This is a genomic window from Microcoleus sp. B6-A1, from assembly GCF_036705085.1.
Taxonomy (GTDB): domain Bacteria; phylum Cyanobacteriota; class Cyanobacteriia; order Cyanobacteriales; family Microcoleaceae; genus Microcoleus.
In genome coordinates this window covers 1-46,316 of the sequence record NZ_JAUBTU010000058.1, presented here as the reverse complement: position 1 = coordinate 46,316, position 46,316 = coordinate 1, and the positions used below count along the sequence as shown (strand labels likewise).

35 protein-coding genes are annotated in these 46,316 nt (G+C 44.8%); 17 read left to right on the top strand and 18 right to left on the bottom strand.

Translation table 11 applies throughout. From position 1 onward, the window contains the following. The 6 genes from QUB11_RS20600 to ftsH2 form a co-directional block, all read right to left on the bottom strand. Positions 1-1,087: transposase (locus tag QUB11_RS20600; RefSeq protein WP_333205824.1), on the bottom strand; the 1,087-nt coding region annotated here is incomplete at its 3' end. A 76-nt stretch (positions 1,088-1,163) separates the two neighbouring features. Continuing rightward, entirely contained in the window at positions 1,164-2,075 is a 912-nt protein-coding gene (locus QUB11_RS20595; protein WP_333205823.1) for a response regulator, read from the bottom strand. A gap of 5 nt (positions 2,076-2,080) precedes the next feature. Further along, the gene (locus tag QUB11_RS20590; protein WP_333205822.1) at positions 2,081-5,008 is read right to left on the bottom strand and encodes a PAS domain S-box protein; all 2,928 of its coding nucleotides are present in this window, start codon (positions 5,006-5,008) and stop codon (positions 2,081-2,083) included. 239 nt (positions 5,009-5,247) lie between these two features. Beyond that, a complete protein-coding gene (locus tag QUB11_RS20585) occupies positions 5,248-6,537 on the bottom strand; it encodes an aminopeptidase P N-terminal domain-containing protein (RefSeq protein WP_333205821.1) in 1,290 nt (429 codons plus the stop codon). A 234-nt stretch (positions 6,538-6,771) separates the two neighbouring features. Next, a complete protein-coding gene (locus tag QUB11_RS20580) occupies positions 6,772-7,182 on the bottom strand; it encodes a hypothetical protein (protein WP_333205820.1) in 411 nt (136 codons plus the stop codon). Between the two features lie 133 nt (positions 7,183-7,315). Continuing rightward, positions 7,316-9,202, bottom strand: a complete 1,887-nt coding sequence (gene ftsH2, locus QUB11_RS20575) for an ATP-dependent zinc metalloprotease FtsH2 (protein ID WP_333205819.1) — start codon at positions 9,200-9,202, stop codon at positions 7,316-7,318. 322 nt (positions 9,203-9,524) lie between these two features. Here ftsH2 and QUB11_RS20570 point away from each other — a divergent pair, with 322 nt between their 5' ends. Both QUB11_RS20570 and QUB11_RS20565 read left to right on the top strand, forming a co-directional pair. After that, positions 9,525-10,607 (top strand): ParM/StbA family protein, encoded by a 1,083-nt coding sequence (locus QUB11_RS20570; protein ID WP_333041971.1) that lies wholly within the window; start codon positions 9,525-9,527, stop codon positions 10,605-10,607. A 20-nt stretch (positions 10,608-10,627) separates the two neighbouring features. Next, on the top strand, positions 10,628-11,146 hold the full coding sequence (locus tag QUB11_RS20565) for a hypothetical protein (RefSeq protein WP_333205817.1): 519 nt from the start codon (positions 10,628-10,630) through the stop codon (positions 11,144-11,146). A gap of 204 nt (positions 11,147-11,350) precedes the next feature. On the opposite strand, the gene QUB11_RS20560 is transcribed toward QUB11_RS20565, so the two are convergent. The 4 genes from QUB11_RS20560 to QUB11_RS20545 all read right to left on the bottom strand — a co-directional run bounded on the left by QUB11_RS20560 (position 11,351) and on the right by QUB11_RS20545 (position 15,812). Next, entirely contained in the window at positions 11,351-12,274 is a 924-nt protein-coding gene (locus QUB11_RS20560) for a hypothetical protein (RefSeq protein WP_333391579.1), read from the bottom strand. A gap of 239 nt (positions 12,275-12,513) precedes the next feature. Further along, positions 12,514-13,911, bottom strand: a complete 1,398-nt coding sequence (mgtE, locus tag QUB11_RS20555) for a magnesium transporter (protein ID WP_333311579.1) — start codon at positions 13,909-13,911, stop codon at positions 12,514-12,516. A gap of 180 nt (positions 13,912-14,091) precedes the next feature. Beyond that, positions 14,092-15,360, bottom strand: a complete 1,269-nt coding sequence (locus tag QUB11_RS20550; RefSeq protein WP_333391577.1) for a transposase — start codon at positions 15,358-15,360, stop codon at positions 14,092-14,094. 89 nt (positions 15,361-15,449) lie between these two features. After that, the gene (locus tag QUB11_RS20545) at positions 15,450-15,812 is read right to left on the bottom strand and encodes a hypothetical protein (protein ID WP_333205814.1); all 363 of its coding nucleotides are present in this window, start codon (positions 15,810-15,812) and stop codon (positions 15,450-15,452) included. Between the two features lie 569 nt (positions 15,813-16,381). On the opposite strand from QUB11_RS20545, the gene QUB11_RS20540 reads away from it, so the two are divergent. From QUB11_RS20540 to vapC, 8 genes are all read left to right on the top strand, one after another. Next, positions 16,382-21,871: a PAS domain S-box protein gene (locus QUB11_RS20540; RefSeq protein ID WP_445300860.1), complete on the top strand. Its 5,490-nt coding sequence runs from the start codon at positions 16,382-16,384 to the stop codon at positions 21,869-21,871. Positions 21,872-21,997: 126 nt separating this feature from the next. Then, positions 21,998-25,093 (top strand): response regulator, encoded by a 3,096-nt coding sequence (locus QUB11_RS20535; RefSeq protein WP_333391572.1) that lies wholly within the window; start codon positions 21,998-22,000, stop codon positions 25,091-25,093. 10 nt (positions 25,094-25,103) lie between these two features. Beyond that, positions 25,104-26,078: a diguanylate cyclase gene (locus QUB11_RS20530; protein WP_333391570.1), complete on the top strand. Its 975-nt coding sequence runs from the start codon at positions 25,104-25,106 to the stop codon at positions 26,076-26,078. Positions 26,079-26,667: 589 nt separating this feature from the next. After that, on the top strand, positions 26,668-27,297 hold the full coding sequence (locus tag QUB11_RS20525; RefSeq protein ID WP_333205810.1) for a macro domain-containing protein: 630 nt from the start codon (positions 26,668-26,670) through the stop codon (positions 27,295-27,297). Positions 27,298-27,780: 483 nt separating this feature from the next. Continuing rightward, positions 27,781-28,368: a hypothetical protein gene (locus QUB11_RS20520; RefSeq protein ID WP_333205809.1), complete on the top strand. Its 588-nt coding sequence runs from the start codon at positions 27,781-27,783 to the stop codon at positions 28,366-28,368. 302 nt (positions 28,369-28,670) lie between these two features. Further along, positions 28,671-30,464, top strand: a complete 1,794-nt coding sequence (gene aspS / locus QUB11_RS20515) for an aspartate--tRNA ligase (protein ID WP_333205808.1) — start codon at positions 28,671-28,673, stop codon at positions 30,462-30,464. Positions 30,465-30,693: 229 nt separating this feature from the next. Then, positions 30,694-30,906: a type II toxin-antitoxin system VapB family antitoxin gene (locus QUB11_RS20510; RefSeq protein WP_333144170.1), complete on the top strand. Its 213-nt coding sequence runs from the start codon at positions 30,694-30,696 to the stop codon at positions 30,904-30,906. Then, on the top strand, positions 30,893-31,297 hold the full coding sequence (vapC, locus tag QUB11_RS20505) for a type II toxin-antitoxin system VapC family toxin (protein WP_333205807.1): 405 nt from the start codon (positions 30,893-30,895) through the stop codon (positions 31,295-31,297). Before QUB11_RS20510 ends, vapC begins: the two co-directional genes overlap by 14 nt. 31 nt (positions 31,298-31,328) lie before the next feature. Here vapC and vap15 read toward each other — a convergent pair whose 3' ends face one another. Beyond that, positions 31,329-31,565, bottom strand: coding sequence for a type II toxin-antitoxin system VapB15 family antitoxin (vap15, locus tag QUB11_RS20500; RefSeq protein ID WP_333205806.1), 237 nt, complete (start codon positions 31,563-31,565; stop codon positions 31,329-31,331). A gap of 316 nt (positions 31,566-31,881) precedes the next feature. Further along, positions 31,882-32,115: a hypothetical protein gene (locus QUB11_RS20495; RefSeq protein WP_006633397.1), complete on the bottom strand. Its 234-nt coding sequence runs from the start codon at positions 32,113-32,115 to the stop codon at positions 31,882-31,884. A gap of 74 nt (positions 32,116-32,189) precedes the next feature. Between QUB11_RS20495 and QUB11_RS20490 the strand changes: the two genes are divergently transcribed. Next, positions 32,190-32,510 (top strand): ribbon-helix-helix domain-containing protein, encoded by a 321-nt coding sequence (locus tag QUB11_RS20490; protein ID WP_333257365.1) that lies wholly within the window; start codon positions 32,190-32,192, stop codon positions 32,508-32,510. Positions 32,511-32,638: 128 nt separating this feature from the next. On the opposite strand, the gene QUB11_RS20485 is transcribed toward QUB11_RS20490, so the two are convergent. Further along, complete coding sequence (locus QUB11_RS20485) at positions 32,639-34,105, bottom strand: glycosyltransferase family 87 protein (protein ID WP_333205805.1); 1,467 nt, start codon at positions 34,103-34,105, stop codon at positions 32,639-32,641. Positions 34,106-34,535: 430 nt separating this feature from the next. Between QUB11_RS20485 and QUB11_RS20480 the strand changes: the two genes are divergently transcribed. From QUB11_RS20480 to QUB11_RS20470, 3 genes are all read left to right on the top strand, one after another. Continuing rightward, positions 34,536-35,714, top strand: coding sequence for a M20 family metallopeptidase (locus QUB11_RS20480; protein WP_333205804.1), 1,179 nt, complete (start codon positions 34,536-34,538; stop codon positions 35,712-35,714). A gap of 383 nt (positions 35,715-36,097) precedes the next feature. Beyond that, positions 36,098-36,367 carry a hypothetical protein gene (locus tag QUB11_RS20475; RefSeq protein ID WP_333205803.1) on the top strand — a complete coding sequence of 90 codons (270 nt, stop codon included), beginning with the start codon at positions 36,098-36,100 and terminating at the stop codon, positions 36,365-36,367. A gap of 601 nt (positions 36,368-36,968) precedes the next feature. Then, positions 36,969-37,307 carry a DUF6972 family protein gene (locus QUB11_RS20470; protein ID WP_333257368.1) on the top strand — a complete coding sequence of 113 codons (339 nt, stop codon included), beginning with the start codon at positions 36,969-36,971 and terminating at the stop codon, positions 37,305-37,307. A 285-nt stretch (positions 37,308-37,592) separates the two neighbouring features. On the opposite strand, the gene QUB11_RS20465 is transcribed toward QUB11_RS20470, so the two are convergent. The 3 genes from QUB11_RS20465 to QUB11_RS20455 form a co-directional block, all read right to left on the bottom strand. After that, positions 37,593-38,705 (bottom strand): outer membrane beta-barrel protein, encoded by a 1,113-nt coding sequence (locus QUB11_RS20465; protein WP_333205798.1) that lies wholly within the window; start codon positions 38,703-38,705, stop codon positions 37,593-37,595. Further along, entirely contained in the window at positions 38,705-39,352 is a 648-nt protein-coding gene (locus tag QUB11_RS20460) for a cysteine peptidase family C39 domain-containing protein (protein ID WP_333205797.1), read from the bottom strand. Before QUB11_RS20460 ends, QUB11_RS20465 begins: the two co-directional genes overlap by 1 nt. Positions 39,353-39,471: 119 nt before the next feature. Next, entirely contained in the window at positions 39,472-39,873 is a 402-nt protein-coding gene (locus QUB11_RS20455) for a hypothetical protein (RefSeq protein ID WP_333205796.1), read from the bottom strand. A 250-nt stretch (positions 39,874-40,123) separates the two neighbouring features. On the opposite strand from QUB11_RS20455, the gene QUB11_RS20450 reads away from it, so the two are divergent. Both QUB11_RS20450 and QUB11_RS20445 read left to right on the top strand, forming a co-directional pair. Beyond that, a complete protein-coding gene (locus tag QUB11_RS20450) occupies positions 40,124-41,551 on the top strand; it encodes an ATPase (protein WP_333205795.1) in 1,428 nt (475 codons plus the stop codon). 284 nt (positions 41,552-41,835) lie between these two features. Continuing rightward, complete coding sequence (locus QUB11_RS20445) at positions 41,836-43,491, top strand: SpoIID/LytB domain-containing protein (protein ID WP_333205794.1); 1,656 nt, start codon at positions 41,836-41,838, stop codon at positions 43,489-43,491. Positions 43,492-43,836: 345 nt separating this feature from the next. Here the strand turns inward: QUB11_RS20445 and QUB11_RS20440 are convergent, their stop codons facing one another. After that, the gene (locus QUB11_RS20440; protein WP_333205793.1) at positions 43,837-44,136 is read right to left on the bottom strand and encodes a ferredoxin; all 300 of its coding nucleotides are present in this window, start codon (positions 44,134-44,136) and stop codon (positions 43,837-43,839) included. Between the two features lie 524 nt (positions 44,137-44,660). Between QUB11_RS20440 and QUB11_RS20435 the strand changes: the two genes are divergently transcribed. Continuing rightward, positions 44,661-45,698 carry a Gfo/Idh/MocA family oxidoreductase gene (locus tag QUB11_RS20435; protein WP_333205792.1) on the top strand — a complete coding sequence of 346 codons (1,038 nt, stop codon included), beginning with the start codon at positions 44,661-44,663 and terminating at the stop codon, positions 45,696-45,698. A gap of 65 nt (positions 45,699-45,763) precedes the next feature. Here QUB11_RS20435 and QUB11_RS20430 read toward each other — a convergent pair whose 3' ends face one another. Beyond that, positions 45,764-46,234, bottom strand: a complete 471-nt coding sequence (locus tag QUB11_RS20430; RefSeq protein WP_333205791.1) for a glutathione S-transferase family protein — start codon at positions 46,232-46,234, stop codon at positions 45,764-45,766. Between the last annotated feature and the right edge of the window lie 82 nt (positions 46,235-46,316).

Here is a 46,316-nt window from a genome sequence, read left to right as displayed (position 1 = left end):
AATGACTAGATAAATAAGCCCGGTCAATATGTAACTCGGCTAGGTGAATATTTTGAAATTTTAAGTCACGTTCTAGGTCAACTGTAGCAGCGGATTCTGGAGTATTGGCGCGTGTCAACGCCACGGCACAAACTACACCACTCTCTAAATCTTTGAGGACGTGACGTTTATATCCATCTATTTTTTTAGAGCGGCTTTTACGCCCATGCCGCATATCGGGGTCTTCAATAGAAATGCGACGATCTTTGGCCACCCCTTTAGCAAGATTAGGAAATCCTTGAGAGTCTAAAGTCACATTTTGGGATTCAATGACTCGGGCAACATCCAGAGTCTCTTGAGCCACTTCAAACTCATCACGAGCGGGCTGGCTTTGCATCCATTCTTCTACGGAATTTAAGCTATTTAGGATGACTAAGAGTGCATTTTGACGCTCTACTGGATTATCCCAGTTTAAATCTAAGGCCGTTTTTAAGCTGGAACTATTCAGGATGGGTGCACCTGCTTCCAGGGCAATTTCTGCTGGCTCCCGCCCCTGCACAACAGCTATCACACTCACCGCCTTACGCTCATCATGACCCAATAGATTATATGTATCTTCGACTTTCCCAGCTCCCCATAAAGGTGAAGAATCTAAAGCCGCTTTCAGTTGAGATGAGCCAAACCCACCTTTTTGCTTGGCAATTTCTACGGTGCGGTCAATTAAACGTTGGTCTAGTTCTTTTTTAATTAAGCGATTTCTGAATCGAACCAAAGTGGCTTTGCTAAAAGGGGAAGTTTCACAATTGAGACAATCGAGAACTAACTGCCAACGTCGATCCATGAGCATTTCTTCAATGACTTCATCATCAGAAATGCCTAAGTAGGCTTGCAGAATAATTGCCAAGGCAATTTGTGCAGGAGGAACTGGACCCTGACCCACTGTGCTGTCTTTAAAAATTGTAGCAAGTTCTTCTTGAAACTCATCATTAAATATGAATGAACGATTCAATCGAAGAAACGTGAATAACTTGGCTCGTTTAATGCGTTTGACGATCGACGCTTCAGCGTCTGAGAGTTCAACTGGAGGATGCCATAAGGGAGGACGCATAAGGTTTCTTTCTTTTTCCCGATCGAGGAGAATTTAACAGGCTTCTCAATTCACATATCATTTTCAGTCTTTTTTGTCAAGTCATAATACTGAACCGACGCCCTAGACGGTATTCCAATTCCAAGGTGACTTGCCCGCCGTTGGGGGAATATTTGATGGCGTTGACGATTAAGTTAGAAATAATGCCGTGCAGCAATTGTTGATCTAATATTGCACTGGTAACATCTGAGGGGATTAATGTTAGTTTGTGCTTGGCTTCATTTCCTAACTGCAATTGAGCGAGCAAGTCTTGACAAAATTCGACTAAATTTATCGGTAATGGATTGCATTTGAGTTGACCTGCTTCGGCTCTGCCCATGAATAGCATATCATCGATTAGCTGGTTCATCTTTTGGGTAGCTGAGTGCACCAATCGCAGGGTTCTAACTTGGGATTCGTCACTGCTGCGAGTTCGATCGAGCTCTAGGAGTTCCGCAGAGATTAAAATCGCGTTGAGGGGATTCCGCAATTCGTGAGCTGCCATTGAAATATACTGGTTTTGGCGGTGCGATTTTTCTTCCACCGACTCTCTGACTGCTTCGGCGGCTTTGAGAGATTCTCGCATCTTGGTTTCGATTTTGTGTCTGTGCATGGCAATCTCGATCGCCACCCGCAAATCATTTTGTTGAAATGGTTTGATAATATAACCGAATGGGTCTGTAATTTTCGCTCTTTGCAGCGTTTTATCGTCCGCATAAGCTGTTAAAAATACTGTCGGCACATTCCTCTTAGTTCGGATTTTTTCGGCCGCTGTTACCCCGTCCATGTCACCTTTAAGCACGATATCCATCAACACTAAATCGGGGGGGCTTTCTATCGCTTTTTGAATTGCTTCTTCTCCTGAAGAAACTGTAGCTGTTACTGAATATCCCAGTTTTTTTAATCGACCTGCTATGTCTTGGGCTACAATAACTTCGTCTTCTACAACCAAAATTTGTATAGGGTTCATTTTTTTTAAAGGCGTCGCCGATAATTTAACTCTTTAAAAATTAGAGTGTAGCAGGTTCCACACTGACTGTCAATGGCAATACTCGCCTCTAATTGGTAAGCCAACATTTTCACTAAGCGCAATCCTAATGTTTCAGTATTTTCCACGTCAAAATCCGCCGGAAATCCGCGACCGTTATCTTGAATAGTTAAATGAAATTGGTGGTCATCTATTTCATGAAAACTAATAGATATTTCACCATCTAACTTCGAGATAAAGGCATATTTTAAAGAGTTAGAAACCAGCTCGTTAATAATTAAACCGCAAGGAATGGCTGTTTCTATATTTAAATAAATTGGGTCAAGGTTGAGATTGAATTGGATGGCAGTGTTGCCGCAACCAAAAGATTGATACAAATTAGCAACTAAGTTTTCGACGTAGGGGGGAAGGGCGATGCGATCGAGATGTTCGGATTGATACAGTTGCTCGTGAATCAGAGCCATTGAATGGATACGGGTCTGGCTTTCTTCAAATAAAGCTAGCGTCGGTTCGTCTTCAATATATTGAGCTTGAAGTTGCAGCAAGCTGGAAATTACCTGCATATTATTTTTGACTCGGTGGTGAATCTCTTTGATCAATACTTCTTTTTCGCGGAGTGCTGCTTGGATGCGGGCATCGGTAAATTTGCGATCGCTGATATCTTCGCAAATACCGGCGATGCGGTAAATTTTGCCCGATTCGTCGTAAATGGGAAAAGCTCGATCGCACACCCAGCGAACTGTGCCGTCTGGCAGAAAAATCCGATATTCGGTATTGGTGGACTCGCCCTGCAACACTTGCCCCATTGCCTCTTCCAACAGGTGTTTATCTTCTGGATGCACCCACTTCATCATTTTTAAGGGATCAGCATACAATTCTTCGCGACTGCGCCCCCAGATTTGTTCGTAAGCGGGACTCAGATACAATAAATCTGTGAATTCCGCAGACATTAGCCAGACGGAATCTTGGATATTTTCTGCTAGCTGGCGGAAGCGTTCTTCACTTTCGCGGATGGTTTTTTCTGCCTGTTTTCGTGCGGTAATATCTACTGCAATGCCCACGATGCGGTAAACTTTACCAGATTGATTTCTAATCGGAAAAGCCCGATCGCGAATCCAGCGAATTTTGCCGTCCGGTCTGACAATTCGATATTCTATCTCGTCTTCATACTCACTTTGTCTAGTTAAATTAGCCATAACGCGCTCGCGATCTTCTGGATAGAGGGAATCTGCAAAAAAGCGCCTGTTAGCATACAAATTAGCGCAGCTTCTGCCCCAAATCTTTTCGTAAGCCGGACTGATATAAATAATTTTCTGGGGTTCAACGTTTACCATCCAAAACACGCTTTCAATGTTTTCTGCTAGCTGTCGGAACCTTTCTTCGCTTTCTTTCAGCGCTGCTTCGGTTGCTTTGCGATCGCTAATATCTTCTGTCACTACTACATTGTAAACTGCCCCGCTCAGCGGTTCTTTGATTAGCGATACTGTAATATTTACCCAAACTACATTGCCGTCTTTGTGCAGCAAGCGTTTTTCCATTTTAAAACTGTCAATTTCCCCGGCAAATAATTGCTTGTTTTGTTCTAAATCTACATCTATATCTTCTGGGTAAGTAACGTCCATCCAAGTTCGCGACAGCAGTTCGCTCGCAGTATATCCCACTATCTCGCAGAATTTTTGATTGACTCGCAAATAGCGGCCTGTTGCTTCAGGGTGGGTAATTCCGACTGCCGCTTGTTCGACGGTTGCCCGAAAGCGTTCTTCGCTATCTCTGAGGGTTGCTTCTGCTTTTTTGCGATCGCTAATATCGCGCTGTACGCCAAAATAGCCCACAATTCTGCCGTGGGAATCGTAAATGCAAATATAGTCGCCTTCTATCCAAACTGGAACTCCGTCAAACGTGCGATTCTCATTTTCGATGTGGATTCTGCCAGCATCAAAAAATTGCTTGATTATCTCTCTGCAGCCAGCAAAGTTGTCGGAGAATAAACAGTCAAGCGTGCGGCCAATAAACTGTTCCCTAATACCCCCGTATTGAGCTATCAAAGCATCATTTGCCTTCGTTACCCGCCCGTGAGTAAATACGTAATCCAAAACTTTTTCTTTGTCAACTGTATCGTCCCAGTGCACTGGTTCGTCCAGCATCATAAAGAAAAAGCCATCTAAAGATTGAGAAAAAAACAATTCTAGCTGTTCCTGGCTTTCCCGCAGAGCTTTTTCGGCGCGCCAGCGAGAGAGGATTTCTTCCTGCAATTGATCGTTGGCTGTTTTCAACTCTTCAGTGCGCTTTTTATATTTAATTTCGAGCTGATTTGTGATTTCTTCCAGCGCTATTTCTGCCTGTTTCTTTTCGGTAATATCTTGAGTAACTACTATTCCTGCAAAAATTTCTTCCCGGTCGTTTTTGACTGGAAAAATTGTTGTTGAATAAACGCGATCGCGGTATTTATATTCAAAAGTATTCTCTTCTCCTGCCAAAGCCGCGCGATATTTAGCCTCAAAAAGTGACCAATCTTCAGGTGGCGATACTTCCCACAATGTTTTGCCTTCCAACTGTTCTTTGGACAAACCAACTGCTGCCAAACCTTGGCCGTCAACCAGAGTATAGCGCAAATCGCGATCGAACAAAAACACCGAGCCATTCGGATAATGTTTGATGAGAGTTCGGTACATTTCCTGGCTTTTTTCCAGAGATGCGATTAACCGAATGCGATCGTCCTCACTGATATCAAATTCAGTTACGGAAGCCGAAGAGTCGGCATTCTCGACTGCTTTGAGTTGTGCTTCTAATTTCTGGCACAATTCTCTCTGCTGCTGCAAATCCTCTTCTAGTTGCCGAATTTTTGCTTTTTGCTCTGCTACTAATGCTTCGCAGGTTTCCATAGGTCGATCGATCTTGGTAGGATCAATACACATAAGCGCTCTTTGTTTGGCAGTTGCGGACTTGAGCTTTTTCAAGCCAATACTAACAAAGCTCAAGCCTTCAGTGCCAACTTATATCATGGACGGTTGCATCGGAATAATATATCTGGATGATATAGCCCGCTCAGAATTCCGATGCTACTGGATTTGATATTATATGCTTTCCGGTTGCATCGGTATTGTTCAAACAGTCAACAGTCAACAGTCAACAGTCAACAGTCAACAGTCAACAATTATTTAGGAACTCCCGCCGTCAAGACTTCATGACTTTCCAACGTCACCAAAACATCATCTTCAATTCTCACGCCAATACCGCGCCATTTTTCAGGAACCTCCGGCTGTCCTTCAACGGGTTTAATATAAGGAGAAATATAAATCCCCGGTTCCACCGTCAGCACTTGTCCTGCCTGCAAAACTTGCGAATTTTCCCCGTACTGATAAACGCCGACATCGTGCACATCCAATCCCAGCCAATGACCAGTGCGGTGCATATAAAATGGCTTGTATTTCTCTTCTTTAATTATCTCTTCAATGTCCCCCACCAAAAGTTTTAAATCTATTAAACCTTCCACCAAAACGCGCACCGCTGTTTCGTGAATTTTGCTGTAAGGATTTCCGGGATATACTTGACTAATTGCCTGCAATTGTGCTTGCAAAACTAAGTCATAAATTATTTGTTGTTCGGCTGTAAATTTGCCACTAACAGGAAAGGTGCGAGTAATATCGGCGTTGTAGTACCCGCAAGCACAACCAGCATCTATTAGCAACAAATCGTTTTCCTGCATTTGGCGGTTGTTTTCGATGTAGTGGAGGACGCAGGAATTGTAACCGGATGCAACAATTGAAGGGTAAGCCGGAGTGCAGCCATTTAAGCCAAAAGTATGTTCTATTTCAGCTTGAATTTCATATTCGTATCTGCCCGGTTTGGCGAATTCTTGGGCGCGGTTGTGCGCTGCAACTGAGATATTAGCGGCTTTTCGCATTAATGCTAATTCTGTTTCGCTTTTCACCAGCCGCATCGGGTGTAAAATGATGTTGGAATCTTCGATTGCTGTCGGGCCTGTGCCGCGTTTTGGGTAGGTTGCCATCAAGCGCTGCCAGTGATTGAGGACTGTTTGGTCGAAAGTACGATCGCGCCCGAAGTGATAGTATATGCGATCGGCTTTTTCTAAATATTTCGGCAATTTTTCCGCAAGTTCATTAATCGGGAAAGCTTCATCCGCGCCGTACAATTCTTTAGCCCCTTCAACTCCGGCGCGATAACCGTGCCAAGTTTCTTTTTCCAAGTCTTTGGGCTGCACAAACAGAACAAATTTGTGTTCTTCATGGTGTGGCGCGAGCACTGCTACCGCCGCAGCTTCGTTGAAACCGGTTAAGTAGAAAAAATCGCTATCTTGTCGGTAGGCATATTCTACATCGTTGTGCATGACGGCAGTGGGCGCGCTGCGAAATATCGCCGTCCCGCTGCCAATTTTTGCCATTAACTGTTCGCGTCTTTGCCGATATTCGGTGGGGTTTGTCATCCGATTTTAGATTTTAGATTTTAGATTTTAGATTGTAGATTGAGTGTAATATTAACACTCGGCGGTTTCAAGCGCTGTCAAACTTGCACCCGCAAGCCCAGCGTTGAAGATATAGGTGATCTGTTTTTTTTCTGGGTCTACAGCAGTTCTCAATCTTGGTGAGGTATGCCCTATGCCCTATGCCCTATGCCCGCTTATCAAGCGTACACCTCATATTATTGAGAAAGGCTATACTTATTTATTCTCTTGTTCTGCGATCGCCAATTGACAAGTATAGTCAACCAGCCGAGACAAAGATGAGTGGCCATCGACTAAAGTCCATTTCGGAGAGAAATTCGACCAATTTTCGCCATCTTGGCTAACTCTGACAGTTCTCAACTGTCGTTGCTGGCAGTCAACTTCCATTTGCGCCAACAATTTATCGTTACTAAACTGTTGAGTTACTAAAATAGTTCTGACTGGATAAGAGGGAGCACCGGGAATATCGGATTTGCTTAATTCAACGCTGCTGGAGTCGATGCAAATATCTACAAAACATCTTGATTTTTCGGCGCGGGCGCTCAAAGTATTGACACCAACAAAAATAAAAGCTGCTATTAAAAAAAATGGCGAATTCTTAGTATGTAGGGCAAATGTAGTATTCATCTGCGTTAATTGGCGTTTAGGGGCGGTTTAATATTATTGACAGTTTAATAAAAAAGTAGGGACGTGGCAATAGTTTTGCGTCCCTACTTTTTAAAGACACGGCAATGCCGTGTCCCTAATGTTTAAACAAGTCTTAAAGCTGAGGAACGTATTGTTCTTTTTCAGGAACAAAAGTGTATTCAGAGACAATTAGGCGCAACTCTTCGCCGTCGATGGTTTCTTTTTCAATCAACAAATCGACTAAGCGATCGATCACGGTGCGATTTTCGCGAATAATTCGGCGGGCGTCGTCGTAGCAGTGATCGACAATTGCTCGAACTTGTCCGTCAATCCGAGAGGCAATTTCTTCGGAATATTCCGATCGCGCGGTGTAGTCGCGGCCGAGGAAAATTTCGCTTTGCTGAGCTTCCAGGGCGATCGGGCCCAAGGTAGACATCCCGTAGCGAGTCACCATTTGGCGTGCCATACCACTTACTTGCTGTAAGTCGTTGCCGGCACCGGTGGTTACTTCGGCATCGCCGAAAACTACTTCTTCGGCTGCGCGGCCACCCAAGGCACCGCTAATCCGGGCTAAAATTTGCGATCGAGAAATCAAACCTTGGTCTTCGCTGGGCATGAACCAAGTCAAGCCCCGGGCCTGTCCGCGAGGAACTAAGGTAACTTTTTGAACTGGATCGTGGGCTTGAATGATTGTACCGACGATCGCGTGGCCGATTTCGTGGTAAGCAATCAAGCGCTTGCTCTTGCTGTCCACCAAAGGAGTGCCTTCCATACCTGCTACCACGCGATCGACTGCATCGTCAACTTCGAGCATCGTAATCGCTTCTTTGCGGCGGCGGGCGGTTAAAATAGCAGCTTCGTTGAGCAAGTTAGCCAAATCAGCGCCGGTAAAACCAGGAGTGCGGCGGGCGATGGCGTCCAGAGAAATCTCTGGAGACAGCTTCTTGTTGCGCGCGTGAACTTCCAAAATTTCCAACCGGCCTTTGATATCCGGCGTATCTACGCTCACTTGGCGGTCAAAACGTCCCGGACGCAGCAGCGCTGAGTCGAGTACGTCGGGGCGGTTCGTAGCAGCAATGATGATAATGCCAGTATTGCCCTCAAAACCGTCCATTTCGGTCAGCAACTGGTTCAGGGTTTGTTCCCGTTCGTCGTTACCGCCGCCGATACCGGCGCCGCGCTGGCGGCCCACTGCATCGATTTCATCGATAAAGATGATGCAAGGAGCATTTTCTTTAGCTTTCTTGAACAAGTCCCGAACGCGGGAAGCGCCGACACCGACGAACATTTCCACAAATTCCGAACCGGAGATGCTGAAGAAAGGCACGCCGGCTTCGCCTGCGATCGCTTTTGCCAGCAAGGTTTTACCGGTTCCGGGAGGGCCCACTAGCAGCACGCCCTTGGGAATCTTCGCCCCGACTGCGGTGAAGCGTTCGGGTTTTTTGAGGAATGTCACTACTTCTTGTAGTTCTTCTTTTGCTTCCTCAACGCCTGCTACGTCGTCGAACAGTACGCCTGTTTTAGCTTCCATTTGAAAGCGAGCTTTGGATTTGCCAAAGTTCATGGCTTGGCCAGGGCCCCCTGGCACGTTGCCACCGCGGCGGAAGAGGAAAAACAGCCCTCCTACTAACAACAGGGGAAATACTAGATTGCCTAAAAGTCCCCAGACAGCACCGTCGTTGCGTAGTGGGTGAGTGTCGAAGCTGATTTTGGAGTCTCTGAGCCTAGAAACCAGTTCCGGGGCATTTGAGGGCAAGTCTACCCGCCACCGCTGCTCGTGATTGTCCAGTTCGGGATCGACTGCTAGGACAATAGCCGTCCGGCCTCCGTCGTAAAGGTCAACGCTGGTCACTCGACCGGCGTTTAAGTAATCTAAGAATCGACCGTAGCTCAGGCGGGTGCTGGCGGTGTTCTTGCTCATTTCTGCCGGGGATGGCGCAAAGGCCCCCTGCCACAAGAAAAAGCCGATGACTAAGGCGGGTAAAGTCCAAAGTAGTATAGTTCGCCAAGAAATTTTCATAAATGCGGATGCCTTGAATTGGGGACAGATCGGGTAAGATCGCGGTGTCGGAGAAGTGCGACAAAAGTTTACACTCAGAATCTTAACTAAATTTAACTTAACAATGCACTCTCAGGCAACAGAGCTTCGAGGACGATCGCTCCAGAAAAAGTTAGGTTAGTTACGGTAAGGGCGATCGTCCCGAATATAATGTTTGGTGCTGATTTCGATACCGATCTAGGTAGAGTTAGAAGAATCGCCGCAAAACCCACTGTCTTTAAGCGTGGCAGTGTCAAGGGATAAGGCATGATAATGGTGAGGCTCAGTGAGGTAACACATTTCAATGACAACTAGACAGCTTGTTCCTAATTCGGCTATGCTGACCCAGCAGACTAAAGTCGCTTCTAACAAATCGATTATTAGTGCTGATTTGGGTCGGACGGCAACTAAAGCTTGCGTGAGTCGCAACCCGAGTAGCGTTGTTTTCATCCCTGCCAACGTGGCTACTATGCCCGTAGAAAAGGTGCGGGGCGGCAGCTTTGAGTCCAAAGCAACAGACCCTCTGTTGGATATGTGGCTGGAGTACCAGGGCAAGGGCTACGCTATAGGTCAATTGGCAGCAGATTTTGGCGCTAATCTCGGTGGCGCCGACCAATCGAAAGTAGTAGATGCTTTGGTTAAGGTCTTTTCCTGTGCTGGATATTTCCAGATGAAAGGCGAAATAGCAGTTGTGCTGGGTTTGCCGTTTTATTCGCAGGATCAGTTTGAGAAGGAAAAGGAAGAGATTATCAGCCAACTGCGCTCTCCCCACGTTGTGGTGTACCGGGGCGAGCGGGTGGATATTAACATCAGTCACGTTTGGGTGATGCCGGAAGGGTTCGGCAGCCTGATTTGGTGCGAGGCTCAAGATAACAAGGAGTTTACGCCGGAGTTGCCGGAACTGTCGGTGGCTGTTGTAGATATCGGACACCAAACTACGGATTTGTTAATGGTCGATCGTTTCCGGTTTGCCCGGGCGGCTTCAAAGAGCGATTCCTTCGCAATGAACAAGTTCTACGAACAAGTTGCCTCAAAGATTCCGGGGGCAGACCCTCAATCTCTGTCTTTACTGGAAGCGGTGAATAAACCCGAAGGCCAGCGTTTTTACCGTCCCAGAGGAGCGACTAAGCCGACTAATTTAGATCCGATTATTAAGGATTTGCGGGAGGCTTTCGCTAACGAACTGTCCGAACGTTTGGTGCAGTGGTTGCCCGAACGTGTGACGGATGTGGTTCTGACTGGCGGTGGCGGCGAGTTTTTCTGGGAGGTGTTGCAACCTTTGCTTAAAGACGCCAATCTTAAGGCTCACTTGGCTCAGCCTTCCCGGAAAGCTAATGCTTTGGGACAGTTTATTTATGCTGAGGCTCAGCTAGCCACGATAAAGTAACGCATTAAGGCTTGAACCCTATGGCACTGTGGGCAAAAAATAAGGCGAATTTCTCGGTGGCGTTTACGGAAGATGCTGCGGATCAAACTTTGCTGGCCGCTATTGAAAAAGAGTTGGCTTTCACGAAGTATCAGACTTTCAGCAATCTCTGCAAGCAAGCTTTGTGGCAGTTTTTGTCTGTATCTGAGTCTGCTAGCTCTACACAGAGCTTTCAACGGTTGGAACAGCGTATTGCTGAACTTGTGGTAAAATTTGCTGAGTTTGAGCACAATGTTTCGGCAGAGGAATTAAGCCGTTTGGAGGGACTGGAACATCAACTGAGTCAACTCAGCGCGCAGTTGGATCAGTTGCAGGGGAGTGTTAACAGTAAGTTTGCTCAAGTTTCTTTTGCCCAAGTTTCAAAAGTAGTAGAGCCTGGCCCGATTGAGTCTGAGTCTGTGGCGGATGATAATGTAGTGCCTGATGCTGAAGTTGCTCCTCCTCGGAATTCCGATCCTTTGTTGGAGCGTTTAAGTTCTTTGTTACCCCAAGATTTCTAAAATGAGGTAGACCAAGGCTATAAAGCCTTGAGATGTAATGTTAGTGGCCCGCTGTTAGCAGCCGGTACTGAATACAGAAACAAAGCGATCGCTCTTTTGAAAAAAAAGGGCGATCGTTTTGTTATTTGTCAGTTGTCAGTTGACTGTTGACTGTTGTCTGTTTTCTGTTTTCTGTGGTTACCAATTACCAATTACCAATTCCCATTATTTGATTAAGCCTAATTTTTGTAAGCGCGAACGAATGGCACTAGGCTGTCGCTGAAATCTCTGAGCTAATTCGTCAATTTGTTGACCGCTAGCATATTCTTTCTTCAAATTTTCGTCTTCATCCTGACTCCACTTAACATAAGCTCTGGGATATTTCTGGCGAATTTTCTCATTCTGGGTTTTAGGTCGATAACCATTCTTTTGCTCGGCATTCAAACCAGAACCAAGCTGTGGGTTAATTTCCCCACCGCGACTAGCTAGCGCCTCTTGCACGCGGTTGGGAATCGCAGCAATTTCTTCTGAGATCTCAGCCAAAGCATTGTCTACTTTTTGCTGAAGTTCAGTTAGCTGGCGCTGCTGCAAATTGCCCCACTGTGGCAGTTCGTTGATAAACTGCTGCAAGTCCAGAATTATTGTTGTCAAAGTTTCGATTTGTTGCAACTCCGGTCGCTGTTTGAATTGGCGGCTGGTGAGTTCGATCTCGCTTTGAATCATTTTAATAGTTTTTTCTAAAATTATTAGTCGCTGGCGCAGGTTCTCAATTGCTGAAATTAGAGAGTGTACGTTTTCTCCAGGCCCAACATTGAGATTTTCGCGAGATGTTTGAGAAAGAGCTTCGTCTAAAGCATTTACAGCAAGTTGCAATTGCTCGATCGCGCGATCGGTAGTAGCTGCTTGTTGATTTACGCGATCGAACGTTGCCGCCGTACTTGCTTTAACTTGCCCGTGCAACTTCTGCCGGTTCACAAAATTCAACACCAATGAAATCACTACAGGCACTTGAGCATAAACGCTCTGTTCCCAAACCAAACTAGCAGCCAATCCCACAGCAGAGGCAGCAAGAAAAACCACTTCAGCAGTTTCTAACCAATTGCTCGACTTGGGATTTTGGATTTTGGTGGGTGAATTGGATGATGACATAGGCTAATACCATTTTAGATTTTAGATTTTAGATTTTAGATTTGGAATGACTGATGAAGCTCGGAGTTGGGAGCAAGGGCCGATACTGGCATTCTTTTTTTCAACTGGTGCCAGTATGCGGATAAAAATAAAGTAAGCGCGAGTGCAGATATCCGGTATGGAATCGGACGGCGACCCCGAATTTAGCAGTGGTGAAAAACAAATTAAGTTTTTTATTCACAGCCATGTAATTAAATATATTAAAGCTGCAAAATTAGTCGAGCTAAAGTGAAATAAATCAAGACCCCAAGGACATCAACTGCGGTGGTAATAAAGGGAGCAGACATTAAAGCGGGGTCTAAACCCAAAGAACGAAATAGAAACGGCAGAGCTGAACCGGCAATAGAAGCTAAAATTGCGATCGCAAACAAACTCACTCCCACCGCGAGTGCCACTGCTAAACTCCCTTGCAAAGTATAAGCCCAGCCCGTCGCTACAGTCCCCAATATAGCTCCTAGCAGCGCTCCCGCCATCCCCTCGCGAACAATTACTTGAAACGGCCCCATTGCTGTAATTTCATCAGTGTTCAAACCGCGAATTACAACTGTTGAGGACTGAGCTCCGACATTGCCTCCAGTGCCAGTCAGCAGGGGAATAAAAGCTGCTAAGGCGACTACTTGGTTCAAAATATCTTCTTGAGCTCTAATAATTGCACCGGTGACAGTATTAGTTAAAAGCAGAACAAACAGCCACACGACCCTTTTCCGGGCAACAGTGATTAAATCGGTCTGAAAATAATTGTCGCCGCCGGACTGGACGCCGCCCAAGGTATAAATATCTTTGGCTGCTTCTTGTTCTAAAATGTCGATCGCATCGTCAACTGTAATGATGCCGACCAAACGCTGTTCGCGGTCTACAACGGGCACAGCTAAAAAATCGTAACGCTGGATCAGCCTAGCTACTTCTTCTTGATCCGTTCCTGTTTGAACAGAAACTACGTCGCGGGTCATAATTTCGCCGACGGTTTTGTCGAGGGGCGAAGTGACTAAATCCCGCAGGGATAAAATACCTGTCAAGCTGCGTCCGGCGTCAGTGACGTAAAGAGAATAAATTGTTTCGGTAGTTTTAGCCAAAGAGCGAATTCGGTCTAAAGCTTGGGCGACGGTAAAGCTTTCTTTGAGAGAAATGTATTCCGGGGTCATAATCCGACCGGCGGTACTGGCTTCGTAACCCAAAAGTTGAGCCGTAGCTTCCCGTTCCGTTGGGCTCAATTCACCCAACAGGCGACGGACTAATATTGCCGGCAGTTCGTCAAACAGTTTAGCTCGATCGTCCGGTGACATTTTGTCTACAATGTCAATGACTTCTTGGCGTTTGAATTTTTCGCAGAGGGACTGCTGAACGCTGGAGTCGAGATATTCGTAGACTGCGATTGCTTCGTCTTTGGAAAGCAAGCGGAAAGCTATTACTTGCATGGTTTCTGGCAGGCCTTCGATAGCTTCAGCTATGTCTGCTTCCTGCACCGGGTGCAAAATCGCTTTTGCTCCTTTAAAGTCTCCTTCTTCCAACAGGGCCCTTAACTGCGATCGAACTAATTCCCGCAGTTCTTTTCGCGCGTAGGTGGGTAGAGAAGACGATTGATAACTTTTTTCTGTCACTGATGACCCTCCTAAACCTGTGCTGCGCGCCTTCCTGAATCCAGTTTAGAGCGTATTGACGCCACTGGTTGCAGCGATCGGACTTGCCCTGACAAGATCCGCACCTTACCGCTATTCTTCTGGTGCGCGGCGAAAACCTTGCCCGATTTGGGTTCAAATAGCTGGTAAAAGTATAGTCATTTATTGCAATGACATGGGAGGCATCAGCCCCTCCCCCTTCGCTTTTACTTTGAGCGGATTGACCCGCCTCGGCTGAACTACGCAGCTCTCTATCCCATCGCTGAACGCATTTGGGATTGCTTTTCTGAGAATGTTGTAAGCACCGTTTACGTCAGAATTAATCAACTGATTACTCGATGTTTTGTACAAACCTCGCTTAATTCGTTTTCCGGTAAATACAGGTTCTGTTTCTATTTTTCCGTAAACAGGAATTGGGTCTAAGCCTAAGAAATTAGCTTTGGACGTGTAGGATTCCTCCTGCACGATCACCTTGATTCCAACCAAGAAAGCTTTGTATTCCAACATTTCAATTAATCGAGCGTGAGGAATACTGACAAAGTTTTGGTTAGTCTGCTTTCCAAGATTGATATCGGTTTTCCACTGGGCATTCTTGCCAATTACTAGCGTCCCTATTTGTTGCGCTGTCAAGATATCGACAATAGTGCGACTCGCATGATGCAAGTAATTGTCTACTTTCTGATTGCGACAGCGAGTTAGTCGCTGAATGCGTGATGAGGTTTTGCGACACCCTTTCAATTGGGATTGCAGTTTCGCTTTGCGCTTATTATAGAACTGGTTAATCGATTTTAACGGTCGCCCGTTAATCAACAGCGGAATAAATCCCGGTTGATTTGAAGTTAGCGCCACTAAATTATTCAGTCCTAAATCAATACCGGCTACGAATTTGTCGTCGCTGGCGCTGGACTCCGGCTCATCATAAATTACCTCAATCACATAGGAATCACATTTCGGAACCAACCTAACTTGACAAATCTGGTCAGGATCAACTTTAGTTCTAATTGAAAGTTCAGTACCGGAAAGTTTGATGATTCCGCTTTTCAACTGTTTGCTGCTAATCGCCTGAATCGTGTAGACGAGAAGGTTTCGCCCCTTAAGCTTATCTTTGTACTTTGGCAACTTTGGGTGACCCGTGAATCTAGAAGAGTCGGCTTTGTAAGCTTTGACGGCTTCAAAAAACGACTTCCAATTCCTATCTAGAACCATCAAGATTTGCTGACTAACTTTAGCAGGCAAAGCCTTATATGCTTCGTGAGACTTCATCAATCGGTTCATCTCGTTGTAATTGATATAGCCCCATCCGTAGATAAAGTTCTGACGAATGACGTAGTTAGCAGCATTGTACAGATTTTTGGATTTGAAAGCTAGTTGGTCAATAAGAGCGAAACGGTGTTCCGTTGATTTAATAATATGCCTCTCCGTTAGTTGCATCTGAGACTTCCGTGCTTTGAGTTGTACTTATTCATTAGTTGGCACTCATGGCTATATGATACCATTATTGTCTACAATTGCCTACAAACTCAATGAAGTTTTACAATACATTTATCTTGATCGGCGACACTCATCGGTAGGAAAGGAGAATTGCGCCCCAGCACTTTTTCCAACAAATTCGTCGAACTTTGATTGCGAATATAATTATTGACTGTTTCTTTCCATTCAGTGTCGCTTGCTGGCAGGATCATGCAGTAAGAAATGCAGGTTAAAGGCGGCTCCGGTATAACAGAATATTGGCTTTGAGTTAAACCCTGTGTCAGCGCTTCTCCTACTAACAGCATTCCGTCGCTAGCGAAGGCATCGATTGTTCCTGATACCGCATCTTTTACACCCGACTCTCTGCCCGTGATACCTTCATAAATTGCCTCTGAATAGTGTACAATTCTCAATAAACAGATTTGACATTACAAGGTGTGTAACAATGTGCGTATTGTGGGATAAAAATTCTCTGCGCTCCTAATATTATTACAAATTGTTTAAACTTGTATCTTTTTTTTAAGCATTTTGTCTTCTTTACCAAATCTTTATTTTTTTTGTATAGGGTCTTGTTATCGTTGCTTCAAGCGAGCTTACAGCACTTTGCAACAAGAGTGAAATACCCCTTAGTTAAAAAATAGGTATTTATGACACACTGCCCCTGCTGCTCGAATCAAATGCTCCGTCACGTTCGCGAGCATCAAATCTACTGGTTTTGCCGCCACTGTTGGCAAACAATACCTATTTACAATCTGAACAGATCTAGCTTATCGCCCTCTCTAAATTTAGTTAGACAGCTAGGGCTTAAAGAACAACATTCTTTATAGGTATAATTTAACACTTCTATTTAGGGCTGATCAAGTTTAGAGATTGTCCTAGCGTTAACGGGTTTTCACGCTCAAAACTTTGCTGTGTTGTATAATTAAATTGAAATTATCGCCCATTAAATTGAAGGCAGCTCTATTCAGAGAGCGCTTAATTTATGGCTATCACTCGACTCAACCTGATGATAACCTTATGCCAAAGACCACTTAAAAGATTGCTACCTCTTCTGCTTGGTGTGGTGGCTTCTCTTGCTGTTTTATTTACGTGGCAACAGCTAACCCTCAACGGACAAATTCACATTGAGCAGTTAATTCAGCAGGAAGCCAATGCGATTCATGCACAACTGACCGAAGAATTATCAATTCGGATGCTGACACTTCGGCAGATGGCGAATCGCTGGGAAGCCAATGGCGGTACACCAAAGGCTCTTTGGGAAGCCGATGCTGATGCTTATGTAAAGGATTTCTACGGTTATCAGGCGATCGCATTAGTCGATCCATCATTTAAAGTGCGATCGATTGTGCCACTGGCTGGGAATGAGGCAGCGCAAAACCTAGATCTTAATCAGGAACTGCGTCGCAAAATCACTTTGCAAGTGGCTCGTGATTTGCGTCAACCTATGTTAACTCGCAATGTTTCCCTCGCTCAAGGGGGTCAAGGATTTCTAGCAAGTTTTCCTTTATTTGTAGGGGAGCGGTTTGATGGGTTTATTGTCGGAGTTTTTAAGTTTAAAACTCTATTTGACAGTATTTTAAAAGTGCCTCCTGCGTACAAGGTGGCTATATATGATGGCACAAATTTGATCTACGGTCAAGAGTTTTTATCTCCTCATTCACGGCCTAAAACAGTTGTAATAAGAGCCTATAGTGCAGAGTGGCGAGTAGATATTTATCCCAACTTATATTTAGTAGGAAAAGAAGATTTTTATTTGCCAACAGTTGTGTTAATTGGTGGCTTAATTTTAGTGTGGCTGCTGATTTTGGTCGTGTATCTCGCACAAGTTAGTTATGGCAAAGTCGATAAATTCAAAAAAGCCAATCATCAGTTGCAATGGGAAATTCACCAGCGACAACAGGCAGAAATTGCGATCGCTCGACTAGCTGCGATCGTTGAATCTTCGGAAGATGCCATTATCAGCCAAGATTTAGAGGGTGTAGTTACAAGTTGGAATGTAGGAGCAGAAAAAATTTTTGGCTATACAGCGGCCGAAATAGTAGGGCAATCAGGGAGAAAACTGATTCCCGCAGACTATCGAGATGAGGAAAACGAAATTATCACCAAAATCCAGCGAGGAGAACGCATCGAACACTACGATACAAAAAGGCTGAGGAAAGATGGAACATTAATCGATGTCTCGATTAGTGTCTCCCCCATTAAAGACGAAACAGGGAATATAATTGGAGCCTCAAAGATTGCCCGGAATATTGCTGACCGCAAACAAGCAGAAGCAGCACTACGTCAAAGTGAAGAACGCTGGGAACTTTCTGTACGCGGGAATAATGACGGCATTTGGGATTGGAATGTTCAAACCAATGAGGTCTTCTTTTCTAGTCGCTGGAAGGAAATGCTGGGCTATGAAGACCATGAAATCAAAAACATTGTAGACGAATGGGTTAATCTGATACATCCCGATGATTTGGGATGGGTGATGCAAGCCGTTCAAGACCATTTTGCCAAGAAAACTCCTTTTTATATTACAGAACATCGCGTTCGCTGCAAAGATGGTTCCTACAAATGGATTTTGGATCGTGGTCAGGCACTTTGGGATGATGCCGGTAACGTAATTCGGATGGCTGGCTCTCACACCGACATTACGGAGCGCAAGCAAGCTGAAGTTGCTTTACTGGTAAGCGAAGCCAGATATAGGCAATTGATCGATAACTTAAATGCGGGTTTTGTGATTCATGGGACAGATACCTGCCTCCAATTATGTAATGAAACAGCCGCTGAATTACTAGGGTTTTCAATGGATCAAATGCTGGGAAAACCCGTGAGCGATCCGGCATTGCATTTGGTGCGGGAAGATGGCAGCGTGATGCCCCTAGAGGAATATCCCGTGAATCAGGTTTTATCCACGGGAACTTCCCTCAAAAATCATGTTTTAGGAATTAAAAAAGGAATTAATAGTTTTGTTTGGGTATTAGTTAATGCCTACCCGGAGTTAGATCAAAACGGTCAAATTAAACAAGTTATAGTTACGTTTATTGATATTAGCAAGCGCCAAAAAGTAGAGCTGGAAATCCAAAAAACTCGCAATTTCTTACAAGCACTGTTGGATAATTTACCGATTGCGGTTTTTGTCAAGGATGTACATCCTAAAAATTTTGGTTTCATTCAGTTTTGGAATAAAACTAGCGAAAATTTATTTGGGATTTCAGCCGAACAAATCATTGGCAAAAGTGGCTATGATTTTTTCCCCATAGAACAGGCAAAATTTTTCGAGCAAAAGGATAGAGAAGTCTTTCTCAAGGGCATTGCTGAGGATATTCCTGAAGAAATCATCGATAGTCATAGTCTGGGTAAACGTTGGCTCCATACGGTGAAGATTCCCATTTACGACGATCGCCATCAGCCCCAGTACCTACTTTGTTTGTCTGAAGATATCACCGATCGCAAACAAGCAGAAGCAGAGCTTAGAGAAATGAGTGAGGTGATGCAAAATGCAGTGTCCGGCATTTCCAAACTGGATGTACAAGGGCGTTACCTATATGCCAATAAAGCCTATTCTGACGTGACAGGCTATCAGCCAGAAGAAATGATCGGGATGTCCTGGGAAAAAACCGTACATCCCGATGAGTTGGAAAAACTGGTGGCAGCCTATTGGCTGATGGTGCAAGAGGGCAGAGTTGAAGTTGAAACCAGAGGCGTTCGTAAAGATGGTTCGGTTTTTTATAAGCAATTGGTGATGATTTCAACTTACGACGAACAGCACCAATTTATGGGGCATTACTGCTTCATGAAAGATATTAGCGATCGCAAAAAAGCCGAAGTTGCACTAGAAAAGGAACTCTTGCGGAGTAAAACCTTCTTCAACACTTCACTGGACGGTGTTGTTGTCATGGATTGCGTCGGAAAAGTTGTCGAAGCTAGTCCCAGTTTTGCTCAAATGCTGGGCTACACCCTAGAAGAAACCCTGAATCTGAGTCTGTTTAATTGGGATGCTGAATGGACGAGGGAAGAACTACAACTTATGCTCCAGAGAGAGGAGGTTATTCCGCTGTTTGAAACGCGACATCGCCGCAAGGATGGTTCTGTATATGACGTGGAAATTAGCTGGAACCGGGTGGAATTAGAAGGTGAGATGATGAACTTCTGTATCTGCCGGGATATTAGCGATCGCAAACGCAACGAAGCGGAACGCCAACAAGCAGAACAGGCACTCCGAGAGAGTGAAACTCGCTTCCAAGCCTTCATGAATCACAGCCCTGCCCCTGCCTGGATTACCGATAAAAATGGTGTAATGCTCTATGCCAGCCAGACTTATCTCAATACCTTCGAGTTACCCACTGACGATGTGATTGGAAAATCCATTTTTGAACTTTACCCCGCCGCCATCGCCCAACAATTTCTAGACAATATCCAAACGGTTGCTCAAACCTACGAGGTAATGGAAACGATTGAGATTGCCTCCCGTCAAGATGGAACCCTGGGTGAGTTTCTGGTTTACAAATTTCTCATCCCCGACTTATCTGGGCAAATGCTAGTAGGTGGTGTGGCGATCGATGTGACGCGACAGCATCAAGCTGAAACCGCTTTACAACTGAGTGAGGAACGCTTAATGCTGGCACTAGAAGCCTCTGGAGATGGACTATGGGATTGGGACATTAAAATTGGAGAAGTTTACATTAATTCCTACTACCAGGAGATGCTGGGTTACAAGCCTGGTGAGTTAATGATGAATGTGAACGTCTGGGAGCAAATGATTCACCCTGATGATAAATTATGGGTTTTTGAGTCTCTGAATAGTCACTTGCAAAATAGCTCAGTTAAGTATGCCTTTGACTATCGTGTGCGTTGCAAGTCAGGTGAGTGGAAGTGGATCGCTAACTACGGGAAAGTCGTTGCCTACGATGAAGATGGTAAGCCTTTACGGATGATTGGAACGCACAAAGACATCAGCGATCGCAAACAAAAAGAATTGGCACTGCAGCACGCAATGGAAGCCGCAGAAGCAGCGAACTTGGCAAAAAGTACCTTCCTAGCCAATATGAGCCACGAATTACGCACTCCCCTCAACGTGATTCTAGGATTTGCTCAGGTGATGGCCCATGACTCCTGCCTAACTCCGAACCAAAAAGAAGACCTGCAAACAATTCGTCGCAGTGGCGATCACCTCTTGAGTTTGATTAACGATGTGTTGGATCTCTCGAAAATTGAATCGGGACACTGCACAGTTGAACAAAGCGGATTAGACTTAATTGCGATGCTGCATTCCCTCCGAAATATGTTGGCGGAACGAGCAAGTTCTAAAGGACTTCACCTTTGTTTCGAGATTGCGCCAGAAGTTCCCCAATTTATGCTTGTCGATGCTCAAAAACTGCGCCAGGTTTTGCTCAATCTGCTGAGTAATGCCATCAAATTTACCGATCGGGGAAGCATTACTTTGCAAGTCAGCATTGAGGCGAACGGTACAGGGGCATTAACCACAACTCGGCCGATTCTCCAGTTTGTAATCGCTGACACAGGTGTAGGGATGGCATCGGTCGAACTCGATACCATCTTCGATGCGTTTGTGCAAGCCCAAGCTGGGAAGCGATCGACCGGCGGTACTGGGTTAGGTCTAACCATTAGCCGCAAATTGTTGGAACTCATGGGCGGAAAAATTGCTGTCAGCAGCACTCTGGGAGAGGGGAGTACCTTCACTTTTACCCTTCCCGTCAGCCCCATCAGTGGAGTAAATGTTACACCCGAAGAGAATAATCGCCTCGTGATTGGGCTGGCTCCCAGTCAACCGGAGCGTCGCATTTTGGTGGTTGACGATCAAGCAGAAAATCGCTTGCTAATGGTCAGATTACTGACACAATTAGGATTAGAGGTAAAAGAAGCTACCAACGGACAGCAAGCGGTGCAGATTTGGCAACAATGGCAACCCGACCTAACCTGGATGGACATTCGGATGCCCGTGTTAGATGGATACGAGGCTACCAAGCTAATTCGGGCAATGGAAGACGGACAGAACAGTATCATTATTGCACTTACGGCCCAGGCTTCCCAGAGCGATCGCGCCCTCGCCTTAGCTGCTGGCTGCAACGACTACATCAGCAAGCCCTTCCGGGAACAGACCCTATTTCTTAAGATGGCGGAATACCTAGGTTTAGAGTATGTATATGAGGAAGAGGAAACAGAAAAGGGGAAACGGGGAACAGATTGTTTTCCTTCTTACCTCTTTTCTGTTGCCTCTGGGGTTCCAGATTCCCTCGATCCAACGCTTCTGGCGACATTACCAAAAGAATGGGTGGTTGAGTTGGAAGATGCTGCTTTATGTGGGGATGATGTTGGGATCATTGAACTAGTAGCTGAACTTTCCTCAGAACTCGCTCAATTGGGTACTTATCTGACGGAACTCGCCAACCAGTATCAATTTGAAAAAATTCTTAATCTAATTCAAGACCATTTCCCAAGTGGAATTCCTCCATTGGATTTATAAGCTGTTGTACAGTTAAACGTTTGATTAGGACTAGGGAATTAGGAACAGCCAACAAGAATTAAATTTAATTGTTGGTAATTGTGGAAAAATACTTCGGGAATTTTTATTGATAATTACTGCTCTAAGATGCCTCATAAAACACCAAAATTTTCCCAAGTTACTCCTTTAAATTTAAAAAGTTTAGAGGAATGCAGTGAAGAATCCGTGTATGCGCCCGGTCATATTCAGCCAAACGGAATCGTTTTATTGATGCAAGAAAAAAGCCTCAATATTTTACAAGTCAGTGAAAATGTAGAACAGTTTTTTGGGATTTCGGCAGAAGAATTGCTAGGTCAGCCATTGCCAGGGTTATTGGGTCACGATCGAGTACAAGAAATTGTTAGGTGTCTAGCTCAAGAACAACTAAACATTGATAAGGGTTTCGATCTAAAAATCCCTCTCAAAGACGGCACGATTCAAAGATATAGAAGCACACTGCATCAGCTACCAGATGAGTTGATTCTGGAACTCGAACCCCAATTGACGATTGAAAATAATCATTCAATCGATTTTTATCATCGTCTGCAAACAGTTATCCTCAACTTTCGCACTGCGCTCGGTCTTTCTGATTTAGCTCAAACCATTGCTAGAGAAGTGAAAGCCCTGACCGGGTTCGATCGCGTGATGATTTATCGCTTTGAAGCCGATGATCATGGGGTGGTGATTGCTGAAGAGAAAGAAAGTTATCTAGAAAGCTACTTGGGATTGCATTACCCGGCGATCGATATTCCCGTACCCGCCCGCAAATTGTTTTACAGAAATTGGGTTCGCCAAATTCCCAATATCAATTACACCCCGGCTCGCCTAATTCCCACCAACCATCCCGTAACCAATACGCCCCAGGATCTAAGTGCTTGTGTGTTAAGGGGAGTATCTCCCTACCACATTGAATATTTGCAGAATATGGGAGTGGCTGGGACACTGACGATTTCGTTAATTGACGATCGGCGCCTGTGGGGATTAATTGCCTGTCACCATTACAGCCCGCGATTGGTAGATTACGAAACTCGCAAAACCTGTGAATTTTTAGGACAATTTGCCTCGATCGAACTGGTGCATCAGCAAGAGGGAGAATTGAAGGTTTACCGATCGCAGGCGAAAACTATTCAGGATCAACTTCAGCAGGCATTCCGGCGAGATTCTAATTTTATCGAACAGGTATTGACGGAAAATGCTTCTCAATTGCTAGATTTAGTTCATGCTCATGGAGCTGCAATTCTGCTCGATGGTCGTCTGACATTGGTGGGTCAAACACCATCTGAAGCTGAGGTTGACGAACTCGTGCAGTGGTTGCTGCAACAGAACAAAGAACGAGTGTTTGCAACAGCTTCTTTCTCTCAGTTGTATCCCCAAGCGAAGCAATTCAAAGATCGAGCTAGCGGTGTTTTAGCAATCTCAATCTTGCTATGCTACGCCAAACAAAAGTCATACCATATCCTTTGGTTCCGACCTGAACAAATTCAAACCGTAAACTGGGCAGGTAATCCACAGGATGCTGTCTCGATCGACGAAATTGGAAAAATGTACCTGTGTCCCCGCAGATCCTTTGAACTGTGGCAAGAGACAGTGCGGGAGATGTCTTATCCGTGGCAGATTGCAGAGTTAGAAGCGGCCGCCGAAATGAGACATATCCTCATGCTGGCGGTGTTAGAATTTTCGCAAGCTGCCCTAGAACACGCTGCAGAAAGGGCCGCCATAGCCAACCGGGCCAAAAGCCAGTTCCTTGCCAACATGAGCCACGAGCTCAGAACGCCACTCAACGCCATTCTGGGATTTACCCAGCTTATGAACCGCAGCCCCTATATCCCAGAAGAATTTCAAGAGCATTTAGGCATCATTACCCGTAGTGGAGAACACCTGCTGACATTGATCGACGATGTTTTGCAAATGTCTAGGATTGAAGCAGGGCAATTGGTACTGAGTACAAGCTGTTTTAATCTGCATCGACTACTGGGTTCTATTAACGAGATGTTCACCCTCAAAGCGTCTGAGAAAGGGTTATATTTGAGCAGCGAGTGGGATGCTACTGTCCCGCGTTATGTCTGTGGCGATCAAGCAAAACTTCGCCAAATCTTGATTAATCTGCTTGGGAACGCGATCAAATTTACAACAACAGGAAGCATAGCCCTGCGCGGACGAGCTTTTTCATCAGATGATATGCCATCCGGTACAAATCGCGATCGCGCCACTAATCCATCCGATATTAAACCCACTATTACCCTGTCTCTCGAAGTTGAGGATACCGGATCTGGCATTTCCCCCTCAGATTTAGAATCAATTTTTGACGCTTTCATGCAAACCAATCGCGATCGTCACGATCGAGGAACAGGTTTAGGACTGTCTATCAGTCGTGAGTTTGCGCGTCTGATGGGAGGCGATATCACCGTGCGAAGCACCCTGGATCGAGGCTCGACTTTTACCTGCCAAGTCGTTTTGGAGCTACCAGAGTCCGTTGATGTAGAGGAACCTGAAATTAGCGATCGGATTATCGCGATCGAACCTGGGCAACCTATCTACCGAATTCTAGTAGTAGAAGACGTTGCAGAAAATAGGCAACTGCTGGTAACACTGCTGGAATCAGTTGGGTTTGATGTGTGTGCGGTGGAAAATGGGGTAGAGGCGATCGATCGTTGGCAAACATGGCACCCTGACCTGATTTTGATGGACATTCAAATGCCTGTCATGGATGGTTATGAAGCGACGAGACAGATTCGAGCACAACAGTCATTAGTCATTAGTCATGAGTCATCAGCAGATAACTCAGGGCAAATGTCACAGGACAAAAGACAAATTACACGCATCATTGCCCTCACTGCCTATGCTTTTGAAGACGATCGTATCGCCAGCCTGCAAGTCGGTTGCGATGACTACATTGCCAAGCCCTTTACTGAAGACACACTTTTCGACAAAATAGCTCATCACTTGGGCGTCCGCTACTGCTACGCCGAAAAAGTTCAGCCAGACTCATCAGCTTCGCCACCAAAGATATTTATTCCCGACTTGAAAACCATGCCAACCAAGTGGATTGCAGAAGTTCATGAAGCAGCACTCGATCTTAGTGATAATAAGCTTTATGAACTTATCGCTCAAATTCCCAAGGAGAAACAAGATTTCATTGCCGCGATGAAATCTCTGGTCGATAACTTTCAGCTTGAAGCGATCGCAACTCTCACCCAGATTTAGGAAGAAGACCATGACAACTCTATTCAAACTTGCCGCCCAAACGAATATTCTCATCGTGGATGATACCCCAGACAATCTGCGCTTGTTAGCCAAAATTCTAGAGTCACAGGGCTATATTGTGCGTAAAGCCCTCAACGGCAGAATGGCACTCCAAGGTGTTCATCGCGACCCACCGAGTCTGATTTTACTTGACATCAATATGCCGGAGATGAATGGGTACGAAGTCTGCCAAAAGTTAAAAGCATCGGAAGCGAGTGCTGAGATCCCGGTTATTTTTATCAGTGCGCTCGAACGACTGGAAAACAAGGTACAAGCCTTTGAACTGGGTGGCGTAGACTATATTACCAAACCCTTTCAAGAGCAGGAAGTGCTGATGCGAGTAAAAAATCAATTACTCATCCAACAGCAACGCCAACAACTGCTCGAACAAAATCAACGTTTAGAACACGAAATCCAGGAACGTCTGAGGGCAGAAGCAGAAGTAAGGCAGCTATCCGTGACCGATGAATTAACTGGATTATATAACCGACGGGGTTTCTTTTTATTAGCAGATCAACAATTAAAAATTGCTCGGCGCACGCAAACATCTTATTTTATTTTGTTCGCTGACTTAGATGGTTTGAAAAAGATTAACGACACTTTAGGACACGAAATGGGAGACCGAGTAATCGTTGACGCAGCTCAAATATTGAAGCAAACCTTTCGTGAGGCGGATATTGTTGCTCGACTGGGAGGAGATGAATTTGCTTTATTTATTCCTAACTTTTCTGGTGATTCATCTACTAATTTTCATGCTCGGCTGCAAGACAATATAGATCGCTTTAATCAACAGTCCGAGCGAGCTTATATATCAATAAGTCTTGGTGTGCAGTTTGGGGATTTAAATAATGAAGTTTTATTAGAACAATTGCTGGCAAAGGCTGATAAACTGATGTACGAGCATAAACTCACCAAACGCTGTTTAAATCCTCAACCGTTCTTTTGAGAACAGCGATATAGCCTTTCTCAGTAACATGAGGTGCTCTCGCGGGCATAGGCCTCCGTGGCCTCCGTGGGCATCAGTTGCGAGCGGTGTGTACCTCATTTTATTGAGAACTGCGATATCGGAGGGGAGCATCTCAATGAAAGCAGCCAAGCCCAAAATTGGAGTTAGGAGCCCGGAGCCCGAAGCCCGGAGGAAAGAGTCAGAATTCAGGAGCCAGAAGAAGTGTTTTTACAAATATGAGATGCTCCCGATTGGAGCGCCATAAGCATTATTTATTAAACGTGAGTTCAACCGAGAAAGAGTAAACTGAAAACCAGATAGGGAAACAGCTTGCAGACTTTAGCGCCTCAGCGGGAAAACACGATGCAGTACAGCTCATCACACCTAAACCTGAGAGGGTGGCAACCCCGTTAAAAGGGCTCCCTGTATTAGGTTAAGGGTGTGTGCGTTCAAAAAATGTCGTAGCTATTGAACCTTTGCTCGTTGAAATTGAGATGAATTTTAAATTCAGCGGAATTATGTAAAGTATTGTAGGATTAAATTGGCGATCGCTCTAGCTGTTCGCAATTAAAATTAAGAGAGAGTATTTATGCAAATTGTGCTGGCTACCTTAGACGATGGTTTAGTTAGAGCGTGGGAAAGCACTTGCGGCAGTATGGAAAATGTAAAGATACATCACGGTTCAATATTTGATGTGAAATGCGATGCTATTGTTAGTCCGGGGAATAGTTTTGGTTTCATGGACGACGGCTTAGATTTAGAAATTTCGGAATATTTTGGAGGGCAGGTTCTTGAACGCTTGCAAAAACTAATTCAGGCTCGACATCACGGCGAACTTTTAGTAGGAATGGCAGAAATTGTAGACACCGACCATGCTGAAATTCCCTATTTAATCGCGGCACCAATTATGCGCGTCCCCACAGTTGTAAGAGAAACAGTAAATGTTTATCTAGCAACCCGCGCTATTTTGACTCTCGTAAAATTTGGCTCAGTCCCAGATGGAACGCCAGTCAAACATATCATTGAAACTATCGCTATTCCCGGCATGGGTACGGGAATGGGCAAAGTGCCTCCACATATCTGCGCCAATCAAATGAAAGTTGCACTCGAAGAGATCCTCTTATCTAAGTACGAATTCCCTCAATCTTTACTGCACGCTCAAAGATGTCACCACTTGTTATATACCGACGAAAGCGAAGATTTGCAGTGTGCAAATTGAAAGTATTAAATTTGCCCGTTTTATTGTGTTGAAAAACCAAGTTTATTAGTGTGTGTTTTGTTAGGTAGAGAGACTTATAGCAATCCTTGCAGGAGTCGTACACTTTTTACCCCACCCCAACCCTCCCCGAACCCAAGGTGAGGGAGTAAGAAATTTACAAATGATTTAGGATTGCTATATCACTAATTTAAGTGCGCTAAACCGTACCTACAAATTGGCGGTATCCTACACACGAGAGCAACTTTGGTAGATATAATGTAATAGAACTGAGGTCATTCCAACTAGGTAAGCGCGGATACAAAAGTTGATAAAGCTGGAATAAGAATTGCCTAGTTCTTATTAAATGCCAGAATTCGTTCTGGCGCTACACGTACAAAGTCTGTATAAAAGACCACAATTCTTTCTGGCGCTACACCTACAAAGTCTGCATCCAGGGACTGTGAGATTTTTTGAAAATGTTTACTACCACAGGAGAAGATTGAGATGACAGATCCAAAAGTAACCGAGGAACCAGTTTTAGAGGCAACTCTCGAAACGACGGAGCTCGTCAAAAAAGAGATGCCCGACGCGACTGATGAGGCGATCGCAGAAACTGCGGCGCTGTTTGAAGCAATTAAAAAACGCGCCACCGCCGAAGTGCAAGCAGCGGGCGAACTCACCCGCGAAGCTTATTTAAAAGCTGTCAATAAGGCCTCCGGGGCGATCGAAGAAAATAAGGATCTCGCCCACGAGAGATTCACAGAAGCAGTCAAGCTGATTAAAAAAGAAACTGAGAAAAATTGGCTGGTGGTAGATGCGATTAAAACGCGGGCGCAAGCGCAGGTGCAAGATGCCGGCGAAGTCAGTCGCGAAGCTTATTTGAAAGCAGTGCGACAAGCGCGAGAAGCGGTGGAACAAAATAAATTGATCGAACGCGATCGCATCGAACAAGCTGTTGACCACATTCACACGGAAGCTGAAAAGAATTGGCACCTTATTGTGAAGCAAATTGAGTCGATCGGCACTCGCTTGACGGATGCGGCTAAGTCTGCATGGACGGCGCTGACGGCGTTTTTTGACAAGAAGGATTAAACTCAGATATGACACCATTTTAAAGCACAGGCAAGATGCCTGTTCCACAAAGATTGAATTTTCTTGTGGCACAGGCATCTTGGCTGTTGATATTTAAAGCACAGGCAAGATGCCTGTTCCACAAAGATTGAATTTTCTTGTGGCACAGGCATCTTGGCTGTTGATATTTAAAGCACAGGCAAGATGCCTGTTCCACAAAGATTGAATTTTCTTGTGGCACAGGCATCTTGCCTGTTCATAAAAGGTTTTGACACTAAGCGCTATAATCAAAAAGCATTATTTTTAGTCCATAACCCCCAACCATGAGAAGTTACTACTGCGGCGAACTGCGAAGCGAACACATCGGAGAGACTGTCACCCTTTACGGCTGGGTGGATCGCCGCCGCGATCATGGCGGGGTGATTTTTCTGGATGTGCGCGATCGATCGGGTATTGTGCAAATTGTCAGCGATCCTGAACGCACCCCCGATTCCTATCACGGGGCTGAGGCTTTACGCAGCGAATACGTGGTTAAAATTACGGGTAGAGTCACCGGCCGCCCCGAAGAGTCCCTCAACCCGAAATTGCCTACGGGTGAGGTGGAAATTTATGCTGACGAAATTGAGTTGTTAAATGCGGTTCGCAAACAGTTACCGTTTCAGGTGGCGACGGCGGATACCGAAAGCGTGCGGGAAGATTTGCGGCTGAAATATCGCTATTTGGACTTGCGGCGCGATCGTATGAGTCGCAACTTGCAGCTTCGCCACCAAGTTGTCAAAGCTATACGCCGCCACCTAGAAGATGTCGAAGGTTTCATGGAAATTGAAACGCCGATTTTAACTCGGGCGACTCCCGAAGGTGCGAGAGATTATTTAGTTCCCAGCCGCGTCAATCCCGGTGCATGGTATGCTTTGCCGCAGTCGCCGCAGTTGTTCAAACAATTGTTGATGGTGTCTGGTTTTGACAGATATTATCAAATTGCCCGCTGTTTCCGCGATGAAGATTTGCGCGCCGACAGACAGCCAGAATTTACGCAATTGGACATGGAAATGAGTTTCATGTCTGTGGAAGAAGTAATTGCCTTAAATGAAGGTTTAGTCTGCCATATTTTCCAAAGTGTCAAAGGCGTAGAATTGCCTCGTCCTTTTCCGCGCTTGACTTACGCTGAAGCAATGGATCGCTATGGTAGCGACAAACCGGATACTCGCTTCGGTATGGAATTAGTCGATGTTTCCGATTTGATGAAAGATTCGGGATTTAAGGTATTTTCCGGGGCGGTTGCTGCGGGCGGAATTGTGAAAGTTTTGCCGATTCCTGGCGGGAATGATGCGATTTCTAACGTGCGGATTAAACCGGGCCCGAAAGGCGATTTGTTTAAGGAAGCCAGCGACGCCGGTGCGAAGGGATTGGCTTACATTCGGGTGCGGGATAATGGCGAAATTGATACGATCGGCGCAATTAAGGATAATTTGACGGAAGCACAAAAACAGGAATTGCTCGATCGCACGGGCGCGCAACCAGGTCATTTGTTGCTATTCGCAGCGGCTGATGCGACAACTGTCAATAAGACTTTGGATAGATTGCGTTTGTTCGTTGGTAACGAATTGGGATTGATTGACAAAGACAAGATAAATCTGCTGTGGGTGACAGATTTCCCGATGTTTGAATGGAACGCGGACGAGAAGCGTTTGGAAGCAGTGCACCACCCGTTTACTGCGCCGCATCCTGACGATATTAACGATTTGAAAAATGCGAGAGCTCAAGCTTACGACTTGGTGTTAAACGGTACAGAAATCGGCGGTGGTTCTCTGCGGATTTACCAGCGGGAAGTTCAGGAAAAGGTGTTTGAGGCGATCGGCTTATCGACTGAGGAAGCTTACAATAAGTTTGGCTTTTTGTTGGATGCGTTTGAGTATGGAACTCCGCCCCACGGAGGCATTGCTTACGGTGTGGATCGGTTGGTAATGCTGTTAGCTGGTGAGGAATCTATTCGGGATGTAATGGCTTTTCCGAAGACGCAGCAGGCGGGTTGTTTGCTGACGAATGCGCCGTCTGGTGTGGATGAGAAGCAGTTGAAGGAGTTGCAAGTGCGATCGACTTATACGCCCAAGTCATAAGTATGTAGAATACCTTGACAATTTAACTATTTGTAAATTCCTGACTTTTTTAAGAAGTCGGGAATCTGGGTAGTTTGAGTTTGGTGTCGTTGATGCAGAGGAGTTAAAGAGTTTGGTTGAGGTTGGTTTCGGTGAGTTGGGGAAACCAGGATTTGGGGAAGTTGGGCTAGGTTAAGGGTTGGGTGTGGCTATGCCATAATGAATGAGAGAATGAAATCCACCATTAACCATGACAACCACCGTTGAACTTAACGAAGAATTGGTTAAAGAAGCCTTTCGCTTAACCAATTTCAAAACAGAAAAAGAATTGATTGACTTTGCTTTGCAAGAATTAATTCGCACCCGTAAAAAGCGGAACCTACTTGATTTAAGCGGACAAATTCAATTTACGACTGAGTACGACTACAAAGCTTTGCGGGAAAACCGAAATGTTTCTGATTGATACATCAGTCTGGATCAGCGTTTTCCGCGACAGGACAGGTTTAGTACGCCAATCCCTGGAAGCAATAATCAATGATGAAAGTATTTTTCTGAACCGATTTACTCAGATGGAACTTTTGCAAGGTTGTCGAGATGAACGGGAGTGGACACTATTAGAAACTTATCTCCAAGAACAAGACTACATCGAGTCTACGCCTAATACTTGGGTAGCGGCTGCTCGGATTTACTACGATTTGCAACGACAGGGGTTGACGGTTAGAAGTAGTATCGACTGTTGCATTGCCCAACTTGCGATCGAACACCAACTTATTCTAGTTCATAATGATCGCGATTTTGAAACAATTCAGAGAGTGCGATCGCTCAATTGCTTGCGCTTCCGGCCTGAAAATTAATGAAGATTGTTTGGAATGATAGTTAATTACTTTAAGGGTTGGTTTTTCTGGCATGAATTTCGCTTCGGACTGCTTCTACTTCTTGGGTGATAGTTTCTAAAGAAAGTTCATCGGTTCTAAATGACTCCAAAAGAACTGTTAATTTACTATTTAATACTTCTTTTTCCAGCTCTTGACTTAACTGCAATTTTTCGGGATAGGGCAGTTGTTTGACTAGGGCTAAAATTTGCTCAAAGTTTAGGGAAAGTTGATAGTTGGCTAGAGTCATTGTTCGTTATGTTTAGGGCTTGTCGATATTTTATCTCAAATTTTTGGACTGAGGATGGCTTTAATAGTCCTGGACGCACGGCTGGCGAGAAACCTGGTTTTTTCCGAGAATACTGCGTTACAGCGACAGAACCAGCCAAAAACCCGGTTTCTTTGGTTTGCGCGTGGTCCGAAACCGGTTTTTTTTTCGAGAATACTGCATCTCGACCTTTAACTAAAGTTAAAAACCCGGTTTCTTTGGTATTTATGGGTAAGCTCTAAATGAGACAGAAAAGACGATCGCACTTCACAAAAAAAAGTGCGATCGCCCTCAACAATTACTCTTTCCAGTAACGGGTTAAAATCCGAATTACCTCACCCGCTATCGGCGATGGTAGAGGCGGGCTCCATTCCCCAACTTCTGCAAAACCTAAAACGTGCAGCAGATTAACGATACTTTCTACCGCTTTGGGAACGCCACACAACAGCAAACGAATCGGTTGCTTACCTTGAGGTACATCAGGAATTTCTTCCCGGAGCAGTTCAGGAACTGATTTTGGCTGTGATATCATACAGTTTCTCCTAAATATGGGAGTTTAAGCCCCCACCGAACGATTGCAACTCTGAGCGGTGGGGGTTTTGTTTTGTGTTCACTCTAAAGTATCACGGTATGCACTCCGAGTCAACCCTTGAGGGTAAAATTGATACTGTAGAGGTCAAAAAAAGGTACAATAGGGCAGTAAAAGCACCAATAACAGCCTTGCCAGCAAAACTCCCCAGAATAGTTGTATATCTTCCAGAAGAACTTAAAGCAGACCTAGAGCGGTTAGCCAAATCGCATTATCGGCCGGTCTCGAATATGGTGTTGACATTAATTCAAGAAGCAGTAGATGAGGCTAAATCTGAGGGGAGAATTCAAAGCGACGATCGATCGCAGCAACAGAAAATCGACAGCGACTCTGAATGATTTAACCGCAGAGGACGCAGAGAACACAGAGGAAGAGAAGAGAGAAATGAATAAATTTGTTAGAAAATGACATTTTGAACACCCTACCTATTACTTACTCTTTGCCAGATGAATGTCTATTTCCTGCTTCAGCTCGGTAGGTCAAATTCAGCCACCTGTTTTTGACCAAGAGAGGTAATCGCTAAGACTAAAACACTTAACGTAAGGCCTAAAATCGCATAACTCGGTAGTGAAAAAATAGTTACTTTAAACAAATAAGGCAATTCTCCCCCCTTCCAGTTCCACCGCTTTCCTAGAAACACCAACAGCCCGCCATGAATCACAGCGGTTTGCACCATGAGACAGCCAACGCCCAATAACCAAACCGACATTCTTTGCCTAGAGAAAGCACAATTTTTAATCTGAAAACATAAATCATTCAGCAAAAAAACCACCGCCGGTGCTAACATCACAGAACTGGTGGGCTGAGAATAGTTGATAGCAATACTCAAAGTAGAAATTAGCACCATTTCAGATAAGTCAACCTTTTTTGACCAAGCATTGCGAGATTGTTTTTTGTAAAAATACCAACTCACTAAACCAACTAGCACCAGAATAATAAAGTCAGAAAATAGCTTCGCCACGAAGGGACTATCGGGGAAAAATCTCGGCCCCATAACCCTTAAATCAAGGCGACTCATAGAAATATAAGCATTATTCGATGGATCGTTGAGCCAGAGTGGAAATCCACGAGTCGCATCCTGTATAAATCCTGTTAAGGAATTGCCCGTTACAGCTAGACCTATAACTGCCAAAAAAGTTACCGTGACTATAGATATAAAAACTAGCTGAAACCGTCTTTTGATTAAAAAATAAGGAATAAACAATATAACTAAAGTGGGTTTAAAAAGGGCAATTCCTAATAAAAGTCCTGCAATTTCATCCTGATTATTTCTAGCATAAATAAACATCCACAACAGCAGAACGGCAATAAAAGTTGCCACATTGCCAACTTGAAGATCGAAGACAAAACCGTAGAGGAATGCAACTGATATACTACAAATAGTCCTAAAAGCTCGTGAGTGCGACACCAACAAGATATTCGCTCCCCATAAAACAAAACCTGTGGCAATAAGATGCAGCCAAGTCCAGATGGTGAATGCAGTCTTCATCGGGAAATAGCCCAAAAACCACAGCGGAGGAATGATATTAGGTGGATAAACAAAAGATGGAATAAACCCACACACTTTTGTGATGCGACAGAAACCGATGTTAAAAACCTCGACATTAAAGGGACTCAAATGCTGATGGGCTAATCTACTCGCTACATAAAACCACTTAAAATCCCAGTAAGGCGGATCGGGTCGATTAGTCAGATTGTAAACCAACCAACCGGTATAACAGAGAAATCGGGTGAGAACTAATACAATAACTGCTTGCAAAATAAAGTTAACGATAGGTTGACTAAAAAACTGAGTCAACCTTTCGAGCGAAGGATGTTTTAAAAACAAAGAATCTTGCCATGCTGTTTTTTCGCTATCTAATCGCCAATTAAATTTGAGAAACCCAGCCACTGTAATTATAATTATTACATTCCAGAATCCAAAGCTAATCATAGAAAATAATTTTAATAAATGTACTATTTGATGATATCACAACCAGAAATTATCTCATGTCCGATCGATCAACCATAATATCCCGGTCGGGGCGGGTTTTTGAGATGGTCAATTATTAACAGGTATTGTTGGTGAACCCGCCCCTACAAAAATCGCGGTTGCTCGACCGGACATGATATTATCAACTAAAAATCAGCCTTTGAACCTAGAATCTAGACGTTTATTCCTGGTTTCAACCTAACTCTCTTTTCTCTCTTTTCTCTGCGTCCTCTGCGCCCTCTGCGGTAAAAAAAAAATCTTATTCACAAACAAAATAGCATTGCCATCCAAAAGCCCGATCGCACTTTTGCGCCTTGTAACCCTGTTCACCCCCAAACATTTGCGTTACCCTAGTTGACTACAGCTTGTACCGCACTCCCCAACTAAATTCATGCTTCCCCGCATCAAAGAATTAGCCGCCACCCTAGCACCCCGCTTAATCGAAATTCGCCGCCACATCCACTCCCACCCCGAACTTAGTGGCCAAGAATATCAAACCGCCGCCTACGTAGCCGGAGTTCTCGCATCCAGCGGAGTTCACGCCATCGAAGGAATCGGCAAAACAGGAGTGCTCGGCGAACTCAAAGGCAACAGCAGCGAGTCCCGGTGGCTGGCAATTCGCACCGATATGGACGCTTTGCCGATTCAAGAACGCACTAACTTAGAATTTGCCTCCCGCAACGAGGGAGTCATGCACGCCTGCGGCCACGACATCCACACCACCGTCGGTTTGGGCGCAGCAATGATATTGTCTCAGCTAGGGGAAAAATTGCCCGGCCACGTCCGCTTCTTGTTTCAGCCGGCGGAAGAGATTGCCCAAGGTGCTCAATGGATGATTAAAGATGGGGCGATGCAAGATGTTGACGGCATCCTCGGAGTGCACGTTTTCCCGACGATTCCGGGCGGTTGCATCGGTATCCGTCACGGGGCACTGACGGCGGCGGCAGATGACCTAGAATTGATTGTGATGGGCGAATCCGGCCACGGTGCGCGTCCCCACGAGGCGATCGACGCAATTTGGATTGCTTCTCAGATAATTACCACTTTGCAGCAGGCAATTAGCCGCACGCAAAATCCTTTGAGGCCGCTGGTTTTGACGATCGGGCAAATTAACGGCGGACGAGCGCCGAACGTAATTGCCGATCGAGTAAAATTGCTGGGAACCGTGCGATCGCTGCATCCAGAAACCCACGAAAAACTGCCAGCTTGGATCGAACAAATTGTTTCTAGCGTTTGCGCGACTTACGGCGCTAAGTACGAACTCACCTACAAGCGCGGCGTGCCCGGAGTCCAAAACGACCCAAAACTCACACAATTGGTCGAAAGTGCGGCTTTAGAAGCTTTAGGTCGATCGCGCGTCCAAATTTTACCAGAACCATCCCTCGGCGCGGAAGATTTTTCAATGTACTTAGAACACGCACCGGGAACCATGTTTCGCTTAGGAGTGGGACTGACTGACAAACCCAACTATCCCCTCCATCACCCGCAATTTGAGGTCGATGAAGCAGCGATCGTCACCGGCGCTGTCACCTTAGCCTATGCCGCCTACCAATATTGGAAACAGAAATAAGAAATAAGACGGCGAATAGAATTCGCGCCTACACAAACGATGTCCGCCTCTGCGGACTGGATAAGATAACATAATTTCAACTACCGTATTTTCTTCAACCCGCGGAGGCGGGTTTTGCCTGTATAGACGCGGTTTCAACCGCCGGGTCTTCTGTAGGGTGTGTCGCGATCGACAATCCCTCAACTAATATCGACAATCTAATAGATCCGCACCTTACCCAGTATTTACTGTAGCTGTAGCGATAGAAAGTTTTAGGAAAAAAACCAGGTATCATTGTCTGAGGTCTTGAATGTGGTGTCTCAGGTTTTGATAACATAGTAGGAATTAGGGTATCATATAAAATATGAGTAGCGATCGCAAACATAGAATTCCTGACGTTAAAAATGGAAACTCTGCTCTTAACCCTAGTTATTATATTACAAATCGTGCTGATTTTTCTGATTTTACAGCGCGAATACCGCCTATTGCCAGAAGGTTTAGTTGTTCAATATCAACCTCAATCTTTACCAGAGAAAACAGAGCGGGATCAGGTCGGTTCAGAAAATTTGTGGGACAATCCGCCGCCAGCCTCAGAAGAATTGAAATTAACTGTTGCTGAATTTAAGAGTAAATATGACAGGAGTGAGTCGTGGGATGGAGATTTTGTACTTTAAAAAGTTTTCCCAATTTCCAAAGAGAGGGTTTTGACTGTGGAGATGAGGAAATAAATAATTATCTAAAAAATCTGGTGGAAACTGCTGATGAAGCTGGTTTTTCTAGGACTTTTTTGATGATTTCTGAATCTGGGGAGGCAAAAGTTTATGGATTTTATACTCTTAGTGCCTCGATCATTCCTGTTAAAGAGTTACCGGATGAATACAGCAAATCCTCCCTTTTCCCGTTCCCGCCCTACTGATTGGACAATTTGCAATTGATAAGGTTTTGCAAGGGCAAGGAATAAGTCGCAAACTTTTGGCTGATGCCTATCGCCGAATTTGTTTGCTATTTGAACAAGAAATTATTGGATTTCAAGCGCTGAGGGTTGATACGAGAAATGATGCGGCCAAGGAATTTTGGTTAAAGCAGGGTTTTGTGCCTTTTAAAAAGAATAAGCGTTCTCTGTTTTTGCCAGTCAAGACTATTCTTAGAGAGCTAGAAATTTAGTTTTGTTTCAAGGGGCGATGCCTGCGGCTGGCTACTCGCTCTTTTTCAGAAAGTGGAAGGTGAGGGGCGATCGCGTGATTTAATGATACTTGTATGCGATTCAATTAATTGATGAGTGGAATTAAGCGCCAAATCACCCTTGACAGCCGGCACATTGCTAAACACTTGCCAGACACGCCACAAATGAAAAGATTACTTAATAAAGGACGTGCTGCTCATATTTTTAACGATGAACCTACGATGAATCAGGTAGCTCAAGCCATAATAGAAGATGGAGACTTTACAGGTACGATTCGGGGCTACGATCGTTATGGTATGTTTTTTATTGAATCAATTGGTTATAGAGTTGACCCGGATGGTAGCCGTCTTTTACTTTATTACGGAGAGATAAAAGTTGATGATGAAAACAGATACCACGTTACGCCTCGAAGCAGACCTAGTAAAGAATAACTGGGAATTTACAGAGGTATGGATCGATCCAAATCTTTCACCGCCTTATCTGCTTTTGTTACTAAGTGATGCTGAGGGAAATTGTCGGATTTACGATCCGGCTGAGGGTTATAAAATTGTGTTTTCTAGTAAGAGTTATGATGAGGCACAGTATTGGCTTTTAGAAGATGAGTATGAGCCCATAGAAGGGCGACTGAGAATGTCAGAGTTAGTTTGAATAGTTGATGTTGAAAGGGCGATCGCTCTTTTGCAGAAAGTTAAGGAAAATTATTTTGTTTTTACTTTTTATTTGCAAGCTTCCTTATTTTCAGGAAGCTGGCAGCGCAAACGTTCTAAACTCCCTTGAAGTTCTCTAACTTGCTTCTGTAAAGCTTCTATCTGAACATCCTTTTCCTGCAAGCGCCTATCTAGCTGTTGAAAAGCCTCCCTTGTACTCCCTCCTAATACAGGATTTGTGCTAATGTTGGAATCGTTCGCAGAGGGCATATTACCTGTAGACTGAGTGGCTGGAAAGTTGACTGATGGAGAAGGGACAGAAGACGGCGCGCGATCGACAACATTAGGTGTATTTCTATTCGTTGACTCAGGATTGTTTGGGGATGTGCTGTTTTGTCTTTTGGAACCAATGTTTCCTCTACCTCCCCACTCAATGCCAACTCCTATTCTCGTATCTCCACCCCGCACGCTAAGAGTTGTGCGTAACCCGATATCCTGCTTTCCTTCATCATCCAAATTATAACCAGTGCGGAATGACAGAGAAGTTACCGGCAAATTAGTCTCGCCGATAGGTATGGCGTAGTTACCAAAAGCACTAAAGCTAACTCTTTCATTTGCTACAAACCCTGCTCCCAGTCCTAAATTCAGACTGCTATTGGCAGAGTCTAACGGTTGAGAATATCCCACAGAAGCTAAGACGATTACAGGATCTCTGATTAAACTAGCTTGCCCTTGAACTGTCGCTGTCCAAGGGTAAGCAACACCGACCGAAAAACGAGGGTCTAGGTTAGAGCCAGGATTGGGACGGTATTCTACAGACAAACCCGCGCCAATGTCAGTGTTAGTTTGTGTTAGAGTTTCAGTGCGGTTGCTAAAATCTCGTTGTTGCCTGCCAATGAACAAATTAGGGTTAACATTGGCTGAAATACTTAAATTACGACTGAAACTGTAGCTTCCTGAAGCAGAAAAGTTAATTGATTGGTTGAATGTCTCAAAATTGAACGGACTCCCTTCTGGATCGAAATCCAATCCTTCTCGTCCGTCTGGTATGTAGCTGGCACCAAAAGTGTAAGTGTAGCCTCCTGTTTCTTCTTGTGGGAGTCGCAAGGGGTCAATGGGAATTTGAGCCAGTGCAGGCTGACAGATTAACAAAGCGATCGGCAGAAGAGGAACTTGCTTCATCAGAACTTCCTTCTTAGTGAGTTTAGTCTTACAACACGGAATTCTGCCCAACGTAGCGTTTCGCTTTGCTGTTCTTTTGCAATCGAAATCAAGTTTTCAGGTGGAAGCGGTACAAGGGTTACACCGCTAAAACCTTGTTCATTTACTAAAGCACCAAGAGGTTGAATGCGCCGTCCCCATGAGGGGTCTGCTAAAATTACCCAATCCCCTACCATGCCGACTGCTAAAACATAGTGCATTTGAGGTTTGGTGACGTGCAAAACAACAGGCAGTCCACCTTTACGAAAGTAGTCTGCTAAGGATCTTAAGGTTAGTCGCATCCCCCTAGCTTGAATGCCTTTAGCAGCTAAAGCCTGTCTTAATGCTAAAGCGGTGACTCCTTTTTCTTCTGGGCTTTTACCGCTTCCTGCCATTGCTTTTTCTGACAGTTCTAAAATCTCAGATTCCGCATTCGGTTCACCGTAGTAGTGAGTAAGTAGAGTTGCTACAGCGGCAGGGCCACAAGTGTAATAGCTGGTCTGACCTATCACTCCTTCATAGCGGAGAGTGCGATAGGGAGTGATCGGGTTAGAAAAGCTGGGATGAACTAAAATAAAAAAGTTAATTATCTGACCTAATACACAGGGGAGAAAAATTTCTTTAAACATCTTTTTAAGATTGACCTCATCTTCTAAAAAAAACTGATGGATTGAAAATTAATTTTCCAACCCATTCAATTTTGAGATAAATTTAAAGCAGGAAAAACATTGCTTGTTTCCAAATAAAATTACCGCCGCAGGAACCATGTTAATCTAGCTTGGTTAGCCAGAGTAACTGCGGCACCAGCTTTAGCGGCGGGAACCGCCGCTCCCCATGCGGCTCCTGAAGCGCCTGCCTTTGCATACTCTTGCCAACCACATCTGGCTCCGGGCAGCGTATGGCAAGACCAAGCTGTTTTGGCAACGTTCGTTGCTGCCCCTACTCCTGCACCTACTAAGATTGGTTTCCAGAGCAGCTCGCCTTCAACTTGTGCTAGTTCGGCATCACTCATGAACTCCCCTTCGGGTAATACGACCTGCTGTTGTTTACCAGGTGTAGTTTGCTGTACCAGTGAATCAGCAAAGGCAGGAGCGATCGTCACATTAGCAAGTACCAGGGCTGCACCTGTTGCGGTCAGTAACTTTTTCATTTTGAAATCTCCTTGGGAACTTCAGATAAAAAGTGTGTGAGACGCCGTAAAAGCATCCTCTACCTTTTATAGTACATAAAGCTTTGAGTTGGTTAATTAAATTTCATATTTTAAGTAGGATAGAGTAGGTATTTGTTAAATATTTTTTGAGGTTAAAAAGTAGGAAACAGTAGGATTTAGTTGCTAAAGTAGGAAACAGTAGGATAAAGTAGGGTAGCAATCGCCAAAACCACAACCCCTTAATCGACCTATGGACGATCAGCAAGTCGCAAAATGGGCTGACGACATTGTGTTCTCCCAAACTGGAAAACACCTCGATCATATACAACAATCTATATTGCGTGGCACTTGGCAACGTCAGAAATACCCAGAAATAGCCGAAAATTGCAAGCGTAGCAGAGAGCACATCAGGAAGGAAGCAGCAAAATTATGGAAGCTTCTTTCACAAACATTAGGTGAAGACATCAATCAATCTAACTTTCGTCCCACAGTGGAAAGATGGCAATTCTCGAATTTCTCAATTACGGGGAATGGCTGCGTGCAGATAGGTAAAGTCTCCACAGATGGTTCCCTATCTTTCACAGTCCCCGAACCAACACAGACAAACGAGGATATATTAAATAAACCGACAGAGAACGCTAAACTTACAGTACGTCAAGATTTAGCTGATGCACCAGAACCCAACCTATTCTATAACCGCACATCCGAACTCACCACCCTCCAAAACTGGATTTTAGGCCGCAACCGCCTCATCACCATCTTAGGCTTATCCGGTATTGGCAAAACCGCCCTTACACTCCAACTAATCTCACAAATTAAACACGAATTCGATTACATTATTTACCGCAGTCTCCGCAACTCTCCACCGCTAGCCTCACTCCAAACCGACTTAATTAAATTCTGTAGGGGCGGTGCCCCCGTGCCCGCCCCCTCCGTGTCCGCCCCCTCTCCCGAAGAAAGGGCAACCACGGGGGGATTGCCCCTACTAGAATATTTACGATCGCACCGCTGTCTCATTATCCTCGATGATATCCAAACCATTTTCAGCAGCCAACAACTCGCAGGAAATTACCAACCTGGATATGAAAATTACCGCGCATTCTTCAAACAACTAACAGAATCATCCCACCACAGTTGCTTAATTCTCCTCAGTTGGGAAAAACCCAGAGAAATAGCCGCCTTAGAAGGCGAAAACCGCCCCTGCAAATCTCTGCAACTCAACGGTTTAGGCCCCGAAGCACAAGAAATCTTTAGAGAAAAAGGTTTAGCAGAACCGGAGAAATGGTCAGAACTAATCGACCTTTATCGAGGCAATCCATCCTGGTTAAATATAGTTGCAACTATGATTCAAGATTTATTCGGCGGCAGCGTTTCCGAGTTTCTCTCCTATGATACCCTATTTTTAGGTGATTTAGAGTCACTATTGGAGCAGCAGTGCGATCGCCTATTTGACTCAGAAAAACAAGTGATATCCTGGTTAGCTAGTGAAGTCGAACCAGTTGAAATATCACAAATTTCAGCCAATCTCGAATTATCCCCATCAGCCTTATTACAAGCTGTGCAATCCTTGGGACGGCGTTTATTAATTGAAAAAGTCAAACAAGGTGAGAAAACGCTTTTCACACTCCAGCCTGTATTGATGGAGTATGTGAAAAACCAGTTCCTAAAGGTTGGATAGTTTCAGGGCTTCTCGTGGGAGGCTAGAAACCGGGTTTATACGAAATTTTGCGTTTAGTAGCGAGAAATCTACGAAGAAACCCGGTTTCACCAGAGCACAACTATTTTGCAAGGTGCGTCGCTGCGAGATTGTCGCTTTTTTTTAGGGATTTATCGCAGGCGACACACCCTACGGCTAGCTCAAGCGTATTGGCCTATCTTCGGCAATTCCCCTATACCAGTCGCCAAATGTGCTAACGTACAATCAAAAATCCCCAAATTTCAACTATCGGGAGATAGATAACTGTGTCCGCTCAAGCACCTCCAACTCCCAATTACAAATGGTTTAGCTGCATATCTAGGACTGTTTTCACCGCATTGTGCCTGTTGCCTCTTTTCAGCGCTGCGGCATACGCCCAAACTCCCCAAAATAGACCCATCAAAATCGGCGTAGTGCAGCGGTTTGGCACGAAAGCAACCGACAAACTGACGCTGAAAGCATTACCGGGCGACAGCTTAACATTGAGTTACAAAACTCCTCAAGGCATAGAAACCAAAACGGCTGCTAGCGTCAAGTTAGAAATAGCCCCGAAACCGCTGGAAGCGCCATTAGTAGAAGAACGAGTTGTTCTGAGCTCCCACCGCAGTTTCGAGAGTGCGGAAGATAGCGCCAATCAGTGGCGCGCCCAGGGAATTGAGGTAGAAATTGCTCAACCTTTTCGCTGGCAAGTTTGGGCGAAAAGAGATATTTACAACTCTCCTTTGGTGCGGCGCTGGCTGTTGCAAAGTTTGCAAGCTCAAGGGAACACAACAGCTTTTTTGGATTCCAAAGTTTTAAAACAAATACCCCAGGCATTTTGGGTTTTAAACGGCTTTCGTTTCAACCGCAATGAGTTGGATGTGACGGCCGGGAAAAATGTGATTGAGGTATTGCAACAAACCACCCAAGAGGCGACAGCTACTGAACCAGAAAAAGCAATTCAAGAAACTCACCGTTATGGTGGCAGTTTGCACCTGCAAAAAAATTCTTACGGCACTTATACTTTGGTGAATAAAGTGCTGACCGAAACTTATTTGCGGGGTGTTGTTCCTCACGAAATTGGGGCTTTTTCGCCTTACGCTGCGATTGTCGCTCAAACTATTTTAGCGAGAACCTACGCCCTGAGAAATTTGCGCCGGTTTGCTGTGGATAATTATGAGTTGTGCGCTGATGTTAACTGTCAAGTTTATAAAGGTTTGACGGAGGTTTACCCGCAAAGTGATAAGGCGATCGCCCAAACGAGCGGTTTGGTGCTAACTTACGAAAATCAGCTAGTAGACGCGCTTTATTCCGCGTCTAGCGGCGGCGTGACAGCCTCTTTTAACGATGTGTGGCAGGGCGCGGAACGTCCATATTTGCGATCGATCGTCGATTCCCCTAATAACGTGTGGGATTTGTCCAAGCAGAGTTTGTCTGACGAAAACAACTTCCGCCGCTTTATCAGTTTGGAAAAAGGGTTTAATGAGGAAAAACAAGACACGTTTCGGTGGCGCGAACCAGCTTCTTTGACGGCGATTGGTGGATTTCTCAAACAGTATCTTCAGAAAAAACAGCACCCGCTGGCTAATTTTAAAACTGTCACTCAGGTGGAAGTGGTAGAAAGGTCGCCCGCAGGTCGAGTTTTGAAAATGAAGGTTCAAACTGACTTGGGCCCGATTGATATCGACAAAGACGAGATTCGCAATGCTTTTTACCCGCCGATTAGCACGCTTTTTTACCTAGAACCAATTTACAATCCCGACAAAACTCTCAACGGTTATGCTTTTGTCGGAGGCGGTTTCGGGCACGGAGTGGGAATGAGTCAGACTGGTTCTTACAATTTGGCTAATTTGGGCTGGAATGGAGCTCAAATTCTCAGCTTTTATTTTCCCGGCGCTCAAGTTGTGCCGCTCAGCGATAACATTACATTTTGGCGCGAATAGTCGATCGGAATCGGCCTAAGAGTCGGCGATTTAAATCATCGCCACTACACAAACAAAGCCCGCCTTTGCGGACTAAATATTAGCCGTTAAACTTTTAGATTTTAGGCTTGCGATTCTAGATTGGTTTCACAGTTAATCTAAAATCGCCCATCTAAAATCTAAAATTATTGGGTCAGCTATCTGCTCAAAGAGCTACGAATTCATAGATGGGAGTGAGAGACTGCTGGCGGCTGTGTTGCAGCGTTAGACACAGAAACCCGGTTTCTTAACATAATTGCGCTATTTCAGCTTAATTTTTGAAACGAGAAACCGGGTTTCTTAGGGTATCACGCAGAGCGTTCTTTCTTAATAGAGCGCTTCTTCTTGGTGAGTTTCGATCGTACAGTCAGACTTGGGATAGGCGACGCAGGTGAGGACAAATCCGCCCTCGATTTGGTCGTCGTCCAAGAAAGATTGATCGGATTGGTCAACTTCGCCTTTGGTGATTTTGCCGGCGCAGGTGGAGCAAGCTCCAGCGCGGCAAGAGTAGGGGAGGTCGAGTCCTGCTTCTTCCGCAGCATCAAGAATGTAAGTATCGTCATCAACGTCAATGGTCTGGTTAATTCCTTCGGCTTCGCTGATGAGGGTAACTTTGTAAGTCGCCATGCACTAATCCTCTCAAAAATTCAACAAAATTGATAATTTTTCCTAATGCAACCTTCAAGGCTCTATTAGCTTTGAGGTTAGCTCTTAGGTTTGTTCCCTCTATGATAGTAGGGGAAAGAAGCAAGGTTGCAACACTTATTTACAAAAAATTTGAATGGGATTAGTTATAACTTTTTCTAATTTCATCTTTATTACTTATACCTATGTTGGGTTCAGCCGTGTGATACTGTGGCCGCAAGACTTGCGCGAAATAATCCGGTTTCTAGGAAAAATCCTGTTTTGAACCCTACAGCACAAAAACCGGGTTGTTGGTATGCGGTGTGTCGATCGAGTTTCAGCAAGACTTGCTGCAAGGCAAGTCCCAGCAGGCGGTGAAATGTATAGTTAGATCGCATCAAGACTTGGGTGTTGAAGGCTCGATCGAATAAATCGCACCACAACCACAGCTTAAAATCGGGGCGATAGAACCCTAAACCCCCGCAGCGCAAGTCTGTAACTATCTAAAATCTTAAATCTCAAATCCCATGACTAATATTGATACTCGCTTTGGTTTTTCGGTTAATTCTCCACTTCGCGTGGGGATTGTGGGTACTGGTTTTGCCGCTAAGTTGAGGGCCGAGACAATTCAAGCTGATGGGCGATCGCACTTGGTAGCGGTTGCGGGCCACACCCCGGAGAAAACCGCAGCATTTTGTCAGGGATTCGGGGCCGAAGCTGCGGTTTCTTGGCGCAAGCTGGTAGAAAGAGACGATTTAGATTTGGTAATTGTCTGTACGGTGAACCGGGATCACGGGGCGATCGTCCTGGCCGCGCTAGAAAATGACAAGCACGTTGTGGTGGAATATCCTCTATCTTTAGACGTATCTGAAGCAGAAAGGGCGATCGAACTTGCAGCCCAAAAGCAAAAACTCCTCCACATCGAACACATCGAACTGTTAGGCGGGTTACACCAAGCAATCAAAGAATCTTTGTCCTTAATCGGTAAAGTTTTTTACGCCCGCTACATTACTATGACTCCTCAACATCCAGCGCCGCAGCGGTGGACTTATCAACACTCCCTCTTTGGCTTTCCCTTAGTTGGTGCAATTTCGCGACTGCACCGATTTACCGATTTGTTCGGGGAAGTGGCAAGCGTTAACTGTCAAGCTCAATTTTGGGACAGTCAGCCGGATTTCTACAAAGCTTGTTTGTGCAATGCACAGTTGCGCTTTGCCAATGGCGTTGTCGCTGAAGCTGTTTATGGAAAAGGAGAGACTTTTTGGCAGTCGGAAAACATTTTTACTATCTACGGTGAAGAAGGAACGCTGGTTTTTACTCCCGAATCCGGTCAATTAATTCAGGGAGAAAATCGGCGCAACATCAAAGTAGGAACGCGGCGCGGCTTGTTTGCCAAAGACACCGATATGGTGTTGGAATATTTGTCAAACGGTACGCCTTTGTACGTAAATAATGCCAGTAGTTTGTACGCTTTGAAGGTGGCAGATGCTGCGAGGCGATCGAGCGAGATTGGGCAAAATATAGCGATTCGTAACTTACCATCGGACATAATAAGTTTGCAGTAAGGAATTCAGTCCTCAGTTGATGCTTTTAGTCAATTAAGATTCTTCGTACTTACTACGAACAACTTTTATTTATGTGCGATACTAATATATCGAGGTTGATTTTTTACTCGCTCGATCCAAGTTTGAATTGCCGGAAATCTGGTTAAATCAAATCCGCCCTCGCCCGCAACGTGAGTGTAAGCAAATAAACCGATGTCAGCAATAGTATAGCGATCGCCAACAAAAAAAGCATGGTTTGCTAAATGCTGTTCCATCACCCCCAAAGCACCATAACCCGGTGCTTGTTTTTGTTTAAGTGCTTCTTGATATTCTTCAGCTTTACCTGTCAAATACCAAAAACGAGAAGTAGCAATAAAAGGTTCGTGGCTGTACTGTTCAAAAAATAACCACTGCATGACTTGAGCGCGTTCAACTTTATCACTGGGGAAAAACTCTGTTCCTTCGCTCAAATAAAACATAATTGCATTAGATTCAAATAGAAAATTATCCGGTTCTATTTCTAAAACAGGAATACGCCCGTTAGGATTTTTAATCAAAAATTGGTAGTAATAAATATGTAGTGAAGTTTAATTACAGTAATTGAATACATAGGATAATTTTATAAATAACACAATCAAA

Excerpts from the sequence above, each read along its gene's own strand:
- QUB11_RS20595 (WP_333205823.1), bottom strand. The coding sequence starts at position 2,075 with ATGAACCCTATACAAATTTTGGTTGTAGAAGACGAAGTTATTGTAGCC.
- QUB11_RS20590 (WP_333205822.1), bottom strand. The coding sequence starts at position 5,008 with ATGTGTATTGATCCTACCAAGATCGATCGACCTATGGAAACCTGCGAA.
- QUB11_RS20585 (WP_333205821.1), bottom strand. The coding sequence starts at position 6,537 with ATGACAAACCCCACCGAATATCGGCAAAGACGCGAACAGTTAATGGCA.
- QUB11_RS20580 (WP_333205820.1), bottom strand. The coding sequence starts at position 7,182 with ATGAATACTACATTTGCCCTACATACTAAGAATTCGCCATTTTTTTTA.
- ftsH2 (WP_333205819.1), bottom strand. The coding sequence starts at position 9,202 with ATGAAAATTTCTTGGCGAACTATACTACTTTGGACTTTACCCGCCTTA.
- QUB11_RS20570 (WP_333041971.1), top strand. The coding sequence starts at position 9,525 with ATGACAACTAGACAGCTTGTTCCTAATTCGGCTATGCTGACCCAGCAG.
- QUB11_RS20565 (WP_333205817.1), top strand. The coding sequence starts at position 10,628 with ATGGCACTGTGGGCAAAAAATAAGGCGAATTTCTCGGTGGCGTTTACG.
- QUB11_RS20560 (WP_333391579.1), bottom strand. The coding sequence starts at position 12,274 with ATGTCATCATCCAATTCACCCACCAAAATCCAAAATCCCAAGTCGAGC.
- QUB11_RS20550 (WP_333391577.1), bottom strand. The coding sequence starts at position 15,360 with ATGCAACTAACGGAGAGGCATATTATTAAATCAACGGAACACCGTTTC.
- QUB11_RS20540 (WP_445300860.1), top strand. The coding sequence starts at position 16,382 with ATGGCTATCACTCGACTCAACCTGATGATAACCTTATGCCAAAGACCA.
- QUB11_RS20535 (WP_333391572.1), top strand. The coding sequence starts at position 21,998 with ATGCCTCATAAAACACCAAAATTTTCCCAAGTTACTCCTTTAAATTTA.
- QUB11_RS20530 (WP_333391570.1), top strand. The coding sequence starts at position 25,104 with ATGACAACTCTATTCAAACTTGCCGCCCAAACGAATATTCTCATCGTG.
- QUB11_RS20525 (WP_333205810.1), top strand. The coding sequence starts at position 26,668 with ATGCAAATTGTGCTGGCTACCTTAGACGATGGTTTAGTTAGAGCGTGG.
- QUB11_RS20520 (WP_333205809.1), top strand. The coding sequence starts at position 27,781 with ATGACAGATCCAAAAGTAACCGAGGAACCAGTTTTAGAGGCAACTCTC.
- aspS (WP_333205808.1), top strand. The coding sequence starts at position 28,671 with ATGAGAAGTTACTACTGCGGCGAACTGCGAAGCGAACACATCGGAGAG.
- QUB11_RS20510 (WP_333144170.1), top strand. The coding sequence starts at position 30,694 with ATGACAACCACCGTTGAACTTAACGAAGAATTGGTTAAAGAAGCCTTT.
- vapC (WP_333205807.1), top strand. The coding sequence starts at position 30,893 with ATGTTTCTGATTGATACATCAGTCTGGATCAGCGTTTTCCGCGACAGG.
- vap15 (WP_333205806.1), bottom strand. The coding sequence starts at position 31,565 with ATGACTCTAGCCAACTATCAACTTTCCCTAAACTTTGAGCAAATTTTA.
- QUB11_RS20495 (WP_006633397.1), bottom strand. The coding sequence starts at position 32,115 with ATGATATCACAGCCAAAATCAGTTCCTGAACTGCTCCGGGAAGAAATT.
- QUB11_RS20485 (WP_333205805.1), bottom strand. The coding sequence starts at position 34,105 with ATGATTAGCTTTGGATTCTGGAATGTAATAATTATAATTACAGTGGCT.
- QUB11_RS20480 (WP_333205804.1), top strand. The coding sequence starts at position 34,536 with ATGCTTCCCCGCATCAAAGAATTAGCCGCCACCCTAGCACCCCGCTTA.
- QUB11_RS20475 (WP_333205803.1), top strand. The coding sequence starts at position 36,098 with ATGGAAACTCTGCTCTTAACCCTAGTTATTATATTACAAATCGTGCTG.
- QUB11_RS20470 (WP_333257368.1), top strand. The coding sequence starts at position 36,969 with ATGAGTGGAATTAAGCGCCAAATCACCCTTGACAGCCGGCACATTGCT.
- QUB11_RS20465 (WP_333205798.1), bottom strand. The coding sequence starts at position 38,705 with ATGAAGCAAGTTCCTCTTCTGCCGATCGCTTTGTTAATCTGTCAGCCT.
- QUB11_RS20460 (WP_333205797.1), bottom strand. The coding sequence starts at position 39,352 with ATGTTTAAAGAAATTTTTCTCCCCTGTGTATTAGGTCAGATAATTAAC.
- QUB11_RS20455 (WP_333205796.1), bottom strand. The coding sequence starts at position 39,873 with ATGAAAAAGTTACTGACCGCAACAGGTGCAGCCCTGGTACTTGCTAAT.
- QUB11_RS20450 (WP_333205795.1), top strand. The coding sequence starts at position 40,124 with ATGGACGATCAGCAAGTCGCAAAATGGGCTGACGACATTGTGTTCTCC.
- QUB11_RS20440 (WP_333205793.1), bottom strand. The coding sequence starts at position 44,136 with ATGGCGACTTACAAAGTTACCCTCATCAGCGAAGCCGAAGGAATTAAC.
- QUB11_RS20435 (WP_333205792.1), top strand. The coding sequence starts at position 44,661 with ATGACTAATATTGATACTCGCTTTGGTTTTTCGGTTAATTCTCCACTT.